General features: G+C 71.4%; 54 protein-coding genes. 35 read left to right on the top strand and 19 right to left on the bottom strand.

Annotated features, from left to right (window positions below; genetic code table 11):
* Positions 1–131 precede the first annotated feature (131 nt).
* The 5 genes from fbaA to kynU all read left to right on the top strand — a co-directional run bounded on the left by fbaA (position 132) and on the right by kynU (position 5,559).
* Positions 132–1,154 (top strand): class II fructose-bisphosphate aldolase, encoded by a 1,023-nt coding sequence (gene fbaA, locus ACWGDB_RS38185; RefSeq protein WP_453826658.1) that lies wholly within the window; start codon positions 132–134, stop codon positions 1,152–1,154.
* Positions 1,155–1,229: 75 nt separating this feature from the next.
* The gene (locus tag ACWGDB_RS38180) at positions 1,230–2,711 is read left to right on the top strand and encodes an MFS transporter (RefSeq protein WP_453826657.1); all 1,482 of its coding nucleotides are present in this window, start codon (positions 1,230–1,232) and stop codon (positions 2,709–2,711) included.
* A gap of 221 nt (positions 2,712–2,932) precedes the next feature.
* The gene (locus ACWGDB_RS38175) at positions 2,933–3,346 is read left to right on the top strand and encodes a DUF3151 domain-containing protein (protein WP_453826656.1); all 414 of its coding nucleotides are present in this window, start codon (positions 2,933–2,935) and stop codon (positions 3,344–3,346) included.
* A gap of 154 nt (positions 3,347–3,500) precedes the next feature.
* Complete coding sequence (locus tag ACWGDB_RS38170; protein ID WP_453826655.1) at positions 3,501–4,349, top strand: tryptophan 2,3-dioxygenase family protein; 849 nt, start codon at positions 3,501–3,503, stop codon at positions 4,347–4,349.
* Positions 4,342–5,559 (top strand): kynureninase, encoded by a 1,218-nt coding sequence (gene kynU, locus ACWGDB_RS38165; RefSeq protein ID WP_453826654.1) that lies wholly within the window; start codon positions 4,342–4,344, stop codon positions 5,557–5,559. The genes ACWGDB_RS38170 and kynU overlap by 8 nt, the downstream gene beginning before the upstream one ends.
* On the opposite strand, the gene ACWGDB_RS38160 is transcribed toward kynU, so the two are convergent.
* A complete protein-coding gene (locus ACWGDB_RS38160) occupies positions 5,556–6,158 on the bottom strand; it encodes a TetR/AcrR family transcriptional regulator (protein WP_453826653.1) in 603 nt (200 codons plus the stop codon). The two genes, kynU and ACWGDB_RS38160, sit on opposite strands and share 4 nt — an antisense overlap.
* Before the next feature lie 196 nt (positions 6,159–6,354).
* Between ACWGDB_RS38160 and ACWGDB_RS38155 the strand changes: the two genes are divergently transcribed.
* The 9 genes from ACWGDB_RS38155 (at position 6,355) to ACWGDB_RS38115 (ending at position 16,158) form a co-directional block, all read left to right on the top strand.
* Positions 6,355–7,245, top strand: coding sequence for an alpha/beta hydrolase (locus ACWGDB_RS38155; protein ID WP_453826652.1), 891 nt, complete (start codon positions 6,355–6,357; stop codon positions 7,243–7,245).
* A 229-nt stretch (positions 7,246–7,474) separates the two neighbouring features.
* Positions 7,475–8,614: an alpha/beta hydrolase gene (locus ACWGDB_RS38150; protein WP_453826651.1), complete on the top strand. Its 1,140-nt coding sequence runs from the start codon at positions 7,475–7,477 to the stop codon at positions 8,612–8,614.
* Complete coding sequence (locus ACWGDB_RS38145; protein ID WP_453826650.1) at positions 8,607–9,848, top strand: acyltransferase family protein; 1,242 nt, start codon at positions 8,607–8,609, stop codon at positions 9,846–9,848. The genes ACWGDB_RS38150 and ACWGDB_RS38145 overlap by 8 nt, the downstream gene beginning before the upstream one ends.
* 169 nt (positions 9,849–10,017) lie before the next feature.
* Positions 10,018–11,388 carry a sensor histidine kinase gene (locus ACWGDB_RS38140; RefSeq protein ID WP_453826660.1) on the top strand — a complete coding sequence of 457 codons (1,371 nt, stop codon included), beginning with the start codon at positions 10,018–10,020 and terminating at the stop codon, positions 11,386–11,388.
* Positions 11,385–12,059 (top strand): response regulator, encoded by a 675-nt coding sequence (locus ACWGDB_RS38135; protein ID WP_427840635.1) that lies wholly within the window; start codon positions 11,385–11,387, stop codon positions 12,057–12,059. Before ACWGDB_RS38140 ends, ACWGDB_RS38135 begins: the two co-directional genes overlap by 4 nt.
* Before the next feature lie 134 nt (positions 12,060–12,193).
* Positions 12,194–13,531 carry a sensor histidine kinase gene (locus tag ACWGDB_RS38130; RefSeq protein WP_453826649.1) on the top strand — a complete coding sequence of 446 codons (1,338 nt, stop codon included), beginning with the start codon at positions 12,194–12,196 and terminating at the stop codon, positions 13,529–13,531.
* The gene (locus ACWGDB_RS38125) at positions 13,528–14,193 is read left to right on the top strand and encodes a response regulator (RefSeq protein WP_369272472.1); all 666 of its coding nucleotides are present in this window, start codon (positions 13,528–13,530) and stop codon (positions 14,191–14,193) included. The genes ACWGDB_RS38130 and ACWGDB_RS38125 overlap by 4 nt, the downstream gene beginning before the upstream one ends.
* Before the next feature lie 47 nt (positions 14,194–14,240).
* A complete protein-coding gene (locus ACWGDB_RS38120) occupies positions 14,241–15,461 on the top strand; it encodes a cytochrome P450 (RefSeq protein ID WP_453826648.1) in 1,221 nt (406 codons plus the stop codon).
* An 88-nt stretch (positions 15,462–15,549) separates the two neighbouring features.
* Complete coding sequence (locus ACWGDB_RS38115) at positions 15,550–16,158, top strand: Uma2 family endonuclease (protein ID WP_453826647.1); 609 nt, start codon at positions 15,550–15,552, stop codon at positions 16,156–16,158.
* A 9-nt stretch (positions 16,159–16,167) separates the two neighbouring features.
* Here ACWGDB_RS38115 and ACWGDB_RS38110 read toward each other — a convergent pair whose 3' ends face one another.
* A complete protein-coding gene (locus ACWGDB_RS38110) occupies positions 16,168–17,790 on the bottom strand; it encodes an ABC transporter permease (protein WP_453826646.1) in 1,623 nt (540 codons plus the stop codon).
* A complete protein-coding gene (locus ACWGDB_RS38105; protein ID WP_453826645.1) occupies positions 17,787–18,707 on the bottom strand; it encodes an ATP-binding cassette domain-containing protein in 921 nt (306 codons plus the stop codon). The genes ACWGDB_RS38110 and ACWGDB_RS38105 overlap by 4 nt, the downstream gene beginning before the upstream one ends.
* Before the next feature lie 74 nt (positions 18,708–18,781).
* Here ACWGDB_RS38105 and ACWGDB_RS38100 point away from each other — a divergent pair, with 74 nt between their 5' ends.
* The gene (locus ACWGDB_RS38100) at positions 18,782–19,285 is read left to right on the top strand and encodes a GbsR/MarR family transcriptional regulator (RefSeq protein WP_453826644.1); all 504 of its coding nucleotides are present in this window, start codon (positions 18,782–18,784) and stop codon (positions 19,283–19,285) included.
* Between the two features lie 52 nt (positions 19,286–19,337).
* On the opposite strand, the gene ACWGDB_RS38095 is transcribed toward ACWGDB_RS38100, so the two are convergent.
* Positions 19,338–20,195: a diacylglycerol kinase gene (locus ACWGDB_RS38095; protein WP_453826643.1), complete on the bottom strand. Its 858-nt coding sequence runs from the start codon at positions 20,193–20,195 to the stop codon at positions 19,338–19,340.
* 195 nt (positions 20,196–20,390) lie between these two features.
* Between ACWGDB_RS38095 and ACWGDB_RS38090 the strand changes: the two genes are divergently transcribed.
* Positions 20,391–21,674: an adenylosuccinate synthase gene (locus tag ACWGDB_RS38090; protein WP_383615083.1), complete on the top strand. Its 1,284-nt coding sequence runs from the start codon at positions 20,391–20,393 to the stop codon at positions 21,672–21,674.
* A gap of 62 nt (positions 21,675–21,736) precedes the next feature.
* On the opposite strand, the gene ACWGDB_RS38085 is transcribed toward ACWGDB_RS38090, so the two are convergent.
* Positions 21,737–24,121, bottom strand: coding sequence for an FtsX-like permease family protein (locus ACWGDB_RS38085; RefSeq protein WP_453826642.1), 2,385 nt, complete (start codon positions 24,119–24,121; stop codon positions 21,737–21,739).
* On the bottom strand, positions 24,118–24,834 hold the full coding sequence (locus ACWGDB_RS38080; protein WP_453826641.1) for an ABC transporter ATP-binding protein: 717 nt from the start codon (positions 24,832–24,834) through the stop codon (positions 24,118–24,120). Before ACWGDB_RS38080 ends, ACWGDB_RS38085 begins: the two co-directional genes overlap by 4 nt.
* Positions 24,835–25,047: 213 nt before the next feature.
* Between ACWGDB_RS38080 and ACWGDB_RS38075 the strand changes: the two genes are divergently transcribed.
* Positions 25,048–26,373, top strand: a complete 1,326-nt coding sequence (locus tag ACWGDB_RS38075; protein WP_453826640.1) for a sensor histidine kinase — start codon at positions 25,048–25,050, stop codon at positions 26,371–26,373.
* A complete protein-coding gene (locus ACWGDB_RS38070) occupies positions 26,370–27,047 on the top strand; it encodes a response regulator (RefSeq protein WP_453826639.1) in 678 nt (225 codons plus the stop codon). The genes ACWGDB_RS38075 and ACWGDB_RS38070 overlap by 4 nt, the downstream gene beginning before the upstream one ends.
* Here ACWGDB_RS38070 and ACWGDB_RS38065 read toward each other — a convergent pair.
* Together ACWGDB_RS38065 and ACWGDB_RS38060 are read right to left on the bottom strand one after the other, a co-directional pair.
* Complete coding sequence (locus ACWGDB_RS38065) at positions 27,022–27,219, bottom strand: DUF397 domain-containing protein (RefSeq protein ID WP_453826638.1); 198 nt, start codon at positions 27,217–27,219, stop codon at positions 27,022–27,024. The genes ACWGDB_RS38070 and ACWGDB_RS38065 overlap by 26 nt on opposite strands.
* Complete coding sequence (locus ACWGDB_RS38060; RefSeq protein ID WP_453826637.1) at positions 27,216–28,052, bottom strand: helix-turn-helix domain-containing protein; 837 nt, start codon at positions 28,050–28,052, stop codon at positions 27,216–27,218. Before ACWGDB_RS38060 ends, ACWGDB_RS38065 begins: the two co-directional genes overlap by 4 nt.
* Positions 28,053–28,167: 115 nt before the next feature.
* On the opposite strand from ACWGDB_RS38060, the gene ACWGDB_RS38055 reads away from it, so the two are divergent.
* Genes ACWGDB_RS38055 through ACWGDB_RS38040 form a run of 4 tightly spaced genes read left to right on the top strand, consistent with a single transcriptional unit; the run spans position 28,168 to position 30,149 of the window.
* Positions 28,168–28,563: a hypothetical protein gene (locus tag ACWGDB_RS38055; RefSeq protein WP_453826636.1), complete on the top strand. Its 396-nt coding sequence runs from the start codon at positions 28,168–28,170 to the stop codon at positions 28,561–28,563.
* Positions 28,560–29,414 carry a hypothetical protein gene (locus tag ACWGDB_RS38050; protein WP_453826635.1) on the top strand — a complete coding sequence of 285 codons (855 nt, stop codon included), beginning with the start codon at positions 28,560–28,562 and terminating at the stop codon, positions 29,412–29,414. Before ACWGDB_RS38055 ends, ACWGDB_RS38050 begins: the two co-directional genes overlap by 4 nt.
* A gap of 28 nt (positions 29,415–29,442) precedes the next feature.
* Complete coding sequence (locus ACWGDB_RS38045) at positions 29,443–29,709, top strand: cupin domain-containing protein (RefSeq protein WP_261989235.1); 267 nt, start codon at positions 29,443–29,445, stop codon at positions 29,707–29,709.
* 20 nt (positions 29,710–29,729) lie between these two features.
* Positions 29,730–30,149 (top strand): hypothetical protein, encoded by a 420-nt coding sequence (locus tag ACWGDB_RS38040; RefSeq protein WP_453826634.1) that lies wholly within the window; start codon positions 29,730–29,732, stop codon positions 30,147–30,149.
* Between the two features lie 93 nt (positions 30,150–30,242).
* Here the strand turns inward: ACWGDB_RS38040 and ACWGDB_RS38035 are convergent, their stop codons facing one another.
* The 3 genes from ACWGDB_RS38035 to ACWGDB_RS38025 form a co-directional block, all read right to left on the bottom strand.
* The gene (locus tag ACWGDB_RS38035; RefSeq protein ID WP_453826633.1) at positions 30,243–30,893 is read right to left on the bottom strand and encodes a hypothetical protein; all 651 of its coding nucleotides are present in this window, start codon (positions 30,891–30,893) and stop codon (positions 30,243–30,245) included.
* A gap of 273 nt (positions 30,894–31,166) precedes the next feature.
* Entirely contained in the window at positions 31,167–31,874 is a 708-nt protein-coding gene (locus ACWGDB_RS38030; RefSeq protein WP_453826632.1) for a GntR family transcriptional regulator, read from the bottom strand.
* 307 nt (positions 31,875–32,181) lie between these two features.
* Positions 32,182–33,537, bottom strand: coding sequence for an aminotransferase class III-fold pyridoxal phosphate-dependent enzyme (locus ACWGDB_RS38025; protein WP_453826631.1), 1,356 nt, complete (start codon positions 33,535–33,537; stop codon positions 32,182–32,184).
* Between the two features lie 187 nt (positions 33,538–33,724).
* Here ACWGDB_RS38025 and ACWGDB_RS38020 point away from each other — a divergent pair, with 187 nt between their 5' ends.
* From ACWGDB_RS38020 to ACWGDB_RS38005, 4 genes are all read left to right on the top strand, one after another.
* On the top strand, positions 33,725–34,327 hold the full coding sequence (locus tag ACWGDB_RS38020; protein ID WP_453826630.1) for a type 1 glutamine amidotransferase family protein: 603 nt from the start codon (positions 33,725–33,727) through the stop codon (positions 34,325–34,327).
* Entirely contained in the window at positions 34,324–34,782 is a 459-nt protein-coding gene (locus ACWGDB_RS38015; RefSeq protein ID WP_453826629.1) for a MarR family winged helix-turn-helix transcriptional regulator, read from the top strand. The genes ACWGDB_RS38020 and ACWGDB_RS38015 overlap by 4 nt, the downstream gene beginning before the upstream one ends.
* Positions 34,783–34,871: 89 nt before the next feature.
* Positions 34,872–36,842, top strand: coding sequence for a protein kinase domain-containing protein (locus tag ACWGDB_RS38010; RefSeq protein ID WP_453826628.1), 1,971 nt, complete (start codon positions 34,872–34,874; stop codon positions 36,840–36,842).
* Positions 36,843–36,992: 150 nt separating this feature from the next.
* Entirely contained in the window at positions 36,993–38,546 is a 1,554-nt protein-coding gene (locus ACWGDB_RS38005) for a PstS family phosphate ABC transporter substrate-binding protein (protein ID WP_453826627.1), read from the top strand.
* 58 nt (positions 38,547–38,604) lie between these two features.
* On the opposite strand, the gene ACWGDB_RS38000 is transcribed toward ACWGDB_RS38005, so the two are convergent.
* A complete protein-coding gene (locus ACWGDB_RS38000; RefSeq protein ID WP_453826626.1) occupies positions 38,605–39,357 on the bottom strand; it encodes an SLATT domain-containing protein in 753 nt (250 codons plus the stop codon).
* Positions 39,358–39,642: 285 nt separating this feature from the next.
* Here ACWGDB_RS38000 and ACWGDB_RS37995 point away from each other — a divergent pair, with 285 nt between their 5' ends.
* The 4 genes from ACWGDB_RS37995 to ACWGDB_RS37980 all read left to right on the top strand — a co-directional run bounded on the left by ACWGDB_RS37995 (position 39,643) and on the right by ACWGDB_RS37980 (position 42,174).
* A complete protein-coding gene (locus tag ACWGDB_RS37995) occupies positions 39,643–39,987 on the top strand; it encodes a YbaB/EbfC family nucleoid-associated protein (protein ID WP_383615116.1) in 345 nt (114 codons plus the stop codon).
* A gap of 98 nt (positions 39,988–40,085) precedes the next feature.
* A complete protein-coding gene (gene recR / locus ACWGDB_RS37990) occupies positions 40,086–40,685 on the top strand; it encodes a recombination mediator RecR (RefSeq protein ID WP_272114463.1) in 600 nt (199 codons plus the stop codon).
* Complete coding sequence (locus ACWGDB_RS37985) at positions 40,678–41,337, top strand: DUF5063 domain-containing protein (protein ID WP_453826625.1); 660 nt, start codon at positions 40,678–40,680, stop codon at positions 41,335–41,337. The genes recR and ACWGDB_RS37985 overlap by 8 nt, the downstream gene beginning before the upstream one ends.
* A 333-nt stretch (positions 41,338–41,670) precedes the next feature.
* A complete protein-coding gene (locus ACWGDB_RS37980; protein WP_453826624.1) occupies positions 41,671–42,174 on the top strand; it encodes an SgcJ/EcaC family oxidoreductase in 504 nt (167 codons plus the stop codon).
* Here the strand turns inward: ACWGDB_RS37980 and ACWGDB_RS37975 are convergent.
* The 4 genes from ACWGDB_RS37975 to ACWGDB_RS37960 all read right to left on the bottom strand — a co-directional run bounded on the left by ACWGDB_RS37975 (position 42,140) and on the right by ACWGDB_RS37960 (position 46,275).
* Positions 42,140–43,516, bottom strand: coding sequence for a sensor histidine kinase (locus ACWGDB_RS37975; RefSeq protein ID WP_453826623.1), 1,377 nt, complete (start codon positions 43,514–43,516; stop codon positions 42,140–42,142). The two genes, ACWGDB_RS37980 and ACWGDB_RS37975, sit on opposite strands and share 35 nt — an antisense overlap.
* Positions 43,513–44,220 (bottom strand): response regulator transcription factor, encoded by a 708-nt coding sequence (locus ACWGDB_RS37970; protein ID WP_453826622.1) that lies wholly within the window; start codon positions 44,218–44,220, stop codon positions 43,513–43,515. The genes ACWGDB_RS37975 and ACWGDB_RS37970 overlap by 4 nt, the downstream gene beginning before the upstream one ends.
* An 80-nt stretch (positions 44,221–44,300) precedes the next feature.
* Positions 44,301–45,494 carry a cytochrome P450 gene (locus ACWGDB_RS37965; RefSeq protein ID WP_453826621.1) on the bottom strand — a complete coding sequence of 398 codons (1,194 nt, stop codon included), beginning with the start codon at positions 45,492–45,494 and terminating at the stop codon, positions 44,301–44,303.
* Positions 45,484–46,275 carry a tRNA-dependent cyclodipeptide synthase gene (locus ACWGDB_RS37960; protein WP_383629636.1) on the bottom strand — a complete coding sequence of 264 codons (792 nt, stop codon included), beginning with the start codon at positions 46,273–46,275 and terminating at the stop codon, positions 45,484–45,486. Before ACWGDB_RS37960 ends, ACWGDB_RS37965 begins: the two co-directional genes overlap by 11 nt.
* A gap of 278 nt (positions 46,276–46,553) precedes the next feature.
* Here ACWGDB_RS37960 and ACWGDB_RS37955 point away from each other — a divergent pair, with 278 nt between their 5' ends.
* The 4 genes from ACWGDB_RS37955 to ACWGDB_RS37940 all read left to right on the top strand — a co-directional run bounded on the left by ACWGDB_RS37955 (position 46,554) and on the right by ACWGDB_RS37940 (position 51,139).
* The gene (locus ACWGDB_RS37955) at positions 46,554–47,831 is read left to right on the top strand and encodes an aspartate kinase (RefSeq protein ID WP_453826620.1); all 1,278 of its coding nucleotides are present in this window, start codon (positions 46,554–46,556) and stop codon (positions 47,829–47,831) included.
* A complete protein-coding gene (locus ACWGDB_RS37950; RefSeq protein WP_383615140.1) occupies positions 47,828–48,880 on the top strand; it encodes an aspartate-semialdehyde dehydrogenase in 1,053 nt (350 codons plus the stop codon). Before ACWGDB_RS37955 ends, ACWGDB_RS37950 begins: the two co-directional genes overlap by 4 nt.
* A 445-nt stretch (positions 48,881–49,325) precedes the next feature.
* Positions 49,326–50,006, top strand: a complete 681-nt coding sequence (locus ACWGDB_RS37945; RefSeq protein WP_453826619.1) for a SigE family RNA polymerase sigma factor — start codon at positions 49,326–49,328, stop codon at positions 50,004–50,006.
* Between the two features lie 83 nt (positions 50,007–50,089).
* Positions 50,090–51,139: a hypothetical protein gene (locus ACWGDB_RS37940; RefSeq protein ID WP_453826618.1), complete on the top strand. Its 1,050-nt coding sequence runs from the start codon at positions 50,090–50,092 to the stop codon at positions 51,137–51,139.
* A 79-nt stretch (positions 51,140–51,218) separates the two neighbouring features.
* Here ACWGDB_RS37940 and ACWGDB_RS37935 read toward each other — a convergent pair whose 3' ends face one another.
* The 3 genes from ACWGDB_RS37935 to ACWGDB_RS37925 form a co-directional block, all read right to left on the bottom strand.
* The gene (locus tag ACWGDB_RS37935) at positions 51,219–52,061 is read right to left on the bottom strand and encodes an SURF1 family protein (protein WP_453826617.1); all 843 of its coding nucleotides are present in this window, start codon (positions 52,059–52,061) and stop codon (positions 51,219–51,221) included.
* Between the two features lie 44 nt (positions 52,062–52,105).
* Positions 52,106–52,480 (bottom strand): nuclear transport factor 2 family protein, encoded by a 375-nt coding sequence (locus ACWGDB_RS37930; protein ID WP_453826616.1) that lies wholly within the window; start codon positions 52,478–52,480, stop codon positions 52,106–52,108.
* Positions 52,481–52,545: 65 nt separating this feature from the next.
* Complete coding sequence (locus ACWGDB_RS37925) at positions 52,546–53,394, bottom strand: class I SAM-dependent methyltransferase (RefSeq protein WP_453826615.1); 849 nt, start codon at positions 53,392–53,394, stop codon at positions 52,546–52,548.
* A 70-nt stretch (positions 53,395–53,464) separates the two neighbouring features.
* Between ACWGDB_RS37925 and ACWGDB_RS37920 the strand changes: the two genes are divergently transcribed.
* Complete coding sequence (locus tag ACWGDB_RS37920) at positions 53,465–55,324, top strand: prolyl oligopeptidase family serine peptidase (protein WP_453826614.1); 1,860 nt, start codon at positions 53,465–53,467, stop codon at positions 55,322–55,324.
* The last annotated feature ends 180 nt before the right edge of the window (positions 55,325–55,504 follow it).

Below are 55,504 nucleotides of genomic sequence, written 5' to 3'. Positions count from 1 at the left end.
CATCCCGGTTCGTCATGGAAAGATGGCCCCGGCGATGCCGACGATGACGTCGCAATCGAGGTCTAGGTCAGGGCCGTAAAGAAGAACGCTGTACGCAGTACGTCAACCCGCACACTCCAAGGAGCGGACAGATGCCCATCGCAACCCCCGAGGTCTACAACGAGATGCTCGACCGGGCGAAGGCAGGCAAGTTCGCCTACCCGGCCATCAACGTGACCTCCTCCCAGACCCTGCACGCGGCCCTGCGCGGCTTCGCGGAGGCGGAGAGCGACGGCATCATCCAGATCTCCACGGGTGGTGCGGAGTTCCTCGGCGGCCAGCACAGCAAGGACATGGTCACCGGCGCCGTCGCCCTGGCCGAGTTCGCGCACATCGTCGCCAAGAAGTACGACATCACCGTCGCGCTGCACACCGACCACTGCCCGAAGGACAAGCTCGACGGGTACGTACGCCCGCTGATCGCCGTGTCCGAGGAGCGTGTCGCGCGCGGTGAGAACCCGCTGTTCCAGTCGCACATGTGGGACGGTTCGGCCGAGACCCTCGCCGACAACCTCTCCATCGCGCAGGAGCTGCTGGAGCGCGCCCGCGCCGCGAAGATCATCCTCGAGGTCGAGATCACCCCGACCGGTGGCGAGGAGGACGGCGTCTCGCACGAGATCAACGACTCGCTGTACACGACCGTCGACGACGCCATCCGTACCGTCGAGGCCCTCGGTCTCGGCGAGAAGGGGCGCTACCTGCTCGCCGCGTCCTTCGGCAACGTGCACGGCGTGTACAAGCCGGGCAACGTCGTGCTCCGTCCCGAGCTGCTGAAGGAGCTGAACGACGGCGTCGCCGCCAAGTACGGCAAGGCGTCCCCGTTCGACTTCGTCTTCCACGGCGGCTCCGGCTCCTCCGCCGAGGAGATCGCGACGGCGCTGGAGAACGGCGTCGTCAAGATGAACATCGACACCGACACGCAGTACGCCTTCACGCGTCCGGTGGCGGCCCACATGTTCCAGAACTACGACGGTGTCCTGAAGGTCGACGGCGAGGTCGGCAACAAGAAGACCTATGACCCGCGGACCTGGGGCAAGCTCGCCGAGGCGAGCATGGCCGCGCGCGTGACGGAGGCCTGCTCGAACCTGCGCTCGACGGGTACGAGGATCAAGTAGTTCTCCGGTCCCTCCCGGGACACTTCCGAGCCCGGCGCCTGTCTACGGCGCCGGGCTCGCTGTATACCTGGGACCATGCCCGACGTCAGGCTGGCCTCACCGCAGGGCAAGTGGATCCTGCTCACCACCGTCCTCGGCTCCAGCATGGCGATGCTGGACTCGACCGTCGTCAACGTCGCCCTCCCGCGCATCGGCGAGGACCTCGACGCCGACCTCGCGGCGCTCCAGTGGACCGTCAACGCGTACATGCTCACGCTGGCCGGGCTGATCCTGCTCGGCGGCTCGCTGGGGGACAGGTACGGGCGGCGCCGGATCTTCGTGGTCGGCGTGGTGTGGTTCGCCCTGGCCTCGCTGCTGTGCGGGATCGCCCCGAACGCCGGTGTGCTCATCGCCGCGCGGGCGCTGCAGGGGATCGGCGGCGCGCTGCTCACGCCCGGCTCCCTCGCCCTCATCCAGGCGTCCTTCCACCCCGACGACCGGGCGCGGGCGGTCGGCCTGTGGTCGGGTTTCGGGGGCGTGGGCGCGGCGGTGGGCCCCTTCCTGGGCGGCTGGCTGGTGGACGGGCCCGGCTGGCGCTGGGTGTTCCTCCTGAACGTCCCGCTGGCGCTGGCGTGCGCGCCGATCGCCGTACGGCATGTCCCGGAGTCGGGGGACGGCAGCAAGCACGGCCGCTTCGACGTCCTCGGCGCGGTCCTCGGCGCCCTGTCCCTCGCCCTGGTGACGTACGCGCTGATCGAGGCCCAGGAGGGCTCGGTGGTCGTCGCCGTCTCCGCGGCGGCCGGTGTGGCCGCGGGGGTCGGCTTCGTCTACGTCGAGAAGCGCCGGCCGGATCCGATGATGCCGCTCGGCATCTTCGCGTCCCGCCAGTTCACCGCCGTCAACCTCGTCACCCTCTGTGTGTACGCGGCCCTCGGCGGCTTCTTCTTCCTCGCCGCGCTCCAGCTCCAGGTCGTCTCCGGCTACTCCGCTCTGGGCGCCGGTACGGCCCTGCTCCCGACGACCGTCCTGATGCTGCTGCTCTCCGCCCGCTCCGGCGCGCTCGCCGACCGGATCGGCCCACGCATCCCGCTCACCGTCGGGCCCCTGCTCTGCGCGGTCGGCATGCTGCTGATGCTGCGCGTCGGCCAGGACGCCTCGTACGTCGCCGACGTGCTGCCCGCCGTGCTCGTCCTCGGCATCGGCCTGGTCACCCTCGTGGCCCCGCTCACCGCCACCGTCCTCGCCTCCGTCGACGTCGCCCGCGCGGGCCTGGCCAGCGGCATCAACAACGCGGCGGCCCGGGCGGCGGGCCTGATCGCGGTGGCCGCACTGCCGCTGCTCGCCGGCATGGGGGAGGAGGCCTACCGCTCGCCGGACGCCTTCGACACGGCCTTCGGGCGGGCGATGATGTGGTGCGCCGGGGCCCTGGTCGTCGGCGCGGCCATCGCCTTCGCGACGGTACGTCCCCTGCCCCCGGACTGCCGCAAACCGGAATGCCTCCACCACGGCTCGATCAATTCGCCGCCGCTGGAGGGGGTGCGGAGCAAGTCGCAGGTGCCGACGGAAGGCGAGGGGTAGGCGCGGGTGCGGGGAGCTCTGCCGGAGCCGGCCCGCATGATCCAGCCCGTCCGGTGTGTGAGGACGAGGCCCGTTCAGGGCCGACAGCGGTGGTCCGGGGGCCGCAGGCCCTCAGGGGGCGGGGGCGAAGGGGCGGCAGCGCCTGGCGGACGGGACGGGCAGGGGCGGCGGAGGCGACGACACGACACCCACTGCTCCCGGCGATGGCCCACACTTGACCCATGGCCATTCACGAAAACCTCCTCGGGGGCCCGCCCCCGACTCACCTCCCCGACGACCCCGAGCCGCGCGAGCTCCTCGCCGGCGGCACCGCCCCCGCGGACGTCGCAGCGAAGTACCCCACCTCCTCCCTGGCCTGGGCCCAGCTGGCCGACGAGGCCTTCGAACGCGGCAGCGTCGTGGAGTCGTACGCCTACGCCCGTACGGGCTACCACCGCGGCCTGGACGCCCTGCGCCGCAGCGGCTGGAAGGGCCACGGCCCGGTCCCCTGGGAGCACGAGCCGAACCGCGGCTTCCTGCGCGCCCTGCACGCCCTCGCCCGCGCCGCGGGATCGATCGGCGAGCAGGAGGAGTACGAGCGCTGCTCACAGTTCCTGAAGGACTCCTCGCCGACGGCCGCCCAGACCCTGGGCTAGCCACCGTGCCTCCCCTGTCGTGGGGCCCGCCGGTGTGACGAGGGCGGGCCTTGCGATGCGGGGGGACATCCCTGAGGATGCCGGGTGGGGACCGGGGCCCCTTTGTCGATAACGGCAGGGCGGACCGCTACCCGGAGTTACACAGGAGACAGCGATGTCCCAGCAGGCTCACAGGTCCGCAGAGACTCAGGAGCCCGAGACCCCGAATCTCGACTTCGCAGGCACGACGCCGTACGAGGACTACGTCAAGGCGGACGTGCTCACCCACCTCCAGCACACCCTCTCCGACGATCCCGGAGAGATGGTCTTCCTGGTCACGACCCAGGTCATGGAGCTGTGGTTCACCGTCATCGTCCACGAGTGGGAGACCGCGGCACGCGCCCTGCGCGAGGACCGCCCGGCCGTGGCGATCGACGCCCTGAAGCGTTCGGTACGGGAACTGGACGCCCTGAACTCCTCCTGGAAGCCGCTCGGCCAGCTCACGCCGGCCCAGTTCAACTCGTACCGCAGCGCCCTCGGCGAGGGCTCCGGCTTCCAGTCGGCGATGTACCGCCGGATGGAGTTCCTGCTCGCCGAGAAGTCCGCGTCCATGCTGGTGCCGCACCGCGGCGCCCCCCGTGTCCACGCGGAGCTGGAGAAGGCTCTGCACGAGCCGAGCCTCTACGACGAGGTGCTGCGCTTCCTCGCCCGGCACGGCTGCCCGATCCCGCAGACCGTGCTGAAGCGGGACGTGTCGCAGAAGTACGAGCCGTCGCCGGCGGTAGAGGCTGCCTGGACCGCGATCTACTCCGGCGACCAGAACTCCGAACTCGCCCGCTTGGGCGAGGCGCTCACCGACGTGGCCGAACTGGTGTGGCGCTGGCGCAACGACCACCTGGTCGCCACCCGGCGCGCGATGGGCGCCAAGGCGGGCACGGGCGGCTCCGCCGGCGTGGCCTGGCTGGAGAAGCGGGCGCAGAAGAACGTCTTCCCGGAGCTGTGGACGGCGAGGTCCCATGTCTGAGTTCGCCGAACTCGCCACCAAGGCCGAGAAGCTCGACGCGACCGACGAACTCGCGGGCAAGCGCGCGGAGTTCATGCTCGACGAGGTCGTCTACCTCGACGGCAACTCGCTGGGCGCCCTGCCGTCGAACGTGCCCGGACGGGTCGAGGACGTCGTACTGCGGCAGTGGGGGCGGATGCGCATCCGCTCCTGGGACGAGAGCGGCTGGTGGACGGCGCCGGAGCGGATCGGCGACCGGATCGCCCCGCTGGTCGGCGCGGCGGCCGGCCAGATCGTGGTCGGCGACTCGACAAGTGTCAACGTTTTCAAGGCACTTGTCGCCGCCGTACGGATGGCGGAGGCCGCAGGTTCCGGCCGGGACGAGATCCTGGTCGACGCGACCACCTTCCCCACGGACGGTTACATCGCCGAGTCGGCGGCCCGGATGACCGGCCGTACGCTACGGCCCGTGACGCCCGCCGAGGTGCCGGCGGCGCTGTCCGGCCGTACCGCCGCCGTCCTCCTCAACCACGTCGACTACCGGACCGGCCGGCTGCACGACCTGCCGGCCCTCACCGCCGCCGTGCACGCGGCGGGCGCGATCGCCGTGTGGGACCTGTGCCACAGCGCCGGCGCGCTGCCCGTCGGACTCGACGAGCACGGGGTCGACCTGGCGGTGGGCTGCACGTACAAGTACCTCAACGGCGGCCCGGGTTCACCGGCGTACCTGTACGTACGCCGAGACCTTCAGGACCGCTTCGACTCCCCGCTCCCCGGCTGGAACTCGCACGCCGAACCCTTCGGCATGCGTCCCGCCTACGAGCCGGCCGCGGGCGCCCCGCGCGGCCGTGTCGGCACGCCGGACATCCTCTCCATGCTCGCCCTGGAGGCGGCCCTGGAGGTCTGGGACGGTGTGTCGGTCGAGGCGGTGCGGGCCAAGTCGCTGGCGCTGACGGACTTCTTCCTGGAGTGCGTCGGCGCCTATGTGGGGGAGGGTCGCGTCGAGTCGCTGACCCCGGTGGCCCATGACGAACGCGGCAGCCAGGTGGCCCTGCGCTGCGAGAACGCCGGGGAGGTCATGCAGCGGCTCATCGAGCGAGGGGTCGTCGGCGACTTCCGGCATCCCGATGTGCTGCGGTTCGGATTCACGCCGCTGTACGTGGGGTTCGCGGAGGTGGAACGGGCGGCCCGGGTGCTGGGGGCGCTGCTGCCGGGGGAGCCCCCGCGCTAATCGGCGTACACCCCCGCCACGGCAGCCGCATGCGCGGCCCGCGCTGCGCGCTCCGCGGCGGGGGCGTCGGGGGTCACCCCGGTCGTCAGCAACTCGTAGTAGAGGGGTGCCGACACCGCCCGTACGACCGCCTTCGCGTCCGTACCGGCGGGCAACTCCCCTTTGGCAACGCCCTGTTCCACGCACGGCGCCCACTCCGCCACCCGCATCTCGTAGAACCGGCGGAGCGCCTGCGCCGTACGTTCGTCGCAGGTCGCCGCGGCGATGACGGCACGGAACAGGGCGCCCTGCCGGGGATCGGCCAGCGTCCGCTGCACCAGCGCCGCGTTGGCGAGCAGGTCGCCCAGCACGGACCCGGTGTCCTCGCGTGGCAGCGACTGCTCTGCCATGTCGGCGAGCAGGTCGGCCACCAGCCCGGTCACCGAGCCCCAGCGCCGGTACACGGTGGTCTTGCCGACCTCGGCCCGGCGGGCGACGTCGGCGAGGTCGAGACCGTCGAAACCCTGCTCCGCCAGGACGTCCCCGGCCGCCCGCAGCACGGCCTCACGGACACGCGCGGTACGCCCTCCGGGACGTACGGTGCCGGGCTCGGCGGACATATCGGCCTCCTTGGTGCGCGTGCGATCTACGACCCCAGCGTAACGGAACAGTGGAACCGTTTACCCTTCACCCTGCGTGACATCCCCGTGTCCACGCACGTCACCCGCCTGATACCGTCCCCGCCAACGGCCGAATTCCCACGTGGTCCGCCACTCCGCTTTCGTCCAAATCCGTTTCGTCGCTGAGAGGTTGAGCATGCCGGACGACGTCGCAGCAGCCCGGGCCGCCGCCGAAGAGGAGTCCGCCTTCTCGCACCCGCCCGTCGACCCCGACGCCATCGCCTCGTACGGCGACCACCCCGACCAGGTGATCGACTTCTATGCGCCGCGCGGCGAGGCCGTCCCGGGCGACCCGGCTCCGCTGGTCGTCGTGCTGCACGGCGGGGCATGGCGGGCTCCGTACGACCGGCGGCATGTCACGCCGTTCGCCGACTTCCTGGCGCGGCGCGGGTTCGCCGTGGCCAATGTGGAGTACCGGCGGGGGGCGGCGGATTCCGGTACGAGTGCCGGTACGGGCGCCCCGGTCGCCGGACGCTGGCCGGACACGTTCGACGACGTCGCCGCCGCGCTGGACGCGATGCCCGCTCTCCTGCGGGAGATGCTCCCGCAGGCCGACCCGCGCCGGACCGTGGTCACCGGCCACTCGGCCGGCGGTCACCTCGCCCTCTGGGTGGCGGCCCGCCATGTCCTGCCCGCGGACGCCCCCTGGCGCACCGGCCGCCCCGCGCCCCTGCGGGGTGTCGTCGCGCTGGCCCCGATCGCCGACTTCGCGGTCGCCGACAAGCTGGACGTCTGCGGCGGAGCGGCGCAGCAACTCCTCGGCGGAGGAGTGGAGTTCGCCGAGCGTCAGCCGTACGCCGACCCCGCGCTCCTGCTCCCGACGGGCATCGCGACGACGCTCGTCCAGGGCCGGACGGACGTCGTGGTCCCGCAGGCGGTCGCCGAGTCGTACGCGGACGCGGCGGCGAAGGCGGGGGAAGTGATCGGTCTGACCCTGCTGGAGGACGTCGGCCACTTCCCGCTGATCGACCCTGCGGCGGATGCCTGCGCGGTGGTGGCGGAGGAGATCGCGCAGCTGGCGTGGTGAGTTCGCAGGTGCCCCCTCACCTGCACGTATCCCGTCAGACGCACCTGTCCCGTCCCCCGCACGCGCCCCGCCCTGAGCGGCCCCTGAATGGAGGGCCCCTTCATACCCGTAGTACCTGAGAGCTACATCGCAGGTGAGCTCCCTGGCATGACGCGGACGACAGGTCCGAATCCGTAACTTCCCTTCCAGGTAGGCCCGATGGCCGGGCGGACTGGAAGGGATGACGACCATGGGGCGTACGACGGGGGCAGCGGGGGCGAGCTCGTCGGGCAGGGTGGGCGGGCGTGGCGAGTCGGGGGACTCGAGTGGGCCGACCGAGCGGAGTGGGCCGACCGAACCGAGTGAGTCTCGGGGGGCGAAGAAGGCTCGCCGCACGTACAGACTGCGCCGGGCCCTGCTCGCCGCCGTGATCACCGGTGCCGTGGTCGTCCCGCTGTCCGGCGCGGCGCGGCCCGAGATACCCGCCCCGAAGCCGGCCGTCCTCGCGCCGGTCACGGCGGCGACGCTGGACGAGGCGTACGCCGCCAACCGCGCCAACGCCGCCGAGGCGTCCCGCATGGCCGCGGCCGACGGCCATCGCGAACGCGCCGCCGCGGACCGTGCGATGGCCGACCCGTCCCGCCGCTTCCTCACGTTCGACGGCCGCGGCCCCGGCCTCGCGACGGAGGTCTTCGGCGACCTGGCGCACGCCGACCGCATCGCCGTCCTGGTCCCCGGCTCCGACACGTCCATCGACACCTACGACCGTTTCCGCAACGCCGCCCGCGCGCTGCACGAACGCCTCACCCGGGAGGCCCCGCAGGGCACGCGCACCGCGGTGGTGGCCTGGCTCGGCTACGAGACGCCGGGCACGATCAGCGTCACGGTCGCCACGGCGGGACGGGCCGAGGAGGCGGCGCCGAAGCTGCGGGAGTTCGTACGGCAGCTGCGCGCCATCCCGGATCGCACGTCGAGCATGAGCGGCGCGTCGAAAGGGCCGGCCGAAGAGGGGCCGCACGTCTCCCTGCTCTGCCACTCCTACGGTTCGGTGGTCTGCGGCCGCGCGGCCTCCGACGTCGATGTGGACGACATCGCCCTGATAGGCAGCCCAGGCACCGGCGTCGACACCGCGGGCGCCCTGCACACCGCGGCCCGCGTCTGGGCGGCCCGTGGCGGTGACGACTGGGTGGCCGAGGTCCCGCACGTCAGGTTCGACCTGCTCGGCACGACCGTCGGCTTCGGCACCGACCCGATGTCGCCGTCCTTCGGTGCCCGGGTCTTCGCGGCGGGCGACGGCGGCCACAGCGACTACTTCAGGCCCGGCACGGCGTCCCTGGCGAACCTGACCCGCATCGTCCTGGGCGAGACCTCGGAGGTGACCCATGGCTGAGTCCACGATCACCGGGCGGGCGCGCGGTGCCCGGCGGGGCATACCGGAGGGCATCCGGCGGGGCGCCGCTCACGTCGACGCCGTCACTCCCATCGAACGGGACCGGGCGGTCGACGCCCTGCGCGCCTTCGCCATCCTCGGCGTCGTGCTCGGCCACTGGCTGGTGACGGCTCTGGTGGCGGACGGCGAGTCCGGACTGCGCACCGCGAGCCCGCTCCAGCACATGCCCTGGCTGGCCCCGATCTCCTGGGCCTTCCAGACTCTCGCCGTGTTCTTCCTGGTCGGCGGCCATGTGGCGACCCGCGGCTACACCTCGGCCCGAGCGCGCGGCACGACGTACGGACAGTGGTTGAGGTCCCGTATGTCCCGCCTGTTCAAACCGGTGGCGGCCGTCCTCACCCTGTGGACGGTGATGTCGGTGCTGCTGCTCCTCTCGGGCACGGACATCGACACGGTCCACACGCTGCTCAAACTGGCCCTGTCCCCCCTGTGGTTCCTCCTGGTCTTCGCGGCGCTGACGGCGGTGACCCCCCTCCTCCTGCGCCTGAACCCCCTGTGGCCCCTGGCCGTCGTCCTCCATGTGGACCTTCTCCGCTTCGGCCTGGGCGGCCCCGCGTGGCTCGGCTGGGTGAACGTGGCGGCCGGCTGGCTGGTGCCGTTCAGCCTGGGCGCGGCGTGGACCCGGGGCGAGCTGGAGCGCCGCCGCGCGGGCTGGATCCTGCTGACGGGCGGCGCGGCGGCGACGGCGGCGTTGGTCGCCTGGGCGGGCTACCCGGCGTCCATGGTCGGCGTCCCCGGTGCCGGCATCTCCAACCTCAACCCGCCGACCCTGGCCGCCGTCACCTTCGGCCTGGCCCAGTGCGGCCTGGCCCTGCTCCTGCGCGAGCCCCTGCGCCGCACGATGCGCCGCCCCCTGGCCTGGGCGGCGGTGGCCCTGCTCAACCTCTCCGCGATGACGATCTTCCTCTGGCACCAGACGGCCCTGATGGCCACCACTGCCACGGGCCTCCTGGCAGGCCACCTCCCCGGCCTGCACACACTCCCCGACAACCTCACGTGGGTGGCGGCCCGCCTGGCATGGCTCCCGGTGTTCACCCTGGCCCTGGCAGCCTGCTGGACGACGTTCCGCCTCTACGAACAAGGCCCACGCCGCACCAAGGGCCGCACATCCAAGGTGATCCGCTCCCACCCCACCCCACAGAGCGGGAAAACCAAGGCCAAGCACCATGCCTAGTGTTGACCCCGTGAATGGCGAGGAGGACAGGCCGACGGCCGTCGAGGGGGAGCGGGGGCCGACTGCGGGGGCAGGGGGTGAGGGTGGCTCGCGGGTGGGGCCGGCAGGGGTTGCGGGTGAGCAGGCCTCGCAGGTGCGGCCGGCAGCCGCCGATGACGCGTACGCCCCACTGGGGCGGCCACACGCACCCGCACCCGCGCCCGCACGCAAGAAGCGCCCCCTCCCCACCAACCTTCGCAAACCCTTCGGGAGAACGTGGCGCCGCTGGCTGACCATCCTCCTCACCACCTGGATCGCCCTGGGCGTCTCCCTCGCCGGCGGCAACGATCTCAGCGCCAGCTACGACCTGAGCACGGCCCACGGTCTGATCGCCGGCTTCGCCCAAGGCATCGCCCTGTGCCTGGCCCTGTGGCGCCCGGGCCGGGCATGGGCCCTGAGCCTGACGGCCACCTTCATCACCGCCTTCGTCGTCCGCCCTCACCTCGCGGAAAACGCGCCCCCCGCCCCCAACTGGCCCTGGGCCACCCCCGAAGTCATCGCCCACGCCGGCGTCCTCCTGCTCCTGGCCCTCCGCGTGCCCACCCGCAGGTCCGTCGCGGCCCTCGCGGTGTCAGGGCTGGCCACCTTCGCCCTCCAGGGCCAGTTCGGCGGCACGAAATACGCCGGCACCGGCGCCGCGGCGGTGGCCATCTTCGCCATCGCCGTCATCGTCGGCACCGCCCTGCGCGGCCGCAAGGAGGCCCGCACCCAACTCGTCGAGCAGGAAACGCTCACCGCGGAGGAACGAGCCCACCGCACCCTGCTGGAGGAGCGCAGCCGGATCGCCCGTGAACTGCACGACGTGGTCGCCCACCACATGTCGGTCATCTCCATCCAGGCCCAGGTCGCCCCCCACCTCGTCGAGAACCCGTCCGACGAGCTGAAGGAGAACCTCGACGGCATCCGGCAGAACGCCCTGGAGGCGCTCACCGAACTCCGCCGCGTCCTGGGAGTCCTGCGCTCGGAACACCCCGACAACCCGGCAGCGGCCGGCACCGGCACAGGCGCCGGATCGACCACCGCCCCGCACGCTCCCCAACCCACCCTCGACCGGCTCGACGCGCTCGTGGAGAACACCCGGGCCGCCGGCCTGACCGTGACCCTCGACGTCACCGGCGCGGTCCGCGAGCTGCCGCCCGGTGTGGAGCTGTCGGCGTACCGGATCGTGCAGGAGGCGCTGAGCAACGTACTGCGGCATGCCCCCGGCGCGACCGCCCGCGTCGAAGTCGTCCACGAGCGCAGCGGCCTGACCGTGTGGGTCGCCAACTCGCGGCCGGAGCGTCCCGCGCCGCCGTCGCCGGGCGCCGGGCACGGCCTGCTCGGCATGCGGGAGCGGGCCGCGATGCTCGGCGGCGCCCTGTCGGCGCACCCGTCGCCGGACGGCGGCTACCTGGTGAGCGCGTATCTCCCCGCATACCCGCGCCTCGACGGCCTCGGCTACGTTCCCCAGGGTCCCCATGACGCCCACACCCCCGCCCCGGACAAGGACGGCACCGCATGACGAGCAGCCCCATCCGCGTACTCATCGCCGACGACCAGCAGATGGTCCGGCAGGGTTTCACCGTGCTGCTCAACACCAAGCCCGACATCGACGTGATCGGCCAGGCGGTCGACGGCCTCGACGCGGTCACGAAGGTCGCCGACCTTCTTCCCGATGTCGTGCTGATGGACATCCGCATGCCCGAACTCGGCGGCATCGAGGCCACCCGCCGCATCACCGCCGCGACACCGCAGATCAAGGTGCTGGTGCTGACGACCTTCGACCTCGACGAGTACGTGTACGAGGCGCTGCACGCGGGCGCCTCGGGCTTCCTGCTGAAGGACGCCTCCGCCGACCAGCTGGCCGAGGCGGTCCGGGTCGTGGCGGCCGGCGACGCCCTGCTCGCGCCCGGCGTCACCCGGCGGCTGATCGTCGAGTTCTCCCGCCTGGTCAAGCGCCCCCGAGCTCCGCTCAAGGAACGGGTCGGCGACCTGACCGAACGCGAGACGGAGGTCCTCGCGCTGATCGCGCAGGGGCTGTCGAACGCGGAGATCGCCGAGCGCCTCGTCGTGGCCGAGCAGACCGTGAAGACCCACGTGGGCCGGATCCTGGTGAAGCTGGGCCTGCGGGACCGTACGCAGGCGGCGGTGTTCGCGTACGAGTCGGGGCTGGTCCGGCCCTCCGGATACTGAGCGGCACCGCAGCCCACGGACCGCCCGCACCCGGCCGCGACCAGCAGCGATACCCGTAGTACCTGAGATGGACCTGCAGGAACCCCTCTCACTGGGGACGACCGCGACATGGCCCTGCGCCTACCGTTCTGTACGTGACCGAGACGACTCAGATGCCGACCCCGCCATCCGGCGACGGGGCCAAGACGCGCAGCCCCGAGTTCCGGCTGGCCGCGAACGCCCTACAGGGCCTGCGCAAGGATCTGTTCCACGACGCCTTCGCCTACCGCCCACTGGCCCGGATGAAGGTCGACGGCCCCGTGACCCGGCGGCTGCCGGGCCGCATGCGTGAGTACGCGGCCTGGACACCGCATGGCCTGATCGCCACGATCGGCCTGCTCACGCTCCTCATGTCCGCCGCGGACAACGACAAAGGGGCGCTGCTGCTCGGCCCGCTCGCCTTGATCCCGATCCTCCTGACCATGGTCCGGCCGGTCGGCGCGTTCTGGCTCTCGATGGCGGCCACCCCGGTCAGCCACGTCTTCGGCAGCTCGTGGGACGGCTGGCCGTGGCTGCCCGCGGCCTTCCTCTGCCACCTGACGGTGCTGACGGTCGTGGCCATTCGCACCAGGCCCCGCACGGCCGCCTACATGTGGGCCGTCACCGCGGCCTACGCCTTTGTGGCGGACCTGCTGTTCGGCCCGGCCTACTACGGCACGAACTCCGGCCCCATGCTGATCCTCTCCGCACTGATGCTGCTCGTCGTCGCCGTCTGGCACACCCGCAAGGAGGCCCGGCAGGAGGTCACCGCCCAGCAGACCGTGACCGCTCAGGAGCGCTCCAGGCGCACCCTGCTGGAGGAGCGCACGAACATCGCCCGTGAGCTGCACGACGTGGTGGCCCATCACATGTCGGTCGTCGCCATCCAGGCGGAGGCCGCCCCCTACCGGGTGGAGAACCCGCCGCCGGAGCTGGAGCGGGCCTTCGCCACCATCCGGGAGAACGCGGTGGCGGCCCTCACCGAACTGCGCCGCGTCCTGGGCGTCGTCCGCGCCGAGGACTACGAGGCCCCGGACGCCCCGCAGCCCACCCTCGGCGACCTGGACGCGCTGCTGGCCAACGTGCGGGACGCGGGACTGAGCGTGGACAAGACGGTGATCGGCGCGGTCCGCGAGCTGCCGCCCGGTGTGGAGCTGTCGGCGTACCGGATCGTGCAGGAGGCCCTGAGCAACAGCCTGCGGCACGCGCCCGGCGCGAGCGCCCGGGTGGAGGTCGGGTACGTTCTCGGTGGTCTCGGCCTGCGCATAGTCAACGGGCCGCCGCCCGCGCCGGCCCTCGTGAAGCCCTCGCCGGGTGCCGGGCACGGCATCACCGGGATGCGGGAGCGCGTCACCATGCTGAACGGTGAGATGACGGCGGACCGGACGGAGGACGGCGGCTACGAGGTGGCCGTGTTCCTGCCGGTCGCCATGACGACAGAGGACGGCTCATGACCATCCGCGTGCTGATCGCGGACGACCAGATGATGGTGCGCGAGGGCTTCTCGGTCCTGCTGAACGCGATGCCGGACATCGAGGTCGTCGGCGAGGCGGTCAACGGACGGGAAGCGGTGGACCGGGTCCGTGAACTCACCCCGGACGTCGTGCTGATGGACATCCGCATGCCCGAGCTGAACGGAATCGAGGCGACCCGGGAGATCGTCGCGGCCGACGGCGCGGCGAAGGTGCTGGTGCTGACGACCTTCGACCTCGACGAGTACGTGTACCAGGCACTGCGCGCAGGAGCCTCGGGCTTTCTGCTGAAGGACGCCTCGGCACGCCAACTCGCCGACGGAGTAAGGGTGGTGGCGGCCGGCGAGGCGCTGCTCGCCCCCTCCATCACCCGGCGGCTGATCACGGAGTTCTCCAAGCTGTCCGACTCCCCGCGTCTGATGTCGTCCGCGCACGCGGCGTACGGGGATCTGACCGAGCGGGAGACGGAGGTGCTGGTGCTGATCGCACAGGGCCTGTCGAACTCGGAGATAGCCGAGCGGCTGGTGGTCGCCGAGTCGACGATCAAGACCCACGTCAGCCGGATCCTGGTGAAGCTGGGGCTGCGGGACCGTACCCAGGCGGCGGTGTTCGCGTACGAGGCGCGGCTGGTCACGCCGGGCTGAGCGGACACCCCTGGTCAGGGAGGGGGAGGTGGGGCTAACGTCCGGGCATGGCAGCTCCTTCCGCCCTCGCGTTCGACCCGTGGGACCCGGCGTTCCTCGCCGACCCGTACCCCGCCTACGCAGAGCTGCGGGACCGGGGCCGGGTGCACTGGTTCGAGCCGACGAACCAGTGGCTGGTCCCGCACCACGCGGACGTCTCGGCACTGCTCCGTGACCGTCGCCTGGGGCGGACGTATCAGCACCGTTTCACGCACGAGGACTTCGGGCGGACGGCGCCGCCGCCGGAGCACGAGCCGTTCCACGTCCTGAACGACCACGGGATGCTCGATCTGGAGCCGCCGGACCACACCCGGATCCGCCGGCTGGTGTCGAAGGCGTTCACGCCGCGCACGGTGGAGCAGCTGAAGCCATATGTGCAGGGGCTGGCCGGCGAGTTGGTGTCGGGGCTGGTCGAGGCGGGTGGCGGTGATCTGCTGACGGACGTCGCGGAGCCTCTGCCGGTCGCGGTGATCGCCGAGATGCTGGGGATTCCCGAGTCGGACCGGGCGCAGCTGCGGCCCTGGTCGGCGGACATCTGCGGGATGTACGAGCTGAACCCGTCCGAGGAGACGGCGACCAAGGCGGTCCGGGCGTCGGTCGAGTTCTCGGAGTACCTCCTGGAACTGATCGCGGCCCGCCGCAAGGAGCCGGGCGACGACCTGATCTCGGGTCTGATCGCGGCGTACGACGAGGGCGACCGCCTCACCGAGCAGGAGATGATCTCGACGGCGGTCCTCCTGCTGAACGCCGGCCACGAGGCCACGGTGAACTCCACGGTCAACGGCTGGTGGGCGCTGTTCCGCAACCCCGACCAGCTGACGGCCCTGCGCGCCGACCACTCCCTGATCCCCTCGGCGATCGAGGAGCTGATGCGCTACGACACCCCGCTGCAGCTCTTCGAACGCTGGGTGCTGGACGAGATCGAGATCGACGGCACGACGATCCCGCGCGGCGCGGAGATCGCCATGCTGTTCGGCTCCGCCAACCACGACACGACGGTCTTCGACAACCCGGCCGCCCTGGACCTCACCCGCAAGGACAACCCGCACATCTCCTTCAGCGCCGGCATCCACTACTGCATCGGCGCCCCGCTGGCCCGCATCGAACTGGCGGCGTCGATGACGGCCCTGCTGGAGCAGGCGCCGACCCTGCGGCTGGCGGCGGAGCCGGAGCGGAAGCCGAACTTTGTGATCCGGGGGCTGGAGGGGCTGAGCGTCGAGGTGGGCTGATCACCCGATCGGCTGTTCGCTGAGCGAATCCCGATCGACTGTCGTTGGCGGCTCGGCAAGCTGGTGCCTGCCTACGAAGGGAGGCACCATGACGGTTATGGCAGAGCGTGCTTTGCAGTCGCCCCAGATGTCGGTGGAAGAGTTCGAGAGGATCGCCGCGTTCGCGGCCAAGGAGACCGACGACGCCGTCAGGTTGGAGTTCATCAACGGACGGATCGGGGTCAAGAAGGTGGCCGACGGGGACCACGACACCATTGTCGTGTGGCTGAGCAAGCAGTGTATGCAGTTCCGGCCCGACCTCGACCTGTACCAGGGCCGGGGGCTGTGGGTGGAGCAGTATCGCGAGGGCCGGGCTCGGCCCGATGCGGTGCTGGTACCGGAGGAGCACTTCGCCGGACATGGTGAGTGGGCCGACCCGAGCGGCGTGCTGCTGGTACTTGAGGTCACGTCGTTCGACTCCGACTCCGACACCGACAAGCGTGACCGCAACGAGAAACCGGTTGCGTACGGCGCCGCAGGTATCCCGTTCTACCTGCTGATCGACCGGGACGCGTGCACACTCAAGCTTTACAGCGATCCGGTACCTGAGGTCGGGTACGGCAACTGTCGCACCGTACCTTTCGGAGACACGCTCGTCCTGCCCGAGCCCCTCGGCATCGAACTCGACACCGAGAAGCTCAAGCAGTACGTCGACTGATCCGCCCCGTCAAGTCGTCATGTCCCGCCGCCGCACCCCCGCCAGCCCCCCGGCCACCAGGACTGCAGCGAGACCGGTGAGGACGAGGACCGGCCCCCACTCCATCCCCCCACCCGGCAGCTTCGGCAGATGCCCGAACGGGGACAGGTCGAGGACCGCCTGCGGAACGTCCAGCGCGGGGCCGACCCAGCCGATCAGCAGGATCGCGCCGGCCACTCCCCACGCCGCCATGGCCGCTCGCGGGAGCAGGCCGTACAGGAGGACCGCCAGGCCGCCGACGACCCAGACCGCGGGGAGTTGGACCAGGCAGGCGCCCAGGATCGGGCCGAGCTGTTTGCCGTAGCCGACGGCGAAGCCGAGGCCGGCCAGGACCATGATCAGGGCCGAGCCGGCGAAGGCGATCACGAGGTGGCCGGCGGCCCAGCGCAGGCGGCCCACCGCGTTCGCCAGGATCGGTTCCGCCCGCATCGACGTCTCCTCGCCGTGCAGCCGCAGGACGGACGCCACCACGTACAGGGCGGCGATCAGACCGAGCATGCCGACCATCGAGGCGAGGAAGGCGTCGGTGATGCCGGACTGGCCTCCCATCCGGCGGAAGATCTCGCGGGCGTTGTCGTTGTCGCCGACCAGGTCGGCCACCCCGTCGGTGAGCCCGCCGTAGATCACCCCGGCGAGGAAGAAGCCGATGCTCCAGCCGAGCACGCTGCCGCGCTGGAGCCGCCGGGCGAGCGCACCCGCCGTGCCGAGGCGGCCGTCGGCAGGCCCGGGCCTGGCGGGCAGGAAGCTCATGCCGACGTCCCGGCGCCCGGCGAGTTCGTACGCCACCACGCCCTGGACGACAGCCGCCCCCGCGAACAGCAGCAGGACCCACCAGCGCTCGTCCGCGAACGGCCGCAGGTTCTCCAGCCAGCCCAGCGGTGACACCCACGTCAGCGCCGACGAACCGTCGTCCGACGCCGAGTCGCCCGCCGCGCGCAGCACGAACGCGGCGCCCACCAGCCCCGCCGTCAGCCCCCGCGCCAGCCGGGCGCTCTGCGTGAACTGGGCGACGATCGCGGCGAGCGTGGCGAAGACCATGCCGACCCCGGCGAGACCGAGCCCGAACGCCAGCGCGCCGGACGCGCCCTGGCCCGCGAGGCCGGCGGCCACCAGCACGGCCAGTACGGCGTTCGCGACCCCCGCCGTCAGCAGCGCCGCCGTCAGGGAGGCCCGCCGGCCCACCATCCCGGACGCCACCAGCTCCTGGCGGCCGCTCTCCTCCTCGTCCCGGGTGTGCCGTACGACGAGGAGCATGCTCAGTACGGCCGCGAGGGCGCCCGCGTACACGCCGACCCGCCAGGCCGTCAGAGCGCCGATCGAGTCGCCGAAGACCGGGCCGATCAGGGCGCGGAAGGAGGCGTTGGTCGCGGTGTCCTGCACCAGGTCGGCCCGGTCGGCCGGGGTGGCGTACAGGTTCTCCAGGGTGTTGGGCATGGAGAGGACCATCAGCGCGTTCACCGCCACCCAGACCGGGATCATCACCCGGTCGCGGCGCAGGGCGAAGCGCAACAACGTTCCCGTACCGGCGAGTTGGCGGGTGCCGCCGCCGGTCCGTACGGCGAGGTCCCCGGTCGTCGTGGTCGCCGTGGTCATCGGGCCACCTCGCTCAAGTCCGCCTGGTAGTGCCGCAGGAACAGCTCCTCCAGCGTCGGCGGCGTCGAGGTCAGTGACCGTACGCCGGCCCCGCTGAGCGACCTGAGGACGGCGTCGAGCTTGTCGGTGTCGACCTGGAGGCGCACGCGGTGGCCCTGACCCCTCTCCATCGACTGGATGGCGAGGTCGTGGACGCCCGGCAGATGCGCCAACCCGTTGGGCGGGCCGGCCAGTTCGGCCGTGACGCTGGTCCGCGTCAGATGGCGCAGGTCGGCGAGGGAGCCGCTCTCGACGGTACGGCCCTTGCGGATGATGCTGACCCGGTCGCAGAGTTCCTCGACCTCGCTGAGGATGTGCGAGGAGAGCAGGATCGTACGGCCGCGCTCGCGCTCCTCCTCGACGCAGCGCTGGAAGACCTCCTCCATCAGCGGGTCCAGACCGGACGTCGGTTCGTCGAGGATGAGCAGGTCGACGTCGGAGGCGAACGCGGCGACCAGGGCGACCTTCTGGCGGTTGCCCTTGGAGTACGTGCGGCCCTTCTTCGTCGGGTCCAGCTCGAACCGCTCGATCAACCGGGCCCGGCGCTGCTTGTCGAGGCCTCCGCGCAGCCGGCCGTACAGGTCGATGACCTCACCGCCGGAGAGGTTGCGCCACAGCGTCACATCACCCGGCACGTACGCGATCCGGCGGTGCACCTCCACCGCGTCCGTCCAGGGGTCGCGGCCGAGTACCTGCGCACCGCCCGAGTCGGCGCGCAGCAGGCCCAGCAGGACGCGGATGGTGGTGGACTTGCCGGCGCCGTTGGGGCCGAGGAAGCCGTGGACCTCGCCGGTCTCGACGTCCAGGTCGAGGCCGGCGAGCGCCTGCGTCTTGCCGAACGACTTGTGCAGTCCGGAGACGGTGATTGCCTTCGTCATGCTTCAGAACGTACGCTTCTTTCAGAAATTTGTGAAGTTAAGGAAGCGTAGAAATCCTCGATAGGATGGGGCGCATGACGGAATCAGTCGGCGCAGGGGCAGGCCGGGACGCGGAGTCCGTGTCGAAGTTCGTGGAGTCCTTCGCGGCGCAGCTCGTCGAGGCCGGGATGCAGCGCATGGCCGCCCGCGTCTTCGCCGCGCTGCTCTCCTCCGACAAAGGTGTGCTGACCTCCGCCGAACTGAGCGAACAGCTCCGCATCAGCCCCGCCGCGGTCTCCGGGGCGGTGCGCTACCTGTCCCAGACGCACATGGTGACGCGCGAGCGGGAGCCCGGCTCGCGCCGGGAGCGCTACCGGGTGCACGGCGACCAGTGGTACGAGGCCCTGACCAACCGCGAGGCCGTGCTCAAGCGGTGGGAGGTGGCCCTGCGCGAGGGCGTCACCAGCCTCGGCGCCGACACCCCGGCCGGCCGCCGGCTGGCCGAGACGCTCGCCTTCTTCGAGTTCGTGGAGACCGAGGTCGCGGCGATGATGGAGCGCTGGCGAGCCCACCGCGAGAAGACCTTCGGCCAGGGCTGACCCACCCGCTCGACCGCTGGGCAGCGCAAACGGGGACAGCCCGACTTACGGCTCACCGCCCCGGCAGCATCAGCCGCAGCCCGCCCTCGCCCACGGTCCACGTCCGTCTGCGTAGGGGACCGGAGACCGCCGTGTCGGCCCGGTAGCGGAAGTGGGCGCCCGAGACGGTCACCGTGCGGCCCTCGGCGCGCAGCGGTGAGGCCTCCGCGCCGACCGAAGCCGGGTGCACCTCCACCTCGGCCACCCCGGCGAGCCCCGGCGCCACCGACACCGCCTCGACCGGCTGGTCGAGGTCCACCAGCGTCGTCCCGTCGACCTCGACCCGCAGCCGCGACGGCCCGGACGCGGCAGGTGCGGTGCCGCGCGCCGGCACCAGGGTCCGTACGAGCGATTGACACGTCCGCAGCCAGGGCCGCCCCGCCATCGACCCCACCGCGGTGGCCCCGGCCGGCGCGGCGGGGTCCCGTATCGGCGGGATCCGCAGCGCGCCCAGCACGACCCCGTCGCTGTCGTCCACGAGCAGGTCCAGCCGCCGCTCCGCCCCGTCCAGCACCGCCCGGGCCGCCGCCACCGCCCCCATGGGCACCCCGAGGGATCCGGCCAGGGTCAGGGCACCGCCGACCGGCACCACCGACAGGACACATTCGGCCAGCTCCCGCTGCCGGTGCAGCACCGTCACCGCACGCATCAGGGCCCGGTCGTCGCCCACGACCACCGGCCGTCGCGACCCCCGTCGGGTCAGCGCCCTGGCGAATTCGTCGGGATCGTCGGGCAGACAGACCTTCGTCGCCGCACCCGCGCTGAGCACGTCTTTCGCGATCCTGACGGACTCCCCGTCCGTCCTCCGAGCAACCGGATCGATCACCACCAGCAGCTGATCGGACGTCGCGAAAGTCGCCACCTCGGCCATGCCTCGCTTCCTCGGGTAGCATCTTTGTGCAAGAGCCCCTTGCGCTATTGCGCCAGGGGCTTCGTCTATTCCGGGGCATCCGGTCCGACGGTTCGCGGCCAACGACGGTCGCGTCCGGTCGAGGTGTACACGGTGGGAGACCTCCGCGTACACCCCTGACCTTGGACATGCCCCGCCCGGAAGGGGTGTACGCGCGTGCCCGCACTTGTGCTGCTCGGTGCTCAGTGGGGTGACGAAGGCAAGGGAAAGGCGACGGACCTGCTAGGCGGCTCCGTCGACTATGTGGTGCGCTACCAGGGCGGCAACAACGCCGGCCACACGGTAGTCGTGGGTGATCAGAAGTACGCCCTCCACCTGCTCCCTTCCGGAATCCTGTCCCCGGGGTGTACCCCGGTCATCGGAAACGGCGTCGTCGTCGACCCGTCGGTCCTGCTCTCCGAGCTGAGCGGTCTGAACGAGCGCGGCGTCGACACGTCCAAGCTCCTCATCAGCGGAAACGCGCACATCATCACGCCGTACAACGTGACGGTGGACAAGGTGACGGAACGCTTCCTCGGCAAGCGGAAGATCGGCACGACCGGGCGCGGCATCGGCCCGACCTACGCCGACAAGATCAACCGCGTCGGCATCCGCGTCCAGGACCTCTACGACGAGTCGATCCTCACCCAGAAGGTGGAGGCGGCCCTCGACGTCAAGAACCAGGTCCTCACCAAGCTCTACAACCGCCGCGCGATCGCCGTCGAGCAGGTCGTCGAGGAGCTGCTGGGCTACGCCGAGAAGATCAGGCCGTTCGTCGCCGACACGGTCCTGGTCCTCAACCAGGCCCTGGAGGACGACAAGGTGGTCCTCTTCGAGGGCGGCCAGGGAACCCTCCTGGACATCGACCACGGCACGTACCCCTTCGTCACCTCCTCGAACCCGACGGCCGGCGGCGCCTGCACGGGTGCGGGCGTCGGCCCGACGAAGATCAGCCGCGTGATCGGCATCCTCAAGGCGTACACGACCCGCGTCGGCGCCGGCCCGTTCCCGACCGAGCTCTTCGACGAGGACGGCGAGGCACTGCGCCGCATCGGTGGCGAGCGGGGCGTGACGACCGGCCGTGACCGCCGCTGCGGCTGGTTCGACGCGGTCATCGCCCGGTACGCGACCCGCGTGAACGGTCTGACCGACTTCTTCCTCACCAAGCTGGACGTCCTGACCGGCTGGGAGCAGATCCCGGTCTGCGTGGCGTACGAGATCGACGGCAAGCGCGTCGAGGAACTCCCGTACTCCCAGACCGACTTCCACCACGCCAAGCCGGTCTACGAGATGCTGCCCGGCTGGTCCGAGGACATCTCGAAGGCCAAGTCGTTCTCCGACCTCCCGAAGAACGCCCAGGCCTACGTCAAGGCGCTGGAGGAGATGTCCGGCGCCCCGATCTCCGCGATCGGTGTGGGTCCGGGCCGGGACGAGACGATCGAGATCAACTCGTTCCTGTAGGGCCGCGAGTGTGAGCGCCCGGCCGGGGAACCGGCCGGGCGCTCACGCGTTCAGGGACCGGCTCACTCGGTGCGCAGTGCCCTGGCCGGGTCCGTCCTGGCCGCCCAGCCCGCCGGGAGCAGGGCACCCGCCACCGCGATCGTCAGGCCGCCCAGCAGGAGCAGGGCCAGGACCGGCGTGGCGTAGACGGCGATGTACGAGCCGGGCAGGTTCATTCCCACCGCGTCGCCCATCAGCGGCGTCACGTAGTGGTGCAGGGCCACTCCGAGCGGAATCCCGATGACCGAGGCGAGCAGACCGATGCCGGCGACCGACGTGAGCACCATGCCCACGATCTGGCGGGGTGTCATGCCCAGGGACTTGTGGACGCCGAGGTCGTGGACGCGGTCGCGGGTGTCGAGGACGACCGTGTTGAGCACGCCCAGGCCCGCGACCGTGACGAGCAGCAGGGTCAGCATGCCGATCAGCGCGTCCATGGCCGCGATCACGCTGGAGGAGTTGTCGCCGCCCGGGTGGGCGTACGCGCCGATGGCGTCCAGGGTCTCGTTCAGTGAGGTCAGGTAGGCCGGCTCGGAGGCTCCCGGGTCCGTGTCGACGTGGAACCGGGTCGGTTCGGCGTCCAGGCCCAGGGCGGTGAGGGTGGTGGCCGGGGTCAGCACGGTCATGCCGTCGTCCTCGGTGAAGAACGCCTCGCCGACGATACGGACGGTGGTGCGGCGGCCGGCCTCCGTCAGGGTCAGGCTGTCGCCGACCTCGATCCCGGCGGCATGCAGGAAGCGCTCCGTGACCACCGCCTGGCCGGGGCCGGTCAGCCAGCTGCCCGAGACCAGCTCCGGGGCGGCCCAGGACGTGTCGCCCTCGTACGCGGTCACGGTGGTCCCGCCGCTGATGCCGGACGCGCGGACCTCGGCCTGGACGGTGCCGTAGAAGCGCCGGGTCCCCTCCTGCGCGCGCAGGGCGGCGGCGACCTCGGCCGGGTCGGCCGCCGGCTTCTCCGGCTGACCGGGGGCGCGGACGACCTGGGCGCCGGGCGGACCCTGCCCGCCGCCGGTGTCCACGACGACCGGAGCGGCGGAGTCGAGTATCCGGTTCGACTGCACCGCGCCGAGCGTCAGGGCCAGCCCGACCGCGAAGGTGACCGTGGCGGCGGCGAAGGCCACCGCGGCCGCCGTCGTGAGCGAACGGGCGGGGCGGGCGAAGGGGTGTGCCAGACCGAGACCGACCGGGCGCGGCAGCGGCAGCCGCCCGGTGAGCCGGCGGGCCACGCGCCCCCGTGCGGTGCCCGACGTACGCCCCACGGAGATCGCCTCCACGGTGCGCAGCCGGCCGGCGCGCAGCGCGGGCACGAGAGCGGCGACGGCGACCAGCACGAGGGCGACGGCGGGTGCCGCCACGTCGACCCACCAGGGCACCGAGGCGGGCGCGCCGCTGTAGACGTCCTCGACGTCTCCCAGGACCGGGCCGGCGAGCGCGTTGCCGAGGGCCACACCCAGGGCGCAGCCGAGCGCGGCCGGAACCAGTGCCTGGGCGACGTACGCCCGCACCACCTGGGCCGGAGTGAAGCCGAGGGACTTGAGGATGCCGATGCGCCGGGTGGCGGCGCCCACCGCGCCGCTGACGACGATGCCGATGATCAGCACCGACATGGCCAGTCCGAGCACACCGAAGGCGGCCACGAAGGGCACGAACGCCAGCGCGTTGGCGAGCTGTTCCTGCTGGACGACGAGGTGGGACCGCGTCGCGGTCAGCGCACCGGAGGGCACGGCGGCGGCGATCGCGGCGCGGGCGGTGGCCAGCTGCGCGTCGGTGCCGGCGTGCCGGAAGCGGTAGACCATCTCGTACGTGGGGGCCCCGGTCCTCGCGGTCAGCGCCTCGGCCTGGGCGGGGGTCACCCACGCGTCGGCGGTGCCGGTGACCGACCGGGCCAGTCCGACCACGGTCAGCGTGGGGCTGCCCGGCAGGTCGGGGAAGGTCAGCCGGGCGCCCGGCCGCAGCGGTGAGTCGACCTCGGCCAGCACGATCTGGCCCGGCCGGGTCGCCCAGTCGCCCGCGACGAGTTGCAGCCGGTCGACCGACCCGAGACGGTCCGCGCGTCCGGCCACGGTCAGCGCGGGCAGCGTGACACCGGCCGGGATCGCGGCGGAGGCCGACACCGTGCGCGGGCGCAGTTCGAGGGTCCGGAAGGGGCCTGCCGCGGCCGTCACGCCGGACGCGGGTGCGGTGGCCGCGAGATCCGACTCGGTGACCTCGCCGCCGTCGAACTGCGCGGCCAGATGGGCGCCCCGCTGCTCGGCCATCGCATGCTCGAACGGTGCCCGGGACGCCGTGAGCACCCCGGCGGCCACGACGGACGCGGTGACCGCGACGAGCGTGGTCAGGATCATCACCGCGGTCTGGATCCGGCGCCGTCCGACGCCCGCTCGCACCACTTTGCCCAGGGCGCTCACCCGGCCACCGCCGGTGTGCTCCGGACGTCCTGGGTGTCCCGGACGATCCGCCCGTCGACCAACTCGATGGTGCGGGTCGCACAGGACTCGGCGAGCCCCAGGTCGTGGGTGACCAGCACGATCGTCTGCCCGTCCGCGTTGAGCGCGGCCAGCAGCTGCCGTACGTCCTCGCCGGAGGCGGTGTCCAGTGCCCCGGTGGGCTCGTCGGCCAGCAGCAGCGCCGGACGGTTCATCAGGGCGCGGGCGACCGCCACCCGTTGCCGTTCTCCGCCGGACAGTCTGCCGGGTTGGGCGTCCGTGTGCCGCTCGATGCCGAGGTGGGCCAGCAGACCGGCGGCGCGGCGGCGGGCTTCGGCGCGGGGCGTGCCGGCGAGCTGGGCCGGTAGCAGGACGTTGTCGGCGACCGTCAGGTCCTCCAGCAGGTTGAAGAACTGGAAGACCATGCCGATCCGCGCCCTGCGGTACCTCGCCGACGCGGCCTCGCCGAGCCGGTCCACCCGCAGCCCGTCGACGGTGACGCTCCCGCCGCTCGGCCGGTCCAGGCCCGCGATCAGGTTGAGCAGCGTCGACTTGCCGCTGCCCGACGGTCCGAGGACGGCCAGCGCCTCCCCGGCCCGCACGCTCAGGCTCACGCCGGCCAGCGCCGGCGGCCCTTCCCCGTACGTCCTGCTCACGTCGCGGATGTCGATCACGGGCGGTGCGGTCGTGGTCATGGGCCCTCCCCGGCGGGTGGTTGACGGTTCGGCGCGACGCTAGGGGCGGGGCCGGATCCGGGGCGTCGCCCGCGGCGGCGAGAGCGACTGCCGTGCTGGGGCGACATGGCGGGAACGTCATCCCTGAGGTGTACGAGGAGGATGTACGGCCGGTCCGCGGCGGTCCACGGCGGGAGGGATGTGGCCGCGCGGGGCACTTGCCAGACTGGGCCCATGAGCGGGGCGGCCGGTACAGCCGGGGTGATCGGGCGGGCAGGCGTGCGGCGGTGGAGGGCCGTTGTCACGGCGCTGCCGCGGCCGTCGCGGTGGATGTGGACGGCCGACGCGATCCTCGCCCTCGTCCTGGCCGTGAGCACGGCGAGCGCCTCGCTGGATCAGGACGCCGCGATGAAGGTGCCGCCGTTCGGCGTGGGGGAGCCGGTCGCGCCGCCGCCCCCCGTGCCGCCGGGCGTATTCGCGGGCCCCGCGGCCGACCCCGGGGAGCTGGTCCTCGCCGCGTTGACCGCGTTGCCCCTGATCATGCGCCGGCGGTATCCGCTGGCCACGTTCTGGGCCGTGCTCGGTGCGACCCTGGTGTTCGGCCAGCGCTCCGGCGCGACGGGCGCGACTGTGTACACGTTCCTGTCGTGCGTTGTCGCCGCCTACAGCGCCGCCGTGCACAGCCCGCGCCGCGTTCCGGCGCTGGTCGGCGTGCTGCTCGGCGCGGTGCTGATGGCGGTGTTCCACGAGGAGTACTTCCCGTACTTCACGCCGGGCTTCGTGCCGTTCCTAGTACTGCTCGGGGTCGGCCTCGGGGCGAACGCGATCCACACCTGGCAGCAGCGTGTCCGCGACCTCCAGGCACGGCAGGAGACCGCCACCCGCATCGCGGTCGAGCGCGAACGCGCCCGGATCGCCCGGGAGTTGCACGACGTCGTCACCCACAATGTGAGCGTGATGGTGATCCAGGCGGGCGCGGCCCGCAAGGTGATGGACGCCGCGCCGGACCGGGCCCGTGAGGCGCTGCTGGCCGTCGAGGCGGGCGGGCGCACCGCGATGGCCGAACTGCGCCATGTGATGGGCCTGTTGACCATGGACGGGGACCCCGGCGCGGACCCGGCCGCGGACGTCGACCTCGCCCCGCAGCCGGGCCTCGCCCAGGTGACCGTACTCGTGGACCGGGTCCGCGCGACCGGCGTCCCCGTCGAGCTGACCGTCACGGGCGCGCCGGCGCCGCTGGTAGCCGGCGCCGACCTGGCCGCGTACCGGGTGGTGCAGGAGGCGCTGACGAACGTCGTGAAGCATGCCGCCGGGTCGAGGGTGCGGGTCTCCGTCGGCCACATGCCCGACGCCGTGCACGTGGAGGTGTCCGACACCGGCGGCACGGCCGCGAACCCGGTCGGCCCCGGGGGCGGTCGGGGCCTGCTCGGCCTGCGCGAACGACTCGCCGTCTACGGCGGCACGCTGGAGGCGGGCGCACGGCCCACGGGAGGTTTCCGGGTGCGCGCGGTCGTACCCGTGGAGACGAAGGCGGACCACCCGGCCGAGGGGGCGTCATGACCGACGCGCCCCGGGTGGTGATCGCCGACGACCAGGCCCTCGTCCGCACCGGCTTCAGCATGATCCTGACCGCCGACGGCATCGACGTGGTGGCCGAGGCAGCGGACGGCGAGCAGGCGGTGGCAGCCGTCGAGCGCACCCGCCCCCACCTCGTCCTCATGGACATCCGCATGCCGGGCCTCGACGGGCTGGAGGCCACCCGGCGCATCCTCTCCGGCACGATCCCCGACCCGCCCCGCGTCCTGATCCTCACCACCTACGACCTCGACCGCTACGTGTACGCCGCCCTCACCGCGGGCGCCAGCGGCTTCCTGCTGAAGGACGTCACCCCGGAACACCTCGTCGCCGCTGTCCGGCTGGCCCGCTCCGGCGACGCGCTGCTCGCCCCGGCCATCACCCGGCGCCTGGTCGAACGCTTCGTCACCCAGGACACGGCGACCGCCGCGCTGCACCGGGACCTGGCGGTCCTGACTCCCCGCGAACGACAGGTCCTCCAGTCACTGGGCACGGGCCTCAGCAACGCCGAACTCGCCTCGCGGTTCGCCCTGAGCGAGGCCACGGTGAAGACACACGTGGCCCGCATCCTGTCCAAGCTCCGCCTGCGGGACCGCGCGCAGGCGGTGGTGGTGGCCTACGAGACGGGGCTGGTCACGCCTGGGGGAGACCCGAGGTGAAGGCGGCCCAGGCCCGACCGGAAACGGTGAGGTTCGGGCCGTCGGGGTTCTTGGAGTCGCGTATGTGGATGGTGGGGGTGGCGTTGGGGCAAGGGGCGACTTCCAGGCAGGCGCCGCCGCCATCGTCGCTGTAGCTCGACTTGAACCAGCTGAGGGTTTCGGTGCCAGTCATCGTTCCTCTCCCGCCAACCGTTCGATGAAGCTCAGTGATTCGTCGGGGCCAAGGGCCTGCGAGCGGATCTTTGCATAGCGGTGCGCCAGTTGGGACACCTCGGCTGGATCGCTGACCAGAATCCCCTGGTCCTCGATCTCCAGATAGACGACGTCCTGGTGGTCCGCAGTCTCCACGAGGTGCATGGGACCGCGAGCGCCTGCGTACGTTCCACGCAGCCCCCGCTCCAGAGGCAACACCTGCACGCAGACATTGTCCCGCTGGGCGTCCTCGGCGAGCGAGCGTAGTTGCCCGCGCAGAATCTCCCAGCTGCCGAACGGCCTTCGCAGCACGCTCTCTTCGAGGATCAGCTCGATGAGCGGGGCAGGATTGCGGTCGAAGAGTGCACGGCGGGCCAGCCGCGCCTCGACCAGTTCCTCGCGCTTCTGATCTGGCAATGGTGGATAGCCGCCGCCGATCAGCGCTCGCGCGTAATCCTCCGTCTGGAACAGCCCGTCGACCACCAGCGTCTCGTACGAGCAGATGGTGACGGCCCCGGCCTCCAGCTCGGAGAACCCCCGAAACCGAGCCGGATATTTCTCCAGCAGCATCCACTTGCGTGCCGTCTCGAAGACCCCCAGCCCACCACCGATCTCCGCTTCCAACTTCACCAGCATCTGATCGCTCGCGGGCTGCGCACACGTCTCCATCGCGCTCACCGCCGCTGCCGTGTACCCGAGCTTGTCCCCCAACTGTGGCTGTGTCAGGCCGTGTTGCTCCCGCAACGCCTTCGCCAGCGCGGCGACCAAATGGGCCGTCCCGCCCGCCTCCGTCTTGTTCTCCGCCCGCGCCATTACGGTCACCTCCGAACTCAACCGGTCACAACTCACGGACGCCGGTAATCAACCGTGCTCAACCGACGACGCAGAGTTATGGATCACGCTAGCTCCGCACGCGCAAACTGGCCCTGTGAATACGCAAAGTGATCTGACCTGGATCCCGGCGAGCGGCGTTCAACTCCGCAAGGCAGGCGTCCAGTTCGACGCGATCAGGGTCGACGGCGAGGAGGGGCGGGACGTCGCCGACTGGCTCGCGCGCATGACCGGCGGTGATCCGGGGCCGATCGTCGAGACGGCGACGGGGCGGCGCGGGGTGTACTTCCTCGTGCCCGTCGGCAGTACGTCCCATCGTGCCTGGCCCGACCGAGTCACCCGCTTCATCGCCGGTCCGAGCCGTGTCTCGTACATCCCGGTGCCCGCACTCAACGGCCTGACCTGGCCTTTGAGTTGGCGCTACCGCCCCACGGCCCCCGACCGCCTCGTCCACACGCTGCTGCTGTGCACCGCCCTTCACTCGCAGGAGTGAAGAACGCGAACTTCCGCCTGGGAAAAGGCGGTTTCGACTTGCAATCGTCGCTCTGCGTGGCCTTAGAGTCACGCCAGAAAGAAATGCCCCCGCGGTGCGCCAACACCCGGGGGCTCGACACCCAGGAGCAAGACCTCCGGATGCATTCTCATCGTACGACGCCTGCGCGCGTCTTTTCAGGCCTCTCGGCCGCCCTACTCCGCGACCGGAGCATCTCCTGGTGCGCGGTGAGCGTACTGACGTACTTGCTGGCCCTCCCGAACCACACCCGCGTGACCCTTCGCGCGCTCGCCAGGGTGCGTGTGGAAGGGCGGTCGCGGATCGCCGGCGCTCTGCGTGAGCTGGAGGAACTCCGATATCTGCGGCGGGTGATGGGCGAGGGGGAGGCTGCGGGGCGACGTTCCGTCCGCTACCTGGTGTTCGACGCGCCGCACGAATCCGTGCCACGAACGGGTGAAACCGAAAAAGTTCCGGGTCGGCGTGGGTCGTCGGGGGTGGGCACCGCCGCAGCGGCGCGGCTGCTGCTCTCGTTCGGGGATTTCGACCGGCGTCTCACGCTCGACGCAGCCGAGGCGCGGCGGCTCGCCCCGCTGGTAGAGGGGTGGTGGCGGCGCGGGGCGAGCAGTGCCGAGCTGCGGGCGGCGGTGACGTGGGGTGCGCCGGAGCGGGTGTGGTCGGCCGCCGGTCACATCGAGGCTCGGCTGCGGGGTGGGTTCCGCCCTGCGGTGGCATCAACTTGCCTTCCCGTAACCGCAGTTGAAGTGGACTCCCGTACGCCGGGCGGACGTGTCTGGCGTTTCCTTCGAGAGAAATGGAGCGTGTTCGATGACCGAATTACTGGAGCGGCCTGAGGTGGTATACCGCCGGTATACTCTGCTCATGGCCGACACCACGATCAAGGTTGACCCTGCTGTGCGAGACCGGCTGCAGGAGCTGGCCCGGGAACGCGGGATGAGCATGCGGGACTTCGTGGCGGAGCTGGCCGGGGCCACGCCCACCAAGGAAGAGCTGCGGAAGCGGTACGAGGAGACCAAGGCGTACGTCGAGGAGCACTTCCTCGGGCGGCCGTACACCGAGGAGGACGAGCGGGCCGGCGAGAAGCTGTGGGCCGACCTCGAAGCCGGGCGGATCGGAGAGGTCCAGTGACGCGGGAGGAGCGGTACCCGTTGCCGCGCGCCGTCATCTTCGACGACACGGCCGCACTCGCCCTCGGCGCGGGGAACAGCATGGCCTCGCGGCTGGTCGTCGAGGCCGAGAAGGACCCCGCGCTGCGGGTCTACATCCCGGCACTCAGCCTCGCCGCCGCCGAGCGTGAGCGGGCCGGGGTCGCCGAGCACCTGGGCGCGCTGCCGTCCGTCAACGTCGAAGGGCTCGACTTCGCGGCCGCTGCCGCCGTGGGTAAGCGTCTGCGGACGGCCGGTGCCGACGACGAGGGCAAGGACGAGCCGGACTGGAGCGGCGCGCAGGTGCTCCATCTCGCCCTGCCCACCGTCGAGTGGCCGCGCGGACGTCCGGTCCTGACGAGGACGCCGACCCGCTACCGGGGTACGGGCATCCGCACCATCCGTATCGTCCAGCAGAACTGACGAGCCTCGAAGGGGACGCCTACCGGGTGTCCCTTTCCGCCACGCCCCGCCCGGCCCCGGAGCCGTGGCAGGGACTCTCCCGGCTGGAGCCGGTCAGCTGAAGACGATCATCGACCCCTGCGCCAGACTCCGCGTCGCCGCCGCGTGCAGTCCCAGCCACACGTGCCGTTCGCGGGCGAAGGGGCTCGGGTCGTAGGGGGCGGGGACCGCCGGCTCCTCCAAGGACGTGGGGGAGAGCGGGGGTTGCGGCGACGCCGGGGGGTTGGCCGGGTCGATGCCGATGACCTGGGCCACGAACTCCAGCTCGCGCAGGAGCGCCTGGGCGGAACCCAGGGGGCCGCCGCCCGCCAGGAGTTCGTCGTTGGCGAGCGGGTTCGGGAAGTCCACGGGGACGTAGGCGCCCGCGTGGTCGTAGTGCCAGACCAGGTGTGACTGCTGGGCCGTCGTCTCGAACATCTCCAGGAGCTGTTCGTAGTCGCCGCCCAGGTCGTCGACCGGGGTCACCGGGAGGCCGCAGACCTGGAGCAGATACGCGCGGCGCAGGAAGTGCAGGGCGTCGTAGTCGAAGCCGGCGACCGGGGCGACGTCGCCGGACAGGCCCGGCATGTACTGGTACACCGGCACCGGCGGCAACCCGGCCTCGGTCAGCACCTTGTTGTATTGCGCGAGTTCTTCGGCGAACGGGTTGTCAGGGGTGTGGCACAACACGTCGACGAGCGGTACCAGCCACAGGTCACAGGCCAAAAGAGGGCTCCTCACATCAGCGGTCACACGGCGTGGCAAAGGCGTAGCACAGTGGGTAGCACGGTGGTCAGGGCAGGGTAATCGGTGCGGGTCCGGGGCGGACCCCCTCATGCAAGTCCGCGCTCGTGCAGGTCCCATACCCACACTCCGTCCACCCACCTCCCCGGACCGCCCACCAGCTTCTCCACGGCCTCACGCAGCGCACGTCGGGGGGGTTCTGCAGGTCGGGGGTCGCCGGCACGTCGGGGGCCTGTCGCAGCGCCCGCTCGTGGGTCATCCGGCCGCCAGTCGCTCGATCAGGGCGAGCGCGTTCGCGTCGTGGTCGGCGATGATCGACTGGGCCGTGGACAGGTCGCGGCGCATCAGGGCGTCGACCAGTTCGGTGTGCCGGGACCACAGATGGCCGCGCAGATCGTCGATGCGGCGCAGATGCTGGACCGCGCAGACCCAGGACTGCACACGCAGCCGGTGCAGGAAGTCGGAGAGGTACGGGTTCCCGAAGAGGGCGCCGAGTTCGCGCCAGAAGCGCAGGTCGTAGCCGATGAGGACGGTGAGGTCGCCTGCGGTGGCGGCGCGCTGCGCCTCCTCGGCGCGGCGGCGTACCCCGACGGCGGCGGCGAGGACGCGCGGGTCGTCGGGGTCGCGGTGGCCTGCCGGGTCGCTGGCCAGCACCTGGAACATGCCGTCGATGACCAGGCCGCGGGCCTCGATGATGCCGCGGTAGTCCTCCACGGAGTACTCGTGCACGCGGAAGCCGCGGTGCTGGTCGGCCTCCAGGAGGCCCTGCGCGGAGAGGTCGACGAGTGCCTCGCGGACCGGGGTCGCGGAGACGCCGTACTGGTCGGCGATCTCCTTGACCGTGAACTCCCGGCCTGCCTGCAGCCGCCCGGACAGTACCTCGTCGCGCAGGGCGTCCGCGATCTGCTGCCGCAGGGTGCTGCGGGTCACGGAGCCGTTGCCGCCGGTGCCGGTGCCGGGCATGGTGAGGGCGTCTCCCGTCGTCGCGATGAGGTGGCGTGCGCATGTATGTCTACGAGCACGCCACCTTACGCGTTCGGCTTCCGGGCGAGATTCCCGCGACGGCACGTATTTCTTCGCCCCCGCCGCCCCTACCCGTCCCGTCCTCCAGGGGGATCCGCCCCTTCGACCCCGGTACCTGGGGGCTGCCGCCCCCAGACCCCCGCTGTCGGCCTGAACGGCCTCGTCCTCAAACGCCGGACGGGCTGAATTTGCCTGGACCGGCCTTGAGGGGCGCGGTCGCCTGTGGGTGGGCAGACCCTCTCGACGTCTACTCCACGTACCCGTCCGCCACAGCCAGCGCAGCGTCCAGCGCCGCGAGGCCCTCCTTCAGTTCCGCCTCGGTCACGTTGCAGGGCGGGACGACGTGGGTGCGGTTCATGTTCATGAAGGGCCAGATGCCGCCCGCCTTCGCGGCGGAGCCGAACGCGGCCATGGGGGCGTTCGCCTCGCCCGCCGCGTTGTACGGGACCAGCGGCTCGCGGGTCTCCCGGTTCTTGACCAGTTCGAGCGCCCAGAACATGCCGACGCCGCGGACCTCGCCGACGGAGGGGTGACGCTCGGCCAGCTCACGCAGTGCGGGTCCGACCACCTCGGAGCCGAGCCGGGCGGCGTTCTCGACGACGCCCTCCTCGGCCATGACGTTGATCGTCGCGACGGCGGCCGCGCAGGCCAGCGGGTGCCCGGAGTAGGTCAAACCGCCGGGGTACGGCCGCTTCGCGAAGGTCTCGGCGATCGCCCCGGAGATGGCCACGCCGCCCAGCGGCACGTACCCGGAGTTCACGCCCTTGGCGAAGGTCATCAGGTCGGGGGTGACGTCGAACAGGTCCGCCGCGAACCACTCGCCGGTCCGCCCGAACCCGGCCATGACCTCGTCCAGGATGAAGACGATGCCGTACTTGTCGCAGATCTCGCGGACGCCCGCCAGGTAGCCGGCCGGCGGAATCATGATCCCGGCCGTCCCGGGAACCGTCTCCAGGATGATCGCGGCGACGGTCGACGGGCCCTCGAAGGCGATCGTCGTCTCCAGGTGCTCCAGCGCCCGGGCGCACTCCTGCTCCTCGGTCTCGGCGTAGAAGCGGGACCGGTAGAGGAAGGGCGCCCAGAAGCGCACGACACCGGCCGCGGCGCTGTCGGAGGCCCAGCGGCGCGGGTCGCCGGTGATGTTCACGGCCTGCTGCGTACCGCCGTGGTACGACCGGTACGCCGACATCACCTTCGGCCGCCCGGTGTGCAGCCGGGCCATCCGTACGGCGTGCTCCACGGCGTCCGCGCCGCCGTTGGTGAAGAAGATCTTGTCCAGGTCGCCCGGCGTCCGCTCGGCGATCAGCCGCGCCGCCTCGGACCGGGACTCGACGGCGAAGGCGGGCGCGAAGGTGGTCAGGTGTGCGGCCTGCTCCTGTATCGCGGCGACGACCTTCGGGTGCTGGTAGCCGATGTTCGTGTAGACGAGCCCGCTGGTGAAGTCGAGGTAGCGCTTGCCGTCGTAGTCCCAGAAGTACGACCCCTCCGCACCGGCGACGGCGAGCGGGTCGATGAGTTCCTGAGCGGACCAGGAGTGAAAGACATGCGCACGGTCCGCGGCCTTCACAGCGGCGCCGACCTCGGGATTTGGCTGAGGGGTCATGCGCCCGAGCGTACGGGTGGGCCCTTCCGGCGCGATATCGGCGTCCTGTCTGCGGTCGGTCGGTTTCCGCGACAGGTTGTCGACGCCCCGCGCGGCCCGTGCCCCCTCCCGTGCGTCCTCCCGCGTATTGACAGTAGGCTGTCTAAGTGACAGGATGTTGTCATCTTCGAGGTCTCCAGGAGGAGCCATGAGCAAGCCCGTATACCTCGCCGTCTACAACACCCTGGCCGACTGGGAGCCGGGCCACGCCACCGCGCAGCTCGCCCGCGCCGGATACGAGATCCGTACCGTCGGCCCGACCCGGGAACCCGTCAAGACCGTCGGCGGCCTGCGCATCCAGCCCGACCTGGCCCTAGAGGACGTCCGGCCGTCCGACGCGGCCTTGCTGATCCTGCCGGGCGCCGACCTCTGGGACACGGGCGACGAGCTCGCCCCGTTCGCCCGCAAGGCGCGGGAGTTCCTCGACGCGGGCGTCCCCGTCGCGGCGATCTGCGGGGCGACGGCCGGGATGGCGCGCGAGGGGCTGCTCGACGACCGGGACCACACCAGCGCGATCTCCTTCTACCTGGCCGCGACCGGCTACGGCGGCGGCGAGCGGTATGTCGAGGCCGACGCCGTCACCGACGGCGGGCTCGTCACCGCCGGCCCGACCGAACCCGTCGCCTTCGCCCGGGAGATCCTGCGGCTGCTGAAGGTGTACGACAACGAGGCCGTCGACGCCTGGTACCGCCTGTTCCACCACTCCGACGCCGAGGCGTACGCGGTGCTCGAGAAGGCCGGGGTGCTGTGAGCCGGGAACGCCAGGACCTGCTCAGCCGTAGCGCGCTCGGTGTCTTCCGGCTCAACGGCCAGTTCCTCGCGGTGGCGGAGGAACTGGCCCGGCCGGCCGGGCTGACGGCGGCGTGGTGGCAGGTGCTGGGCGCGGTGCTCGTCGAACCCCTGCCCGTCGCCGGCGTCGCCCGCGCCATGGGCATCACCCGGCAGAGCGTGCAGCGCATCGCCGATCTGCTGGTGGAGAAGGGGCTCGCCGAGTACCGGCCGAACCCCGCGCACCGCCGGGCGAAGCTGCTCGCGCCGACCGAGGAGGGGCGCACGGCGATCTCCAGGATCGACCCCGGGCACGCCGCCCTCGCGGACCGGCTGGCCGACGCCTTCGGGGACGCGGAGCTCGCCGAGGCCGTACGGGTTCTGGAACGGTTGTCGAAGGTTCTTGACGGGATCGGCGCTCCTGTTACGGAACCGTAGACGCCGCCCCTCTCACCTCCCGGTATGCCGCACTATCGTGGGGCCGTCGCGTAGGCGGGGGCTTGCGTGGGTGGGGTTGGGGGCGTGCGATGGAGAAGCTGGGGTCGGGTGATCCGCAGCGGATCGGGGCTTATCGGCTGCTGGCGCGGCTGGGGGCGGGCGGCATGGGGGACGTGTATCTCGCCCGCTCGGACCGCGGTCGTACCGTCGCCGTGAAACTCGTACGGCGGGAACTGGCCGCCCAGGAGGAGTTCCGGGCCCGGTTCCGGCAGGAGGTGCAGGCCGCGCGGCAGGTCGGCGGGTTCTGGACCGCGCCGGTGCTGGACGCGGACACCGAGGCCGAGGTGCCCTGGGTCGCCACCGGGTATGTCGCCGGGCCCAGCCTGCAGCGCGTCGTCGGGCGTGACCACGGGGCCCTGCCCGAGCGCTCGGTGCGGATCCTGACGGCCGGGCTGGCGCATGCCCTCAAGGACATCCATGCCGCGGGGATAGTGCACCGGGATCTGAAACCGTCCAATGTGCTGGTCACCATCGACGGGCCCCGCGTCATCGACTTCGGGATCGCACGGGCGCTGGAGACGGTGGGCGGCGAGAGCGGGCTCACCCGCACCGGCGCGCTCGTCGGGTCGCCGGGGTTCATGGCACCCGAGCAGGTGCGCGGCGACCGGATCACGCCGGCGTGCGACGTGTTCTGCCTGGGCTCGGTGCTCTCGTACGCCGCCACCGGCAGGCTCCCCTTCGGCTCCGTCGACAGCGGCGCGCACGCTCTGATGTTCCGCATCGCCCAGGAGGAACCCGACCTGGAGGGGGTGCCCGAGGGGATCGCCGAGCTGGTGCGGGACTGCCTGCGCAAGGATCCGGGCGCCCGGCCGACGCTGGACCGGATCCTGGAGCGCACCGGGGCGGAGGACACCGTCTCCGGAGGGCGGTCCCGGGACCCGTGGCTGCCGAGTGCGCTGGTGGCGCAGCTGGGGCGGCATGCGGTGCGGCTGCTGGACACGGAGGATCCGGTGGGGCCGGGAGGAGCGGAGGGATCCGCGCGGCCCGGAGGTCCGGACGGGCCTGCGCGTCCCGGCCCGGCGGAGGGTGGCTCCGGGGAGCCGACCCCCGCGGCCTCGCCCGAGCACGCCCCGGCCGCCGGTGCCATCCCGCCGGACCAGCTCCCGACCGCGGCCGCGACCCGGATCGGCCCGCCGCCGGAGCCCGGTGCCCCGCCCGGCGGCGCCTTCGGAGACGCCGCCGCACCCGGCGGCACCCCGGCCCACCCGGCCTACGGCTCCCCGCAGCAACACCCGCAGCAGCCGGCGTACGGCCACCCGGAGCCCGGCCCGCACTCGCCCTACGGCTCGCCCCCCTCGTACGGCGCCACACCCTCGTACGGCCCGAACCCGCCGTACGGTCACGGCCCGTCGTACGGGGCCACCCCGCCGTACGACGCACCCATGCCGTACATCCCCGGGGCTGCACCCGAGGGGCCCCGCCGGAGCGGTCGTTCCACGGTGGCCCTCGTTCTCATCGCGCTGGTCGTCGCGCTCGCCGCCGGTGGTTCGGTGTACGGCCTGATGAACGGCGGCGGTGGGAACGGGGCCGGCGGTGATCCGAGCGTTTCCCCGACCGTCACGACCGACACGACCGGCTCCGGGGGCGACGACCCGACCGCCGGCCCCACCCCGTCCCCGAGCCCGACCGCCTCGGCACCGGGGGACGGTGTGATCCCGGCCGGGTACCTGGGCACCTGGACGGCCTCGATCGACAACGCGGGCGGCGCGAACACCCGGCGGCTGACCATCCGGCAGGGCGAGGTGGGCGACACGGTTCTCTCCCTCGTCGCCGACGGTCCCGCCGGAACCGGCACCTACCACTGCGAGTTCGAGGCGGACCTGACCCAGGCGCCGGTCGGGGACGGCCCGTTGGCGCTGGGCCCGTCCACCGTGACGGCCGGCGAGCCCGCCACCTCCTGTTCGCCGGGCGACGCCACCCGGATCACGCTGCTGCCGGACGGCAGGCTGGAGCGGGTGAACACGAGCAGCGGCGAGAAACTGACGTACCGGAAGCAGTAGGAGGAACGGCGGCGCGATTCCGGTGAACGCCCCTTTCCTGTGAGCTGGTTGAACAAACCGCGAACTTCCCCAGGATTCGGCCGTTTGTTCCCCTGTGCGCGCGTACGGTGACCCCACCATCCGACTCCGGGGAGTAGCGGGGGCACCCACATGGAGTGGCTGAGCGCAGAGAACGTCGTGGCCATCGGGACGGCGGCCATCGGCGTCGTCGCGTCCGGTGTCATGGTCTGGTACGAGCGCCGGGTGCCGCGCCGCAAACGGATCGGCTACCGCGTCCAGATGGACAACGCGATCGGCGACGACGTGCGCTCGGGCCGGGAGAACCGGCGTCTGGGCCTGTTCGACGAGGCGCCGGGCATGGTCGACGCCACGCTGGTCCTGCTGCGCATCGAGAACGACGGCTCGCAGACCATCGACCGCGACGACTACACGAGCCCCGAACGGCACGGGCTGACCGCGGTGTTCACCGACCGCACCATTCGCGGTGTCTCGGTCACGCAGCCGACCGACATCGACCACATCATGGACCACTTCAGCGCCGACCGCGGCTTCGGGTACGAGGGGAACCGGCTGCGTATCCCGCGGGTGCCGCTCAACCGCGGCGACTACTTCAAGCTGCTCGTGCTGCTCTCCGGCGGTGACGTCGGGCGCGAGATACGGCTGTACGGCGGAATCCGGGAAGGCGAGGTGCACCCCAACCGCAGCGCCACCCCGGACGAGAAGGAGAACGTCTTCAGCCTTCCGGCACGGGTGTTCACCGCCCTGCTCACGGTGTCCGTGCTGGTGCTCGCCGGCATCGTCGTCTTCCGGGACGGCAACCCGATCGAGTGCGAGCGGGGTGCGCTGACGGTCACCGGCTCGACCGCGTTCGCGCCGGTGATCGAGACGCTCGCGAAGGACTACGAGGGCAAGTGCCAGGGCGCCGACATCACGGTCGAGGCGCGCGGCAGCGAGCTCGGTGTCGTCGAACTCGACGCGCTGGCAGGCCGGTCGAAGGACAGCGCGCGTTCCGTGATCGCCTTCTCGGACGGGCCGTCCGGGGAGCGGCTGGGGCTGCGGGGGAAGAAGATCGCGCTGTCGGCGTACACGCTGGTCGCCAACGAAGGGAACGCGTTCGCGGCGGCGGGGTTGTCGGTGCGGCAGGTGCGGGAGCTGTACGCGGGGACGTACACACGCTGGGGGCAGCTGATGACCGAGGCGGAGCGGGAGACGAAGTACCGCGCCCTCGCCGACCTGCCCGTCGTCCTCGTCAGCCGGGGGGACAACTCCGGGACCCGGCAGATCTTCCAGGAGCGGGTGCTGGACGGGCGGTGGGAGAGCGCGCCCAGCACCTCCCTGGACTGCCGGGAGAACCCCTCGGTCGTCGTGCGCTGTGAACTCGCCTCCACCGGCGACGTGCTGGAGAAGGTCGCGGCGGCGCGCGGCGCCATCGGCTACAGCGAGCTCGCCCTCGCCAGGGCCGCCGAGAGGGACGGCGTGGCCAGGGTGCCGCTGGACGGCAAGCAGGCCGACATCGACGAGATCGAGACCAACGGCAGCACGTATCCGTATCGCGACGTCGAATACGCCTACACCTACGGCAGCCCACGCAACGGGACCCTCGCCGCCAGCTTCCTCGCCTACCTCGACGAGGAGACGAGCCGGCAGGCGATCCGGGACAAGGGGCATGTGCCGTGCCGGCAGGCGATGAGCCTGTGCGAGTGACCTCCGGCGGTCGGGCGGCGTGCCCGCGGCGGCCCGATGCCGCTCGCCGGGGGGTGCGTCACCGGATCTCCGGGGGGCGTTGGCGGGGCATGTTGGGGCGGGTGCCGTTCGTCGGGGCGGCGGGGAAGCGGCCCAGGGCCGTGCCCGTGTCCTGGCGGGTGCCCCCGGCCAGCGCGGCATGGATGCCCAGGGGCGCGGACCCCGTCCGGAACTCCACCATCCAGTCGGCCGTCTCCGCGCGGACCAGCTCCGTCACGTCCTCGCAGAACCGCCGCAGCACCCCCAGACACCGCTCGGCAGCCTCACTCGCCGTCCCCTCGGCCGGCCCCAGAACCTCCCGCACACTTTCCGTCGCCCAGTCGAACTGCAGCGCCTGAAGCCGCCGCTGCACCGCCTGGGCCGTGGCGACGTCCCTTATCCATCCGGACGTCAACCCGAAGAACCGGTCGGCCGCGACACACGCCACCGCCAGCAGCAGCGCCAGATACCCCCAGGGAGCCGTCCCGCTCACCGCCCCCGTCACATCCAGCAACGGCAACGCGGCGCCCACCACCGCCCCGGACGCCGCGCCACCCCGCAACGCGCGAGCCCCCCGCCGCTTCCACACCCGGTCCGCGAGATACCACGCGGCGGTGTTCAGCGCCCCCCGCTCCACCCACCGGTACAGCTCGTCCAACCGCACCGCCGGCTCTCCCCAGTCCCCGAGCGGAAAGGTCCGACCCGTCAGATCGCCCGGCCGCAGTCCGGCCGCCCCTTCGCCGCCCCGCCCGTCCTGTGGCGACCTGTCGGGCTGCATCTCCGGCTGAACCACCCGGCACTCCCTACTGATCACGGTGTGTGACCTCACGTGCGTCCCGGGTACGACCACCGCGGCGCACGGAACGTCACGCAACACCTGAGGCTGACGCGCCGGACCCTTCCTACCGCCCAATGGGTGGCGAAGAGATGCCTTTCGCCTCTTTTCCGCCCGGAAGGGGGTCTTGATCAGGTATAGGACTCCAGTTCCTCTCACTCGAAAGAGTGCCGGGGCGACGGCTGCCCGGACCACGTAGGCTCGTGCTGAACGGGAAAGCCGTAGAGAGGCAAGGAGCTGATCGTGATCCCCGGTGGTGGCCAGCCCAACATGCAGCAGCTGCTCCAGCAGGCCCAGAAGATGCAGCAGGACCTGGCAAGGGCGCAGGAGGAACTGGCTCAGACGGAGGTCGAGGGGCAGGCGGGCGGCGGCCTGGTGAAGGCCACCGTGACGGGTTCCGGCGAGCTTCGGGGGCTCAAGATCGACCCGAAGGCGGTGGACCCGGAGGACACCGAGACCCTCGCCGACCTGGTCATCGCGGCCGTACAGGCGGCCAACGAGAACGCGCAGGCGCTCCAGCAGCAGAAGCTCGGCCCGCTGGCCCAGGGCCTTGGCGGCGGCAGCGGCATCCCCGGCCTGCCCTTCTGACGCCGCGGGCGTTGTCCGGCTTGCCTTCTAAGACGGGCCGACGCCAACTACCGTACGTACCGTAAGGAACCGCAGGACCCAGGAAGGACGGCAGTCCGTTGTACGAAGGCGTGGTCCAGGACCTCATCGACGAGCTGGGGCGGCTGCCCGGCGTCGGTCCCAAGAGCGCGCAGCGGATCGCCTTCCACATCCTGCAGGCGGAACCGACGGACGTACGGCGCCTCGCACAGGCCCTGATGGAGGTCAAGGCGAAGGTCCGCTTCTGCGCGACGTGCGGGAACGTCGCGCAGGAAGAGCTGTGCAACATCTGCCGGGACGCGCGCCGCGACCCGGCGGTGATCTGCGTGGTCGAGGAGCCGAAGGACGTCGTGGCGATCGAGCGGACCCGTGAGTTCCGCGGCCGCTACCACGTCCTCGGCGGCGCGATCAGTCCGATCGAGGGTGTCGGTCCGGACGACCTGCGTATACGAGAACTTCTCGCGAGGTTGGCCGACGGGACGGTCACGGAGCTGATCCTGGCCACGGACCCGAATCTGGAAGGCGAGGCCACGGCCACGTACCTCGCCCGCATGATCAAGCCCATGGGCCTGAAGGTCACCCGCCTGGCCAGCGGCCTCCCGGTGGGTGGCGACCTGGAATACGCGGACGAGGTCACCCTCGGCCGCGCCTTCGAGGGGAGACGACTCCTAGATGTCTGACGCCACGCTGCACGCGACCGAGCAGAACCCGGACGACTTCGCGGTCCAGATCTCGGACCAGATCGAGAGCTTCCTGGTCGCCGTCACGGAGGTCGCGAAGGGCGACGAGCCTGGCTCGACCGTGCCCTTCCTCCTCCTGGAGGTCTCCCAACTCCTCCTGGCCGGCGGCCGTCTGGGCGCCCACGAGGACATCGTCCCAGACGAGCGCTACGAGCCCGACCTGGGCCCGGAGGCAGACGTGGACGAGCTCCGCGAGAACCTCGCCCGTCTGCTGGACCCGGTCGACGTCTACTCCGAGGTCTTCGACCCCTACGAGCCCCGCAAGGCGCCGGTCCCGGCCCGGATCTCCGACGACCTGACCGACGTCATCACCGACCTGCGCCACGGCATGGCCCACTACCGGGCGGGCCGCACCACCGAGGCCCTGTGGTGGTGGCAGTTCTCCTACTTCTCCAACTGGGGCTCGACGGCGTCGGCGACCCTGCGCGCCCTGCACTCGGTCCTCGCACACGTCCGCCTGGACCAGCCGCTGGCGGAGCTGGACGGCCTGGACACCGACCAGGGCATGGGCGACGAGACCCTGGAGTTCGAGGCCGGCAAGGTGATGGAGCAGGAGATCGTGGAGCCGCTGGGGCTGCGCCCGACGAAGTAGGTGCTCTGCCGGGTGTGACGCGGGTTCCACGCGCCGGCCGGGGTGCAGCCCGCTCCACCTCCCCTTCGGGAGCGCACTCCCTCGTGGCTGATCTCGGGACACGGGATCGTTGATTCAGGGCGTCATGACCGCCGTCGGCATGGGCGTCGTATCGCTCGGCGCCGGGGCCGAGTTGGCGCGCGGGCGCGGCCGCAGGAAGGCTGCCACCGTGTGATTGCGCGGGCGCGCAGGGTGAATTGGAGACGTGTTGTCCCGGGCATGTACGTCCGCTGCACGGGCCCTAACCGGCGCCAGGTGAATGTGGAGTCACTTCCACCAGATCCTGGAGATGCGATGACTCGTCATTCCCTCAGCAAGCGCGTAGCCATTGTCACCGTCACCGCCGTTGTCGCCGTCGGTACCGTCGCCGCCGGTGCCGCGGTCGCCGGGCCCGGATGGGGTGACGGGAAGCCCGGCAAGAAGCAGATAGCCGGCCTGTTCGACCAGTGGAACAGGACGCTGCAGACCGGAGACCCGGAGAAGGTCGCGGACCTGTACGCGAGCGACGCGGTCCTGCTGCCCACGGTGTCCAACGAGGTCCGCGCCGACCACGCCGCCATAGTCGACTACTTCGAGCACTTCCTCGCCAACAAGCCCGTCGGCAAGAAGATCGAGACGCACATCAACGTCCTCGACAACAACTCCGCGATCGACGCCGGCACCTACCAGTTCACGCTCACCGACCCCGGGACCGGCGAGAAGAGCGTCGTCGAGGCCCGCTACACGTACGCGTACGAGAAGCGCGGCGGTGAGTGGCTCATCGTCAACCACCACTCCTCGAAGATGCCCGAAGGCTGATCCGCACCGACAGCCCGCCTCCGGGAGCGTCGCGAAGGGCCACCGTCCCGCCGTCGTCGGTCACCAGTTGCTTGACGACGGCGAGGCCGAGCCCCGAGCCCGTGCGCCCGGTCAGGCCCTTGCCGCGCCAGAAGCGGTCGAAGGCACGGGACTTGTCGGTGTCCGACATGCCCGGACCCTCGTCGTCCACCGACAGCACCACCTCGTCGCCCCGCTGCTCCGCCCGGACGGTGATCGTGCCGCCGTCCGGTGACACCTCCAGGGCGTTCGAGAGCACGTTGTCCAGCACCTGTTCCAAATGACCGGGGCTGGTCAGCACGAGCAGCCGGCCGTCGGCACTCCCCCCGAGCGCGATGGTGACTCCGCGCTCGTCGGCGGCCGGCCTCCACACCGCCAGCCTCTCCTGCACGATGTCCCCCAGGACCAACGGCTCCGTCGCGGTGACCTTCGCCTCCGCCCGCGCCAGGACCAGCAGGCCGCTCACCAGGCGGCTCATCCGGACGACCTCCGCGGTCGCCTGCTCCACGTCCTCCTTGACGAACTCGTCGTCCACACCGTCCGCGATGTTGTCCAGCGACAGCCGCAACGCCGTGAGAGGGGTCCTGAGTTGATGCGAGGCGTCCGCGACGAAGATGCGCTGCGAGGCGATCAGGGTGTCCAGGCGTTCCGCGCCCTGATTGAGGGTACGGGCCAGTGTCTGGGTCTCCTGCGGGCCGGTGACGGGGGAGCGGGCCGTGAGATCGCCGTCGCTGAACTTGCTCGCCATGTCGTTGAGTTGGCGCAGGGGACGGGTGAGGCGGCGCGCCACCACGACGCCGATCACGGCTGCCACCCCCAGGACGAGCACGGCGAGGACCGCGCGAAAGCCCCAGATCTGCCACAGGCGGCCGGTCATCTCGCCGGTCGAGTACCGGATGCGTACGGCGCCGACGACCGGGCCCTTGTCATTGTCGCCGGCCGTGGCTCCCTCGTGCGCGGGGACGGTGACGACCAGCTGGTCACCCCAGATGAAGTCGGAGCCCCAGTCGACCGAGGACTCGCCCGATCGCAGGGCCCTGGTCAGTGCCTCGTCCGCCGTGGGCCGCGGCAGGTCGGCGGCGCAGTCCGCGGTGGCGGTCACCTGGATCTCGTCCTCGTATGCGTTGGCCACCTCCTCCAGGGCCTCGCACGCCGCGCTCTCGTCGTTGCCCAGCAGCAGGGCCATGGCGTCGGCCTCGCGCAGGACGGACGCCTTGGTGTCGTCCCGGAGCTGGTCCGTGAGCGTGAACGCCACCGGCACGGTGAACAGCGCGATGGCGACCGCGACGAGCAGGACGTAACTGCGGACGAGCTGACGGATCATGACGTGCCGTCGCCCCCGCTGCTCCCGCTCCCGTCACCCTTGACGATCTCCAGCCGGAACCCGACCCCCCGCACCGCCTCGATCGTGATCGCCCCCGTCAGCTTCCGCCGCAGCGCCGCCACATGCACGTCCAGCGTCTTCGTCGGGCCGAACCAGTTCGCGTCCCAGACCGCCTCCATGATCTGCTCGCGCGACATCAGCGCCCCGGGCTCCTCGGTGAGGAAGGCCAGCAGGTCGTACTCCTTGGGCGCGAGGGCCACCTCCGCGCCGTCCAGGCGGACCCGGGCGGCCTTGCGGTCGACGGTCAGGCGGGGGCCGTAGTGGTCCGGGCCGGTCTCGGCGGACGTACGGGGCTGGGCGCGGCGCATCACCGCCCTTATCCGTGCGATGACCTCGCGGACCCCGAACGGCTTGGACACGTAGTCGTCCGCGCCGAGTTCCAGCCCGACCACCCGGTCCGTCTCGTCGCTGCGCGCGCTGATCACGATGATCGGGACGTCGCCGCGCTCGCGCAGGGCCTTGCAGACGTCGAGTCCGTCGGTGTCGGGCAGGCCGAGATCGAGGAGTACGACGTCGTAGGGGCCGTCATGACGCAGCGCCGCGCTGCCCGTGGTGACCCAGGCCACCTCGAAGCCGTACCGCAGGAGTCCACGCCGGAGCGACTCGGCGACCGGTTCGTCGTCTTCCACCAGAAGTACGCGCACAGGGCGAACCATAGTGGTTGAACTTTAAAGACGTTCGGCCGCCGAGCCCGTGAACAGGCGATATGGGGGCAAAAACGCTGTCACCACATGATCGGCAGCCGCTCCGGAATCCGCTTCATGAAGCCGGTCCGCCACACCAGCTGCTCGATCGGCACCGCCAGGCGCAGGTCCGGCATCCGCTCCAGCAGGGTCTCCAGGGCGATCTCGGCGTGCCTGCGGCCGAGGGCGGTGGCGGGGCAGTAGTGCCGGCCGCCGCCGAACGAGAGGTGCGCGGTGCTGTTCTCGCGGGTGAGGTCGACGGTGTACGGGTCGGGGAAGGCGGCCGGGTCGAAGTTCGCGCCCTCGACGAGGACGAGGACCAGCTCGCCCGCCTTCACCTGAACATCGCCCAGCCGTACGTCCTCGGTCGCGAGCCTCGGCAGACCGTCGCCGATGGACAGGTTGATGCGCAGGAGCTCGTCCACGGCCGCGGGGATCCTGTCGGGGTGTGCGATCAGCTCGGCCTGCAGGTCCGGGTGCTGGATCAGCGACACCAACGCCATGGTCAGGAAGCCCGAGGTGGAGATGACGCCCGCACCGAACATCGTCACCCCGACCGTCGCGAGCATCTCGTCGGTGAGGTGGCCGTAGTCGGAGTCCGCGCGCAGGGCGGCGAGTTCGGCCATCAGACCCGTCGTCGCCGGGTCGTCGAGCCGCTCGGTCATGTACGCGATGTCCCGGTCCCAGTTCAGCCGGGCCCCCGATACCGGGCAGGCCGAGTTCATGAACGCGATGTCCAGACTGCGCATCAGCCGGGGCGCGTCCTGCTGCGGGATGCCGAGGATGCGGCAGTGCATGCCCGCCGAGTACGGGTCGGCGAAACCGCCGCGCAGATCCGCCGGGGCGCCCTCGCGGACCAGCCCGTCGACGAGTTCGGCGGCGTAGGACCGCAGCCACTCGGCGAGGCCGGGGCTCTTCGGGTTGAGCGCCTTCAGTACGGCCTTGCGCAGCCCGGCCCCGGTGATGTTCCCCATGTTGTTGACGACCTCGGGCGGGATCGTCAGCGCGTACTGACGGGGCACGCCGGGGGCGGAGGTGTCCTTCAGGCTGAACCGCGGGTCTTCGAGGACCTGCCTGCACAGGTCGTACGACGACACGAGCCAGGCCTCGTCGCCGGCGATGGTGCGGACCCGCCGCACGGGCGTGCCGGTGCGCAGCTCCTCGACCTCGGCGGGGAGTTGGTCGCCGCGCCAGGAGAACGGGAAGTCGATTGCGGTGAGCGTTTCAGTGGACATCGGTGCCGGTCTCCTCCGGGTCGGTCCCCTCGGCGGGCGTCACGATGGCGTGCCCCTGGTTGCGGGAGGCGCGCAGGCCGGCGCCGCGGGAGTAGAGCAGCTCGGCCATCGGCAGGAGCTGGTGGTAGCAGTTGAGGGAGGAGGGGACGCCGAGGATGGCCGGGGTGTCCAGGAAGAGGGGGGCCTCGGCGCAGACATAGGCCAGGCAGACCTCGCGCTGTGCGTCACTCGCGCGTCCCGCCTTGCCGGCCAGGAAGGTGTCGACGAGCTTCTCGCAGGTCGTGCGGAACTCGTCGTCTGTGGCGAGGCGGGTCTGGAGCCGGTCGTGGATCTCGCGGTACGCGGCGTTGCCGCGGAAGTCGGACATGGCGTGGGCATACAGGCGGGTGCCGCCGGGATCGACGGCCTGGACGGCGCCCAGGACCTTGGCCCGTACCCCGCGCAGGTTTTTCACCGCCTTGCGGCGCGCGTCCTCGGGCGGATAGCCGGACGCGGCGTACATCTCGGCCACGTACAGGTCGGTGTAGACGAAGTCCACCCGCTCGAAGAGCGCGAGGCCCCAGCGGGCCAGGTCGTGGACGCGGGCGGCGGAGAAATAGCTGTTGCCGGGGGAGACGCCGATGACGGCGTGGTCACCGGCGACGCGGATGACCTCGCAGTGGGGCGTGAAGGGTTCGATCTTGAAAAGGCCGGTCGGGGAATCCGTGTCCGGGTGGTCCGTGGCGGGTGCCGATGCGGCTGGAGTGACGTGCTGGATCTCTGAAGCGGTCGCAGTCGTCAAAGGAGGAGGGTCCTTCGCGTCGCAAGTCCCGATGGAGCCGTGTGCTCCTGGTGTGGCGACGACGACGCGAAGTTAGCGTTCGACTACGGAGAGCGTCAATGCCCTCTTGACGCCGGTACCCCGCCGGTAGTGACCTGCCCCACTTTCCGGAGTGCCCTGCCCGCGGCCGGGCAGACACCAACCCGGAGCGTCCGAATCTCACCATCTGGGAACCCCAAGGTCGAATTCGGACGCTCGGTAAACTGAGCCGACACACACGGACTGAGCGAGGAGCGCACGTGGGCCTTGTCGTGCAGAAGTACGGAGGCTCCTCCGTAGCCGATGCCGAGGGCATCAAGCGCGTCGCCAAGAGGATCGTGGAAGCCAAGAAGAACGGCCACCAGGTGGTCGCCGTGGTTTCCGCGATGGGCGACACGACGGACGAGCTGATCGATCTCGCCGAGCAGGTATCCCCGATCCCTGCCGGGCGCGAGCTCGACATGCTGCTGACCGCGGGAGAGCGGATCTCCATGGCCCTGCTGGCCATGGCGATCAAAAACCTGGGCCACTCGGCCCAGTCGTTCACCGGCAGCCAGGCAGGTGTCATCACCGACTCGGTCCACAACAAAGCCCGGATCATCGATGTGACGCCGGGCCGGATCCGCACCTCGGTGGACGAGGGCAACATCGCCATCGTCGCCGGTTTCCAGGGCGTGAGCCAGGACAAGAAGGACATCACCACGCTGGGGCGTGGCGGGTCGGACACGACCGCGGTGGCGCTGGCCGCCGCGCTCGACGCCGAGGTGTGTGAGATCTACACCGACGTCGACGGCGTGTTCACCGCCGACCCGCGCGTGGTCAAGAAGGCGAAGAAGATCGACTGGATCTCCTTCGAGGACATGCTGGAGCTGGCTGCGTCCGGCTCGAAGGTGCTGCTCCATCGCTGTGTGGAGTACGCCCGCCGGTACAACATCCCGATCCACGTCCGGTCCAGCTTCAGCGGACTTCAGGGCACGTGGGTCAGCAGCGAGCCGATCAAGCAAGGGGTAAAGCAGGTGGAGCAGGCCATCATCTCCGGTGTCGCGCACGACACCTCCGAGGCCAAGGTCACGGTCGTCGGTGTGCCGGACAAGCCGGGCGAGGCCGCCGCGATCTTCCGGACGATCTCCGACGCCGAGATCAACATCGACATGATCGTGCAGAACGTGTCCGCCGCCTCCACGGGCCTGACGGACATCTCCTTCACGCTCCCCAAGGCCGAGGGCCGCAAGGCCATCGACGCCCTGGAGAAGAACAAGCACGGCATCGGCTTCGACTCGCTGCGCTACGACGACCAGATCGGCAAGATCTCCCTCGTCGGCGCCGGCATGAAGACCAACCCCGGTGTCACGGCCGACTTCTTCAAGGCGCTGTCCGACGCCGGCGTGAACATCGAGCTGATCTCCACCTCGGAGATCCGTATCTCGGTGGTCACCCGCGCCGACGACGTCAACGAGGCCGTGCGCGCCGTGCACTCCGCCTTCGGGCTCGACTCCGACAGCGACGAGGCTGTCGTGTACGGAGGCACCGGGCGATGACCCGACGACCGACGCTCGCGGTCGTGGGAGCGACCGGGGCCGTGGGCTCGGTCATGCTCCAGATCCTGTCCCAGCGTGCGGACATCTGGGGTGAGATCCGTCTGATCGCCTCGCCGCGCTCGGCCGGCCGCAAGCTGGCCGTGCGCGGCGAGGAGGTCGAGGTGGTGGCGCTCACCGAGGAGGCCTTCGCCGGGGTCGACGTCGCGATGTTCGACGTACCCGACGAGGTGGCCGCCCGATGGGCGCCGGTCGCCGCCGCCAAGGGTGCGGTGGTGGTGGACAACTCGGGCGCCTTCCGTATGGACCGGGAGGTGCCCCTCGTCGTCCCCGAGGTCAATCCGCACGCGGTCCGGATGCGGCCGCGCGGGATCGTCGCCAACCCCAACTGCACGACCCTCTCCATGATCGTGGCGCTGGGCGCGCTGCACGCGGAGTTCGGGCTGCGCTCCCTGGTGGTGTCCTCGTACCAGGCGGTGAGCGGAGCCGGGCGCGCCGGAGTGCAGACGCTCAGGCAGCAGCTGTCCCTGGTCGCGGGTACGGAACTGGGGACCGCCCCCGGTGACGTACGGCGGGCCGTCGGCGACAACACCGGGCCGTTCCCGGAGCCGGTCGCGCTGAACGTCGTGCCGTGGGCCGGGTCGCTGCGCGAGGACGGCTGGTCGTCGGAGGAGATGAAGGTGCGGGACGAGTCCCGCAAGATCCTCGGGCTGCCGCAACTGCCGGTCGCGGTGACCTGTGTGCGGGTGCCGGTGCTGACCGGGCACTCGCTGACCCTGCACGCCCGCTTCGAGGGCGAGGTCACGGTCGCCAAGGCGCGCGAGATCCTGGCGACGGCACCGGGGGTCGTGCTGTACGACGACCCGGAGGCCGGCGAGTTCCCGACGCCCGCCGATGTGGTCGGCACGGATCCGACCTGGGTCGGCCGGGTGCGGCGCGCGCTCGACGATCCGACGGCGCTCGAACTCTTCGTCTGCGGAGACAATCTGCGCAAGGGTGCGGCCCTCAACACCGCGCAGATCGCGGAGCTCGTGGCGGCGGAGTTTTCGTGAGGCGCCCGGTGGCACCGGAAAACTCCTGGGCCTGGGCCGATTCGTTTGTAGGATCTGTGTGAAAAGTGTGAGCTGATCGATGGTCCGGACCACTTGAACCGGGCCCCGGCGGCAGCTGAAGATTTTTCTCCCCGCTCTTGCAACCGCTTGCAGGGCGGGGAGCGTCTTTGCGGTCGCCCTTATGGGGCGTGGAGACGCGTTTTTTTCTGGCGTGGGGACGCCAATGAGCAGGCGTGGGGACGCCCGCTCACATATAAGACATAAGGGAAGAGCGGGTAGGCATGTGGGCGTTTGACGCACGGTCAGTTGTGCTGCCTGGCACGAGACGGCCGGCTGCGGGGTCCGGAGGTTCGGCTGCCGTGGGCGGAGGGCCCCTTGCGGAGGCTGACGCAAACGTGACGTCCGGCACGTACAACCCTCATGGGGGGACGCGTGTCCAACTGGCGTGGCAGAGGTTCTCGACTTCAGCGCGGCGACCCGCGGTACGGCCCTACGGCCGCCCCGCCGTCCCGTCCGACCCCGCATGGGCACGCCCGGCGGCATGCCGGTGATCGCGCCCATGCCCGCAGCGCGGCCCACCCGCATCCCCAGTCAGCGCGACGGCGCCGATCTCGCCGAGGACAGCGCGGCGGCCGGCACGACCGTCGACCACCTCACCGAGACCTACCGGGCGCACTACCGCTCGCTGCTGGGTCTCGCGGCGCTCCTCCTCGACGACACCGCCTCCTGCGAGGACGTCGTCCAGGAGGCGTTCATCCGCGTCCACTCCGCGCGCAAGCGGGTGCGCGACCCGGAGAAGACGCTGGCGTACCTGCGCCAGACCGTCGTGAACCTCTCCCGCTCGGCCCTGCGCCGCCGCATACTCGGCCTGAAGCTGCTGTCCAAGCCGATGCCCGACATGGCGAGCGCGGAGGAGGGGGCGTACGACCAGCTCGAACGCGACTCCCTCATCAAGGCGATGAAGGGCCTGCAGCGCCGGCAGCGCGAGGTGCTGGTCCTGCGGTACTTCGCGGACATGACCGAGGCCCAGGTCGCCGAGACGCTCGGCATCTCGCTGGGCTCGGTGAAGGCGTACGGCTCGCGCGGCATCGCGGCGCTGCGGGTCGCGATGGAGGCGCCGGCATGAGCGAGGACCATGACGGCCGGCGTGACCCGGCAGGGTGGCCGGACAAGCAACAGCCGAAGCAATCGCACGCTGGGAACGGAACTGTGAACCACGGCCCCGACGACCAGAGCCTCGAGGGGTTCGACTCGGACGAGCTGGCACTGCGCCGCCTGCTGCACACCGCAGTGGACGAGATCGAGCCGCGCGACGGCACGCTGGACCATCTGCGGCGGGCGGTCCCCGCACGGCGGGCGCGCAAGCGGCAGGCGCTCGTCGGCGCGGCGGCCGCGGTGCTCTTCATCGGCACCGCCGTCCCGGCCCTGGTGCACGTCTCCAACTCGACCGGCTCCGACGTCAACCCGTCCGTCGCCGGCCACGGTGAGCAGGCGCAGGGCGGAGCCGGGGAGGGCAAGCAGACGGAGGGCGGCGCGGGCACCTCCGGCGGCACCTCGGGCCGGACCGAGGGCACGGGCAAGGACGGCGAGAAGGAAGACGACAAGGGCACCGGCACCGGTCCCGGCACCGGCTCCGGAAAGCCCGACGACCCCTTGGCGACCAGCACGGCCGGCATAGCCGTGTGCACCTCGGACCAGCTCGGCCTGTCCGGTTCGTCCGCCGATCTGCCCGACTCGTCCGGCACGGTGTACGGCACCTTCCGCTTCAGCAACGTCTCCACCGCCGAGTGCACGGTGAGCGGCCCCGGCACGGTCGGTGTGGTTCCGCAGGGAGCCGCGGACCCGACGAAGGTCACCTCGGCCCGGCACATCGCCGGTGACCCCGCGGTCGGCCTGCCCGACCCGTCGACGGAGTACGCCTCCCTCGTCCTCAAGCCGGGCGCCTCCTACGAGGTCAAGTTCGCCTGGCTCCCCTCGGCGACCTGCCCCACGACGGGTGACAACAACGGCGGCGGTAACGGCGGCCCCGACCCGTCACCGGACCCGACCCCCACCGAGGGCACCCCCGGCACGACCGAGGGCACGTCCACGGGCGGCGACACCGGCACCTCCACCCAGCTGCTGACGGAGGACACGACGGCCGACGGCAGCGTCGCGGTCACCAATACCCCGGAGGCCGGAGCCCCGAGCACCTCGGTGACGGTGTCCAACGCCTGCGCGGGCACGGTGTACTGGACGGGCCTGCTGCCGGGCGCGTAGGCCACGGGCGGCAGCGCCGCTGTCGCGGCCTGCTCCGGGCGCCTTCGCCGCCCACCGGGCGTTGTCGCCCGGCGTGCGCCTAGGCGTTCGCCTTCTCCTGGGTCGGGCCCTCGCCGGTGCCCCCGGCATCGGCCCGGTCCCCTTCGTCCCCGTCGGTCTCCCCCTCAGGGAGCAGGCCCAGTTCCGCGTCCCGTGCGAACTCCGCCTCGCGGCGCAGCAGGCGGAACCACATGAAGACCACGAAGCCCGCGAAGACGAACCACTCGCCGGTGTAGCCGAGGTTCTGGAACGCCTTGAGGTCGAGCCCGGTGTCGTTGGGGGCGGCCACCGGGACCGGCTTCATGCCGGAGTCGGCCTTGTTGAGGGTGACCCAGGCGTCGTAGACGTCGTCCGGCACCAGGTTCACCAGCGACGCCGCGCTGATCGCCCCCGTCTGGCCGGACGGCAGGCCACCCTGCGCGGGCACGCCGTTCTCGCCGGGCACCTCGGACGCCTGGAGCGCCCCGGTGACCGTGACCTCGCCGGACGGTGCGGCAGGGAGCGCGGCGCTGTCGGCGTCGCCCGGCCGCCAGCCCCGTACCACCGGCAGGGTCTTGCCGTCGTCGGTGTGCAGCAGCGTCAGGACGTAGTAACCCTGCTTGCGGTCCAGCTCACGGTCGGGCACGAGCAGCTGCTTGCCGTACCGGCCGCTCGCGGTGACCTGCTTGCCCACCGTCGCCTTGTCCACGGGCAGCAGCTCGGCGAGCGGACGGGCCGCCTCCTGCTTGTTCTCCGCGGCCTGGTCACCGGCGCTGCGGTGATCCTCCACCCGCGCCTCGAACCGGCTCAGCTGCCACGACCCCATGAACACGCAGAAGGGGATGGCGAGCAGCACGAAGACGTTGATCCCCCACCAACGGGGCGTCAGCAGAAACCGGTACACGCCCTCAAAGGTACGGGGCTCCGGCGGAGGGCCGGGCCGCGGGGTCAGTACCGCTCGACGAGGTGTTCGCGGCCCGCCGGCGGCTCGTACGGCTCCGGCCAGAAGTCCGTGACCGTGGATATGCGGCCGCTCCCGTCCTCCGTGAAGAACGAGATGCCGTACATCTCCTCCAGCCCCACCGTGACGTGGATCCAGGTCACGACCTGTCCCGGCTCGGCGACAACGCGCTCGACGCGTAGCCGCCAGTCCCCCGGATACTCCCGGTTGAACCGCACATACCGCTCCCGCCCGCTGATGCGCTCGCGTGTCTGCGGCAGCGTGTACACGACGTCCTCGGCGAGCGTCTCGGCGAACGCGTCCCACTCCCGGGCCGCGGCGGTGGCCCAGAACCTCTCGACTGTCCTGCGCAGATCGGTCATGGAAAGGAGTCTGCACCCCACCACTGACAATGACTCTGACCTGCGCGAACGCCATGACCGAGCGGTCAGCCCGTAGGTCGGTTCGGCGGTCGGTCCTTGCGGGCCCGCAGTGAATACATCAGCGGAACCCGCGGCCGCCCGGTGGGGAACCGGAAGTAGCCGTCGCGCTCCTCGAAGGACTCGAACCGGCGGAACAGCGAGACGTCGTGCTCGCGCAGGAACTCGATCCGCAGCCCGGCCGCCGCGAGCGCGGTCACGACCTCGCCGATGGGGTGCTGCCACTCGACACTGCGGTTGCTGACGGTGTCGGTGCTGTCCGAGCCGTAGGTGCCGGGGATGTCGTACACCTGGGCGTCGCGGTCGAAGTAGTCGCGGACGATTCGGGAGCCCGTCTCGTCGTCGAGGACCTCGGTGATGGGGTGGAACTCGGCGAGGTAGAGGAACCCGCCCGGCGCGACGAGGGAGGCCGCCGTCTCGGCCCAGCGGCGGATGTCGGGCAGCCAGCACAGGGCGCCCACACCGGTGTAGACGATGTCGTACGAGGGGTCCGGTACCGCCTGCGCCGCGTCGTACACGTCGGCCGCGACGAAGGCGGCACGGTCGGGCCCGAAACCCAGGTCGGCGGCGAGCGAGCGGGCCGTCTCCACCGCCGGTTCGGAGAAGTCCAGGCCCACGACACGGGCGGCGCCGTGCCGCGCCCAGGACAGGGTGTCCAGGCCCATGTGGCACTGCAGATGCAGCAGCGTGCGGCCCGTCACGTCCCCGACCTCCGCCCGCTCGAAGTCGCGCAGGGCGTCGGCGCCGGCGCGGAAGCCGGCGAGGTCGTAGAAGGCTCCGGCGGCGTGCAGCGGGACGCGTTCGTCCCACATGGCACGGTTGGCCTCGTTCCAGTCCGGGGGGATCGCGGGGTGCATGGTCGCGAAGTTATCCACAGGCTGGGGGCCTCGCCAGCGAATTGTCGGCCGGGCCAGGCACTATGGGGCCATGACTGAGAGCCACGGGTCCGATTCGCGGGATCACCACATGCAGGACAAGGACATGCCTGGCAAGGGCATGCCGGACTGGGAGAAGCGCTTCCGGGCCCCCCGGGTGTCGCTGCCGGACTGGGCGGAGGACGCCCCGGACCGCTCCTTGTTCGTGTCGAACGCCACAGGGACGTACGAGCTGTACGCCTGGGACCGCGCGACGGGCGAGCAGCGTCAGGTGACCGACCGGCCGAACGGCACCACGGACGGCGTGCTCACCCCGGACGGCGCGTGGATCTGGTGGTTCGACGACAAGGACGGCGACGAGTTCGGCGTCTGGCGCCGCCAGCCGTTCTCCGGCGGCGAGGACGAGCTCGCGGCGCCGGGCCTGGACCCGTCCTACCCGGCCGGCCTGGCCCTCGGCCGGGACGGACGTTCGGCGATCGTGGGCCGCTCGACGGACGAGGACGGCACGACCGTTTATCTGGCCCGCACCGGTGAGCCCCCGGTGGAGATCTACCGCCACCGCGAGTCCGCGGGCGTCGGCGACCTCTCGCACGACGGCACGCTGATCGCCGTCGAGCACACCGAGCACGGCGACGCGATGCACTCCGCGCTGCGTGTCCTGCGCCCCGACGGCTCGGCGGTCGCCGAGCTCGACGACACCAAGGGCGGCACACAGGAGCTGGGCCTGGAGGTCCTGGGCTTCGCCCCGGTGGACGGTGACGCCCGCCTGCTCATCGGCCACCAGAGGCGCGGCCGCTGGGAGCCGCTGGTGTGGGACGTGGCGACGGGGGAGGAGACGGACCTCGCGCTGGAGCTGCCCGGTGACGTCAGCGCCGAGTGGTACCCCGACGGGACCGGTCTGCTGATCGCGCACAGCTTCGAGGCCCGCAGCGAGCTGTTCCGGTACGACCTGGACCGGCGTGAGCTGGAGCGGATCCCGACCCCGGCGGGCTCCGTGTCCGGCGCGACGGCCCGTCCGGACGGCAGCGTGGAGTACCTGTGGTCGTCGGCAGCGGAGCCGTCGGCGGTGCGGTCGACGACGGGGCGGGTGGTGCTGGATCCGCCCGGCCTGAAGTCCCCCGGCTCGGTCCCGGTGGAGGACGTGTGGGTGGAAGGGCCCGGCGGCCGTATCCACGCCCTGGTCCAGCGTCCCGCGGGCGCCGAGGGCCCCCTGCCCACCGTCTTCGACATCCACGGCGGTCCGACCTGGCACGACAGCGACGCCTTCGCGGCGGGCCCGGCGGTCTGGGTGGACCACGGGTACGCGGTGGTGCGGGTCAACTACCGAGGCTCCACGGGCTATGGGCGTGCTTGGACGGACGCGCTCAAGCACCGGGTGGGCCTGATCGAGCTGGAGGACATCGCGGCGGTCCGCGCATGGGCGGTGACCTCCGGCCTGGCCGACCCCGCCCGCCTCATCCTGACCGGCGGCTCCTGGGGCGGCTACCTCACCCTCCTCGGCATCGGCACCCAGCCGGACGCCTGGACGCTGGGCATCGCGAACGTCCCCGTCGCCGACTACGTCACGGCGTACCACGACGAGATGGAAGCCTTGAAGGCCATGGACCGCACCCTCCTGGGCGGCACCCCGGAGGAGGTCCCGGAACGCTTCGAGGCCTCGTCCCCCCTCACCTACGTCGACCAGGTGAAGACCCCGGTCTACATCGCCGCCGGCGTGAACGACCCCCGCTGCCCGATCCGACAGATCGACAACTACGTCAAGCGACTGGAGACCCGCGGGGCGGTACACGAGGTGTACCGGTACGACGCGGGCCACGGTTCCCTGGTGGTGGACGAGCGGATCAAGCAGGTACGCCTGGAACTGGACTTCGCGGAGAGGCACTTGGGGCCTTCCGGCCGGCCTGGCGTTTGACCCGCAGGGGGCGGCGCACGAGTGGCGACGGTGCTTCTCGGCGCCGGTCCGGGCATTTCAGCTCCGACGGTGCTTCTGGGCGCCGGTCCGGACATTTCAGCTCCGACGGTGCCTCTCGACGCCGGTCCCGGCATTTCAGCCCGTCCGGCGTTTGAGGACGAGGCCGTTCAGGCCGATGGC

Source organism: Streptomyces sp. NPDC055013, assembly GCF_053608645.1.
The sequence above is the reverse complement of the archived record's forward strand: the minus strand, read 5'-3'. Positions and strand labels throughout refer to the sequence as shown.

What these genes read in the sequence shown, in the direction of transcription:
- fbaA (WP_453826658.1), top strand. Translation starts at nt 132, where the DNA reads ATGCCCATCGCAACCCCCGAGGTCTACAACGAGATGCTCGACCGGGCG.
- ACWGDB_RS38180 (WP_453826657.1), top strand. Translation starts at nt 1,230, where the DNA reads ATGCCCGACGTCAGGCTGGCCTCACCGCAGGGCAAGTGGATCCTGCTC.
- ACWGDB_RS38175 (WP_453826656.1), top strand. Translation starts at nt 2,933, where the DNA reads ATGGCCATTCACGAAAACCTCCTCGGGGGCCCGCCCCCGACTCACCTC.
- ACWGDB_RS38170 (WP_453826655.1), top strand. Translation starts at nt 3,501, where the DNA reads ATGTCCCAGCAGGCTCACAGGTCCGCAGAGACTCAGGAGCCCGAGACC.
- kynU (WP_453826654.1), top strand. Translation starts at nt 4,342, where the DNA reads ATGTCTGAGTTCGCCGAACTCGCCACCAAGGCCGAGAAGCTCGACGCG.
- ACWGDB_RS38160 (WP_453826653.1), bottom strand. Translation starts at nt 6,158, where the DNA reads ATGTCCGCCGAGCCCGGCACCGTACGTCCCGGAGGGCGTACCGCGCGT.
- ACWGDB_RS38155 (WP_453826652.1), top strand. Translation starts at nt 6,355, where the DNA reads ATGCCGGACGACGTCGCAGCAGCCCGGGCCGCCGCCGAAGAGGAGTCC.
- ACWGDB_RS38150 (WP_453826651.1), top strand. Translation starts at nt 7,475, where the DNA reads ATGGGGCGTACGACGGGGGCAGCGGGGGCGAGCTCGTCGGGCAGGGTG.
- ACWGDB_RS38145 (WP_453826650.1), top strand. Translation starts at nt 8,607, where the DNA reads ATGGCTGAGTCCACGATCACCGGGCGGGCGCGCGGTGCCCGGCGGGGC.
- ACWGDB_RS38135 (WP_427840635.1), top strand. Translation starts at nt 11,385, where the DNA reads ATGACGAGCAGCCCCATCCGCGTACTCATCGCCGACGACCAGCAGATG.
- ACWGDB_RS38125 (WP_369272472.1), top strand. Translation starts at nt 13,528, where the DNA reads ATGACCATCCGCGTGCTGATCGCGGACGACCAGATGATGGTGCGCGAG.
- ACWGDB_RS38120 (WP_453826648.1), top strand. Translation starts at nt 14,241, where the DNA reads ATGGCAGCTCCTTCCGCCCTCGCGTTCGACCCGTGGGACCCGGCGTTC.
- ACWGDB_RS38115 (WP_453826647.1), top strand. Translation starts at nt 15,550, where the DNA reads ATGACGGTTATGGCAGAGCGTGCTTTGCAGTCGCCCCAGATGTCGGTG.
- ACWGDB_RS38110 (WP_453826646.1), bottom strand. Translation starts at nt 17,790, where the DNA reads ATGACCACGGCGACCACGACGACCGGGGACCTCGCCGTACGGACCGGC.
- ACWGDB_RS38105 (WP_453826645.1), bottom strand. Translation starts at nt 18,707, where the DNA reads ATGACGAAGGCAATCACCGTCTCCGGACTGCACAAGTCGTTCGGCAAG.
- ACWGDB_RS38100 (WP_453826644.1), top strand. Translation starts at nt 18,782, where the DNA reads ATGACGGAATCAGTCGGCGCAGGGGCAGGCCGGGACGCGGAGTCCGTG.
- ACWGDB_RS38095 (WP_453826643.1), bottom strand. Translation starts at nt 20,195, where the DNA reads ATGGCCGAGGTGGCGACTTTCGCGACGTCCGATCAGCTGCTGGTGGTG.
- ACWGDB_RS38080 (WP_453826641.1), bottom strand. Translation starts at nt 24,834, where the DNA reads ATGACCACGACCGCACCGCCCGTGATCGACATCCGCGACGTGAGCAGG.
- ACWGDB_RS38075 (WP_453826640.1), top strand. Translation starts at nt 25,048, where the DNA reads ATGAGCGGGGCGGCCGGTACAGCCGGGGTGATCGGGCGGGCAGGCGTG.
- ACWGDB_RS38070 (WP_453826639.1), top strand. Translation starts at nt 26,370, where the DNA reads ATGACCGACGCGCCCCGGGTGGTGATCGCCGACGACCAGGCCCTCGTC.
- ACWGDB_RS38065 (WP_453826638.1), bottom strand. Translation starts at nt 27,219, where the DNA reads ATGACTGGCACCGAAACCCTCAGCTGGTTCAAGTCGAGCTACAGCGAC.
- ACWGDB_RS38060 (WP_453826637.1), bottom strand. Translation starts at nt 28,052, where the DNA reads ATGGCGCGGGCGGAGAACAAGACGGAGGCGGGCGGGACGGCCCATTTG.
- ACWGDB_RS38045 (WP_261989235.1), top strand. Translation starts at nt 29,443, where the DNA reads ATGGCCGACACCACGATCAAGGTTGACCCTGCTGTGCGAGACCGGCTG.
- ACWGDB_RS38030 (WP_453826632.1), bottom strand. Translation starts at nt 31,874, where the DNA reads ATGCCCGGCACCGGCACCGGCGGCAACGGCTCCGTGACCCGCAGCACC.
- ACWGDB_RS38025 (WP_453826631.1), bottom strand. Translation starts at nt 33,537, where the DNA reads ATGACCCCTCAGCCAAATCCCGAGGTCGGCGCCGCTGTGAAGGCCGCG.
- ACWGDB_RS38020 (WP_453826630.1), top strand. Translation starts at nt 33,725, where the DNA reads ATGAGCAAGCCCGTATACCTCGCCGTCTACAACACCCTGGCCGACTGG.
- ACWGDB_RS38010 (WP_453826628.1), top strand. Translation starts at nt 34,872, where the DNA reads ATGGAGAAGCTGGGGTCGGGTGATCCGCAGCGGATCGGGGCTTATCGG.
- ACWGDB_RS38005 (WP_453826627.1), top strand. Translation starts at nt 36,993, where the DNA reads ATGGAGTGGCTGAGCGCAGAGAACGTCGTGGCCATCGGGACGGCGGCC.
- ACWGDB_RS37985 (WP_453826625.1), top strand. Translation starts at nt 40,678, where the DNA reads ATGTCTGACGCCACGCTGCACGCGACCGAGCAGAACCCGGACGACTTC.
- ACWGDB_RS37980 (WP_453826624.1), top strand. Translation starts at nt 41,671, where the DNA reads ATGACTCGTCATTCCCTCAGCAAGCGCGTAGCCATTGTCACCGTCACC.
- ACWGDB_RS37975 (WP_453826623.1), bottom strand. Translation starts at nt 43,516, where the DNA reads ATGATCCGTCAGCTCGTCCGCAGTTACGTCCTGCTCGTCGCGGTCGCC.
- ACWGDB_RS37965 (WP_453826621.1), bottom strand. Translation starts at nt 45,494, where the DNA reads ATGTCCACTGAAACGCTCACCGCAATCGACTTCCCGTTCTCCTGGCGC.
- ACWGDB_RS37950 (WP_383615140.1), top strand. Translation starts at nt 47,828, where the DNA reads ATGACCCGACGACCGACGCTCGCGGTCGTGGGAGCGACCGGGGCCGTG.
- ACWGDB_RS37930 (WP_453826616.1), bottom strand. Translation starts at nt 52,480, where the DNA reads ATGACCGATCTGCGCAGGACAGTCGAGAGGTTCTGGGCCACCGCCGCG.
- ACWGDB_RS37925 (WP_453826615.1), bottom strand. Translation starts at nt 53,394, where the DNA reads ATGCACCCCGCGATCCCCCCGGACTGGAACGAGGCCAACCGTGCCATG.
- ACWGDB_RS37920 (WP_453826614.1), top strand. Translation starts at nt 53,465, where the DNA reads ATGACTGAGAGCCACGGGTCCGATTCGCGGGATCACCACATGCAGGAC.